Origin of the sequence: Vagococcus allomyrinae (assembly GCF_017829975.1) — a bacterium.
GTDB lineage: Bacteria > Bacillota > Bacilli > Lactobacillales > Vagococcaceae > Vagococcus_D > Vagococcus_D allomyrinae.
The window spans coordinates 1-57,671 of record NZ_JAEEGA010000004.1 but is presented as its reverse complement, the minus strand read 5'-3'; the positions used below and the strand labels follow the sequence as shown (position 1 = coordinate 57,671).

Annotated in this window: 50 protein-coding genes and 1 pseudogene (1 of these 51 running past the window's edge); 35 read left to right on the top strand and 16 right to left on the bottom strand. The window is 38.6% G+C overall.

All coding sequences use genetic code 11. The features are described from left to right. The 4 genes from I6N95_RS07305 to I6N95_RS07290 form a co-directional block, all read left to right on the top strand. Positions 1–333, top strand: partial view of an APC family permease gene (locus tag I6N95_RS07305; protein ID WP_209526229.1) — the 3' end only. It extends 1,005 nt beyond the left edge of the window; only the last 333 of its 1,338 coding nucleotides appear in the window; its start codon lies beyond the left edge, outside the window; it ends in the stop codon at positions 331–333. A 24-nt stretch (positions 334–357) separates the two neighbouring features. After that, positions 358–1,899 carry a histidine ammonia-lyase gene (hutH, locus tag I6N95_RS07300; protein WP_209526227.1) on the top strand — a complete coding sequence of 514 codons (1,542 nt, stop codon included), beginning with the start codon at positions 358–360 and terminating at the stop codon, positions 1,897–1,899. 146 nt (positions 1,900–2,045) lie between these two features. Beyond that, positions 2,046–3,344, top strand: a complete 1,299-nt coding sequence (gene hisS, locus I6N95_RS07295; protein WP_209526224.1) for a histidine--tRNA ligase — start codon at positions 2,046–2,048, stop codon at positions 3,342–3,344. A gap of 15 nt (positions 3,345–3,359) precedes the next feature. Continuing rightward, complete coding sequence (locus tag I6N95_RS07290) at positions 3,360–4,244, top strand: YitT family protein (RefSeq protein WP_209526222.1); 885 nt, start codon at positions 3,360–3,362, stop codon at positions 4,242–4,244. A 262-nt stretch (positions 4,245–4,506) separates the two neighbouring features. Here I6N95_RS07290 and I6N95_RS07285 read toward each other — a convergent pair whose 3' ends face one another. Then, positions 4,507–4,791: a hypothetical protein gene (locus I6N95_RS07285; RefSeq protein WP_209526220.1), complete on the bottom strand. Its 285-nt coding sequence runs from the start codon at positions 4,789–4,791 to the stop codon at positions 4,507–4,509. A gap of 102 nt (positions 4,792–4,893) precedes the next feature. On the opposite strand from I6N95_RS07285, the gene I6N95_RS07280 reads away from it, so the two are divergent. Further along, complete coding sequence (locus I6N95_RS07280) at positions 4,894–5,049, top strand: hypothetical protein (RefSeq protein WP_209526219.1); 156 nt, start codon at positions 4,894–4,896, stop codon at positions 5,047–5,049. A 153-nt stretch (positions 5,050–5,202) separates the two neighbouring features. Beyond that, positions 5,203–6,735, top strand: coding sequence for an AcpB/EbpR/MafR family transcriptional regulator (locus I6N95_RS07275; RefSeq protein WP_209526218.1), 1,533 nt, complete (start codon positions 5,203–5,205; stop codon positions 6,733–6,735). A 38-nt stretch (positions 6,736–6,773) separates the two neighbouring features. On the opposite strand, the gene I6N95_RS07270 is transcribed toward I6N95_RS07275, so the two are convergent. Together I6N95_RS07270 and I6N95_RS07265 are read right to left on the bottom strand one after the other, a co-directional pair. Then, complete coding sequence (locus tag I6N95_RS07270) at positions 6,774–7,187, bottom strand: TetR-like C-terminal domain-containing protein (RefSeq protein WP_209526217.1); 414 nt, start codon at positions 7,185–7,187, stop codon at positions 6,774–6,776. 170 nt (positions 7,188–7,357) lie between these two features. After that, positions 7,358–8,074 (bottom strand): MBL fold metallo-hydrolase, encoded by a 717-nt coding sequence (locus I6N95_RS07265; protein ID WP_209526216.1) that lies wholly within the window; start codon positions 8,072–8,074, stop codon positions 7,358–7,360. A 212-nt stretch (positions 8,075–8,286) separates the two neighbouring features. Between I6N95_RS07265 and I6N95_RS07260 the strand changes: the two genes are divergently transcribed. The 4 genes from I6N95_RS07260 (at position 8,287) to I6N95_RS07245 (ending at position 12,818) form a co-directional block, all read left to right on the top strand. Then, a complete protein-coding gene (locus I6N95_RS07260) occupies positions 8,287–8,469 on the top strand; it encodes a hypothetical protein (protein WP_209526215.1) in 183 nt (60 codons plus the stop codon). Positions 8,470–8,612: 143 nt separating this feature from the next. Further along, a complete protein-coding gene (locus I6N95_RS07255; protein WP_209526214.1) occupies positions 8,613–10,379 on the top strand; it encodes a glycerophosphoryl diester phosphodiesterase membrane domain-containing protein in 1,767 nt (588 codons plus the stop codon). Between the two features lie 286 nt (positions 10,380–10,665). Then, a complete protein-coding gene (locus tag I6N95_RS07250; protein ID WP_209526213.1) occupies positions 10,666–11,952 on the top strand; it encodes a PTS sugar transporter subunit IIC in 1,287 nt (428 codons plus the stop codon). A 152-nt stretch (positions 11,953–12,104) separates the two neighbouring features. Next, positions 12,105–12,818: a GntR family transcriptional regulator gene (locus I6N95_RS07245; RefSeq protein ID WP_209526210.1), complete on the top strand. Its 714-nt coding sequence runs from the start codon at positions 12,105–12,107 to the stop codon at positions 12,816–12,818. 159 nt (positions 12,819–12,977) lie between these two features. Here the strand turns inward: I6N95_RS07245 and I6N95_RS07240 are convergent, their stop codons facing one another. Further along, positions 12,978–14,195: a dicarboxylate/amino acid:cation symporter gene (locus tag I6N95_RS07240; protein ID WP_209526208.1), complete on the bottom strand. Its 1,218-nt coding sequence runs from the start codon at positions 14,193–14,195 to the stop codon at positions 12,978–12,980. Between the two features lie 376 nt (positions 14,196–14,571). Between I6N95_RS07240 and allC the strand changes: the two genes are divergently transcribed. The 8 genes from allC to arcC all read left to right on the top strand — a co-directional run bounded on the left by allC (position 14,572) and on the right by arcC (position 24,245). After that, positions 14,572–15,804 (top strand): allantoate deiminase, encoded by a 1,233-nt coding sequence (gene allC, locus I6N95_RS07235; RefSeq protein WP_209526206.1) that lies wholly within the window; start codon positions 14,572–14,574, stop codon positions 15,802–15,804. Between the two features lie 18 nt (positions 15,805–15,822). After that, positions 15,823–17,067: an MFS transporter gene (locus I6N95_RS07230; protein WP_209526204.1), complete on the top strand. Its 1,245-nt coding sequence runs from the start codon at positions 15,823–15,825 to the stop codon at positions 17,065–17,067. A gap of 26 nt (positions 17,068–17,093) precedes the next feature. Further along, a complete protein-coding gene (gene allE / locus I6N95_RS07225; RefSeq protein ID WP_209526202.1) occupies positions 17,094–17,879 on the top strand; it encodes a (S)-ureidoglycine aminohydrolase in 786 nt (261 codons plus the stop codon). A 258-nt stretch (positions 17,880–18,137) separates the two neighbouring features. Further along, positions 18,138–19,208 carry an ureidoglycolate dehydrogenase gene (allD, locus tag I6N95_RS07220; protein WP_209526199.1) on the top strand — a complete coding sequence of 357 codons (1,071 nt, stop codon included), beginning with the start codon at positions 18,138–18,140 and terminating at the stop codon, positions 19,206–19,208. A gap of 41 nt (positions 19,209–19,249) precedes the next feature. Then, positions 19,250–21,007: an acyl-CoA synthetase FdrA gene (gene fdrA, locus I6N95_RS07215; RefSeq protein ID WP_209526197.1), complete on the top strand. Its 1,758-nt coding sequence runs from the start codon at positions 19,250–19,252 to the stop codon at positions 21,005–21,007. Between the two features lies 1 nt (position 21,008). Continuing rightward, positions 21,009–22,271: a YlbE family protein gene (locus I6N95_RS07210; protein ID WP_209526186.1), complete on the top strand. Its 1,263-nt coding sequence runs from the start codon at positions 21,009–21,011 to the stop codon at positions 22,269–22,271. 228 nt (positions 22,272–22,499) lie between these two features. Continuing rightward, positions 22,500–23,303 carry an oxamate carbamoyltransferase subunit AllH family protein gene (locus I6N95_RS07205; protein WP_209526184.1) on the top strand — a complete coding sequence of 268 codons (804 nt, stop codon included), beginning with the start codon at positions 22,500–22,502 and terminating at the stop codon, positions 23,301–23,303. An 18-nt stretch (positions 23,304–23,321) separates the two neighbouring features. Then, a complete protein-coding gene (arcC, locus tag I6N95_RS07200; RefSeq protein ID WP_209526181.1) occupies positions 23,322–24,245 on the top strand; it encodes a carbamate kinase in 924 nt (307 codons plus the stop codon). Positions 24,246–24,284: 39 nt separating this feature from the next. On the opposite strand, the gene I6N95_RS07195 is transcribed toward arcC, so the two are convergent. Continuing rightward, on the bottom strand, positions 24,285–25,130 hold the full coding sequence (locus I6N95_RS07195; protein WP_209526179.1) for an alpha/beta hydrolase: 846 nt from the start codon (positions 25,128–25,130) through the stop codon (positions 24,285–24,287). Positions 25,131–25,358: 228 nt separating this feature from the next. On the opposite strand from I6N95_RS07195, the pseudogene I6N95_RS07190 reads away from it, so the two are divergent. Beyond that, positions 25,359–26,301: pseudogene (locus tag I6N95_RS07190) on the top strand (carbamate kinase). 77 nt (positions 26,302–26,378) lie between these two features. On the opposite strand, the gene I6N95_RS07185 reads toward I6N95_RS07190, so the two are convergent. Next, positions 26,379–28,016 (bottom strand): PucR family transcriptional regulator, encoded by a 1,638-nt coding sequence (locus tag I6N95_RS07185; protein WP_209526177.1) that lies wholly within the window; start codon positions 28,014–28,016, stop codon positions 26,379–26,381. A gap of 250 nt (positions 28,017–28,266) precedes the next feature. On the opposite strand from I6N95_RS07185, the gene I6N95_RS07180 reads away from it, so the two are divergent. Continuing rightward, positions 28,267–29,475 (top strand): pyridoxal-phosphate-dependent aminotransferase family protein, encoded by a 1,209-nt coding sequence (locus I6N95_RS07180; RefSeq protein ID WP_209526175.1) that lies wholly within the window; start codon positions 28,267–28,269, stop codon positions 29,473–29,475. Positions 29,476–29,599: 124 nt separating this feature from the next. On the opposite strand, the gene I6N95_RS07175 is transcribed toward I6N95_RS07180, so the two are convergent. Continuing rightward, positions 29,600–31,237 (bottom strand): PucR family transcriptional regulator, encoded by a 1,638-nt coding sequence (locus tag I6N95_RS07175; protein ID WP_209526173.1) that lies wholly within the window; start codon positions 31,235–31,237, stop codon positions 29,600–29,602. A 598-nt stretch (positions 31,238–31,835) separates the two neighbouring features. Between I6N95_RS07175 and I6N95_RS07170 the strand changes: the two genes are divergently transcribed. The 6 genes from I6N95_RS07170 to allB all read left to right on the top strand — a co-directional run bounded on the left by I6N95_RS07170 (position 31,836) and on the right by allB (position 40,798). Further along, positions 31,836–33,080, top strand: coding sequence for a citrate transporter (locus I6N95_RS07170; RefSeq protein ID WP_245249301.1), 1,245 nt, complete (start codon positions 31,836–31,838; stop codon positions 33,078–33,080). A gap of 35 nt (positions 33,081–33,115) precedes the next feature. Then, positions 33,116–34,339, top strand: a complete 1,224-nt coding sequence (locus I6N95_RS07165) for an amidohydrolase family protein (RefSeq protein WP_209526169.1) — start codon at positions 33,116–33,118, stop codon at positions 34,337–34,339. Between the two features lie 153 nt (positions 34,340–34,492). After that, positions 34,493–36,238, top strand: coding sequence for an acyl-CoA synthetase FdrA (gene fdrA, locus I6N95_RS07160; RefSeq protein ID WP_209526167.1), 1,746 nt, complete (start codon positions 34,493–34,495; stop codon positions 36,236–36,238). Position 36,239: 1 nt separating this feature from the next. After that, the gene (locus I6N95_RS07155; RefSeq protein ID WP_209526165.1) at positions 36,240–37,502 is read left to right on the top strand and encodes a YlbE family protein; all 1,263 of its coding nucleotides are present in this window, start codon (positions 36,240–36,242) and stop codon (positions 37,500–37,502) included. A gap of 392 nt (positions 37,503–37,894) precedes the next feature. Continuing rightward, positions 37,895–39,379: an allantoin permease gene (allW, locus tag I6N95_RS07150; protein ID WP_209526162.1), complete on the top strand. Its 1,485-nt coding sequence runs from the start codon at positions 37,895–37,897 to the stop codon at positions 39,377–39,379. Positions 39,380–39,427: 48 nt separating this feature from the next. After that, a complete protein-coding gene (gene allB, locus I6N95_RS07145) occupies positions 39,428–40,798 on the top strand; it encodes an allantoinase AllB (RefSeq protein ID WP_209526160.1) in 1,371 nt (456 codons plus the stop codon). A 216-nt stretch (positions 40,799–41,014) separates the two neighbouring features. Here allB and I6N95_RS07140 read toward each other — a convergent pair whose 3' ends face one another. The 4 genes from I6N95_RS07140 to I6N95_RS07125 all read right to left on the bottom strand — a co-directional run bounded on the left by I6N95_RS07140 (position 41,015) and on the right by I6N95_RS07125 (position 45,711). Beyond that, positions 41,015–42,640, bottom strand: coding sequence for a PucR family transcriptional regulator (locus I6N95_RS07140; RefSeq protein WP_209526158.1), 1,626 nt, complete (start codon positions 42,638–42,640; stop codon positions 41,015–41,017). Positions 42,641–42,767: 127 nt separating this feature from the next. Continuing rightward, on the bottom strand, positions 42,768–44,039 hold the full coding sequence (locus tag I6N95_RS07135) for an MFS transporter (protein WP_209526156.1): 1,272 nt from the start codon (positions 44,037–44,039) through the stop codon (positions 42,768–42,770). A gap of 320 nt (positions 44,040–44,359) precedes the next feature. Continuing rightward, positions 44,360–44,743 carry a hypothetical protein gene (locus I6N95_RS07130; protein ID WP_209526154.1) on the bottom strand — a complete coding sequence of 128 codons (384 nt, stop codon included), beginning with the start codon at positions 44,741–44,743 and terminating at the stop codon, positions 44,360–44,362. Between the two features lie 203 nt (positions 44,744–44,946). Further along, positions 44,947–45,711, bottom strand: a complete 765-nt coding sequence (locus I6N95_RS07125; protein WP_209526151.1) for a class I SAM-dependent methyltransferase — start codon at positions 45,709–45,711, stop codon at positions 44,947–44,949. Positions 45,712–45,861: 150 nt separating this feature from the next. Between I6N95_RS07125 and I6N95_RS07120 the strand changes: the two genes are divergently transcribed. Continuing rightward, the gene (locus I6N95_RS07120) at positions 45,862–46,719 is read left to right on the top strand and encodes a LysR family transcriptional regulator (protein ID WP_209526148.1); all 858 of its coding nucleotides are present in this window, start codon (positions 45,862–45,864) and stop codon (positions 46,717–46,719) included. On the opposite strand, the gene I6N95_RS07115 is transcribed toward I6N95_RS07120, so the two are convergent. Further along, complete coding sequence (locus I6N95_RS07115; RefSeq protein ID WP_209526146.1) at positions 46,711–47,106, bottom strand: YxeA family protein; 396 nt, start codon at positions 47,104–47,106, stop codon at positions 46,711–46,713. The genes I6N95_RS07120 and I6N95_RS07115 overlap by 9 nt on opposite strands. A gap of 232 nt (positions 47,107–47,338) precedes the next feature. Here I6N95_RS07115 and hemC point away from each other — a divergent pair, with 232 nt between their 5' ends. From hemC to I6N95_RS07100, 3 genes are all read left to right on the top strand, one after another. Then, positions 47,339–48,079, top strand: coding sequence for a hydroxymethylbilane synthase (hemC, locus tag I6N95_RS07110; protein WP_209526143.1), 741 nt, complete (start codon positions 47,339–47,341; stop codon positions 48,077–48,079). Positions 48,080–48,356: 277 nt separating this feature from the next. Further along, positions 48,357–49,274 carry a helix-turn-helix transcriptional regulator gene (locus I6N95_RS27670; RefSeq protein WP_209526141.1) on the top strand — a complete coding sequence of 306 codons (918 nt, stop codon included), beginning with the start codon at positions 48,357–48,359 and terminating at the stop codon, positions 49,272–49,274. Between the two features lie 60 nt (positions 49,275–49,334). After that, positions 49,335–49,958, top strand: a complete 624-nt coding sequence (locus I6N95_RS07100; protein WP_209526139.1) for a DJ-1/PfpI family protein — start codon at positions 49,335–49,337, stop codon at positions 49,956–49,958. Positions 49,959–50,455: 497 nt separating this feature from the next. Here the strand turns inward: I6N95_RS07100 and I6N95_RS07095 are convergent, their stop codons facing one another. Continuing rightward, the gene (locus I6N95_RS07095) at positions 50,456–50,731 is read right to left on the bottom strand and encodes a hypothetical protein (protein WP_209526137.1); all 276 of its coding nucleotides are present in this window, start codon (positions 50,729–50,731) and stop codon (positions 50,456–50,458) included. Positions 50,732–50,915: 184 nt separating this feature from the next. Here I6N95_RS07095 and I6N95_RS07090 point away from each other — a divergent pair, with 184 nt between their 5' ends. The 3 genes from I6N95_RS07090 (at position 50,916) to I6N95_RS07080 (ending at position 54,414) form a co-directional block, all read left to right on the top strand. After that, the gene (locus tag I6N95_RS07090) at positions 50,916–51,473 is read left to right on the top strand and encodes a helix-turn-helix domain-containing protein (RefSeq protein ID WP_209526136.1); all 558 of its coding nucleotides are present in this window, start codon (positions 50,916–50,918) and stop codon (positions 51,471–51,473) included. A gap of 139 nt (positions 51,474–51,612) precedes the next feature. Then, a complete protein-coding gene (locus I6N95_RS07085) occupies positions 51,613–52,599 on the top strand; it encodes an ornithine cyclodeaminase family protein (RefSeq protein ID WP_209526135.1) in 987 nt (328 codons plus the stop codon). 234 nt (positions 52,600–52,833) lie between these two features. Continuing rightward, the gene (locus tag I6N95_RS07080) at positions 52,834–54,414 is read left to right on the top strand and encodes an L-serine ammonia-lyase, iron-sulfur-dependent, subunit alpha (RefSeq protein WP_209526134.1); all 1,581 of its coding nucleotides are present in this window, start codon (positions 52,834–52,836) and stop codon (positions 54,412–54,414) included. A gap of 59 nt (positions 54,415–54,473) precedes the next feature. Here the strand turns inward: I6N95_RS07080 and I6N95_RS07075 are convergent, their stop codons facing one another. The 3 genes from I6N95_RS07075 to I6N95_RS07065 form a co-directional block, all read right to left on the bottom strand. Then, positions 54,474–54,974 carry a DUF998 domain-containing protein gene (locus I6N95_RS07075; protein ID WP_209526133.1) on the bottom strand — a complete coding sequence of 167 codons (501 nt, stop codon included), beginning with the start codon at positions 54,972–54,974 and terminating at the stop codon, positions 54,474–54,476. After that, positions 54,967–55,647, bottom strand: a complete 681-nt coding sequence (locus I6N95_RS07070; RefSeq protein WP_209526132.1) for an AbrB/MazE/SpoVT family DNA-binding domain-containing protein — start codon at positions 55,645–55,647, stop codon at positions 54,967–54,969. The genes I6N95_RS07075 and I6N95_RS07070 overlap by 8 nt, the downstream gene beginning before the upstream one ends. A 190-nt stretch (positions 55,648–55,837) precedes the next feature. Further along, positions 55,838–56,698, bottom strand: a complete 861-nt coding sequence (locus tag I6N95_RS07065) for an NmrA family NAD(P)-binding protein (RefSeq protein ID WP_209526131.1) — start codon at positions 56,696–56,698, stop codon at positions 55,838–55,840. A gap of 215 nt (positions 56,699–56,913) precedes the next feature. On the opposite strand from I6N95_RS07065, the gene I6N95_RS07060 reads away from it, so the two are divergent. After that, positions 56,914–57,240 (top strand): LytR/AlgR family response regulator transcription factor, encoded by a 327-nt coding sequence (locus tag I6N95_RS07060; protein WP_209526130.1) that lies wholly within the window; start codon positions 56,914–56,916, stop codon positions 57,238–57,240. A gap of 120 nt (positions 57,241–57,360) precedes the next feature. Beyond that, a partial coding sequence (gene tnpA, locus I6N95_RS07055; RefSeq protein ID WP_209526128.1) for an IS200/IS605 family transposase occupies positions 57,361–57,671 on the top strand: 311 nt, incomplete at its 3' end.

Below are 57,671 nucleotides of genomic sequence, written 5' to 3'. Positions count from 1 at the left end.
GTTATTGCGATCATTATCTCTTGTATCTTGACAAGTTTATTATTATTAAGTGGTAGTTTTGAACAATTAGCAGAACTAAGTGTCGTTTTCCGTTTCATTCAATACATACCGACGGCGCTAGCAGTTATTTGGATGCGTAAGAAAAATCCTGATATGAGAACAACCTTTAGATTGCCATTAGGACCTTTTATTCCAATCTTGGGTATTGTGGTTAGTGTCTGGATGTTATGGAGTGGTGCAAATACCGTTAGCTTATTAGCAGGTGGCGCAGGCATTGTTATTGCAGGTATCATGTATTTTATGTTAAATGGTGGTAAAAAAATAGCAAATTAACTAGATTTAGGGAGGGTTTTTTTAATGACTAAACATATTACGTTAGACGGGAATAGTTTAACATTAGCACAAGTAATCGATGTGGCAAGACATCAAGCAACTGTTTCAATCTCTGCGGATGCAGTTGAGGCAGTCAATGTTTCACGAAAAATAATTGATGATATTGTCGAAAGCAAAAAAGTGACATATGGGGTTAATACAGGTTTTGGCTCATTGGTTAAAGTCAGTGTTCCTCAAGAAGAGACGAGACAAATTCAAGAAAACTTAATTCGAACTCATTCTACAGGTTTTGGCAACCCCTTGAAAGCGGATGAAGTCAAGGCCATCATGTTAATTCGAATCAACTCGCTTTTGAAAGGATATTCTGGGATTCGGTTATTGACGATTGAGACGCTAATGAACATGCTCAACAAAGGCGTTGTGCCATTTATTCCTGAAAAGGGGTCACTTGGTGCCTCTGGTGATTTAGCACAGCTCTCCCATATGGTTCTACCAATGCTAGGACTAGGAAAGGCGTATTACAAAGGAGAATTATTGGCAGGCAAAGAAGCGATGAACAGGGCAGGTGTGACTGTCATTCATTTGGAGGCAAAAGAGGGGTTGGCCTTAATAAATGGAACAACTGTTTTAACGGGGATCGGGGCATTGGCAACATATGATGCCATCGAGTTATTGAAAATATCCGATATTGCAGCCGCTTTATCATTGGAAGTTCATAATGGTATCATCAATGCGTTTGATGAAGAAATACATATTATTCGGCCTCATAGTGGCCAATTAGCGACGGCTAGAAATATTAGACGCTTGTTAACTGGGAGCACTTTGACGACACCGGCAACGGCGGATCGAGTTCAAGACCCTTATACATTAAGATGTATTCCACAAGTTCACGGGGCGAATAAAGATACGATTGCATATGTCAAAGAAAAGATTGATATTGAATTAAATTCTGTGACCGATAATCCAATTGTCACACGTAGTGGTCAAGTGATTTCTGGCGGCAATTTCCACGGTGAACCGTTAGCGCAACCTTTTGATTTCTTAGGAATTGGGGCAGCAGAAATAGGGAATATTTCTGAAAGACGAGTGGAACGTTTAGTCAATACGACCTTAAGTGGCTTACCGTCATTTTTAGTGAAACATCCTGGGGTTAATTCAGGTTTTATGATTACTCAATATGCAGCAGCATCCCTTGTCTCAGAAAATAAAATTTTAGCTCACCCTGCAAGTGTGGATTCCATCGCTTCTTCCGAAAATCAAGAAGACTTTGTCAGTATGGGAACGACAGCTGCTCGTACTGCCAGAGATATCGTAGCCAACTCGCAACGGGTTGTGGCAACTGAGCTTATGGCGGCTTGTCAAGGGATTGACTTTGTCTTAGATCGTGGGGAACTAGGGGTAGGAACTAAAATTGCTTATGACTTTTTCCGTCAACATGTGAATTTCCTTGAATATGATAAAGATATTGAAATGTATGATGAACTAGAAAAAGCAACCGAAGTCCTTATTAAAGGGGACTTGTTAAGAGCTGTTGAGGAAAAGATTGAGTTGGACATTCAATTTTGATTTAACTGAAAATAGTCTTGTTGGGGGAATTATTCAACAAAACACAGTATGAGCGGAATGTCTCTGGATAACTAATTCAGAGACATTTTTTGCCAACCGCTCCAAATTTCTCTTGTTAAGATGTAATTTTATTAGGAGGGGTTATTATGAAATATCAAAAACCAAAGGGAACCATTGATATATTGCCATCTGATAGTGCAACATGGCAATATATTGAAGAGGCCGCTCGAAAAACATTTGGCCGATACGATTTTCATGAAATTAGAACACCTGTTTTCGAGCATTTTGACGTTATTTCTCGAGGTGTTGGAGAATCAACTGATATTGTCTCTAAAGAGATGTATGATTTTTACGATAAAGGGAAACGTCATATCACTCTTAGGCCAGAAGCGACAGCGCCAGTTGTGAGAAGTTATGTGGAAAACAAACTATTCGGCCCTGAGTACCAACATCCTTTTAAGACATACTATATCGGGCCAATGTTTCGATATGAACGTCCACAGTCTGGGCGGTTGCGGCAGTTTCATCAAATTGGGGTGGAAGTGATAGGCTGTCGCCGAGCGTTAAGTGATGTAGAAACCATTGCGATGGCCTTGGATTTTTTTACCGGCTTAGGTATTACACAAACAAAGGTTGTGATTAATTCTTTAGGAAGTCGACAAAACAGGCAAAAATATCGGCAAGCATTAATTGATTATTTAAGACCACTGGAGAACCAATTAAGTGATAATTCTCGGCGGCGATTAAAGCAAAATCCTTTGAGGGTTTTGGACAGTAAAGATAAAGAAGATCAAAAAATAGTCCAGCAAGCCCCCTCAATTATCGACTATTTAGATGAAGAAAGTCAGTGTTTTTTTAGTGAAGTCCAACAACACTTAACTAAATTGGGGATTACGTTTGAAGTTGATCCTTTAATGGTTAGGGGACTAGATTATTACAATCACACTGTGTTTGAAATCATGAGCGATGCGGCTGGTTTTGATGGCGTTTTAACTACTATTTGCGCTGGCGGACGCTATGATGGATTGATTCGTGAATTTGAAGGACCGGCAGAGTTTGATAATGGCTTTGGCTTCGCCATAGGAATTGAACGCATGTTGATTGCCATGGAAGCTGAAAATGGGTATCAAGTTCAGGCAGAAAGTCCAGATGTTTACATTGCTGATCTAACACCAGAGGCAGGTGTTGTTAGTTTGAAACTAGCGACTATCATTCGGCAAAACACGTTAATTGCTAAATGTGACTATTTGGCTCGTAATTTAAAATCACATATGAGATTAGCAAACAAGTTAGGCGCAATTCTTGTTATGATGATTGGTTCGGAGGAATTGGCAGGAAACAATGTAAAAATTAGAAATATGAAAACGGGTGTCGAAGAATTAGTTAGTTTAGCTGAAATCGAGTCTGATTTTTTAAGTACGTACTACAAAATGATTAATTTATAGAACGAGTTGATTAAAATGATTGAACACTTACTAAGTCATCGAAAAGAAATTCAAGATTACGGGACTAAGTTCTTCATCTTAGTGATCTATGCCTTCCTCTACTCGATAGCTCTGAATATTTTTTGGCGAAATGGCAATATTTACGCAGGTGGAATTACAGGCATCTCGCAAATTGTTACCACCATTCTAGAAGCTGCCACATCGCAAAAAATACCGATCTCTTTGGTTTATTACGGTTTAAATTTACCATTATTTATCTTAGGCTGGTTTGTGGTAGATCGAAAATTTGTGATATTCACGATCATCGGTGTTACTTTCGCATCATTTGCGATAGAAATTACGCCGATGATTGAGTTGACGAAAGATCCGATCATTTGCGCTATTTTTGGTGGGGCAATCAGTGGTTATTCATTGGGATTTGCACTGAAGCACGGGTTATCCACTGGCGGAATGGACATTGTGTTACTCAGCCTAAGAAAACTAACAGGTAAAAGTATTGGTAACTTGTCGTTGATTATTAATGGCGTGATTGTTCTGACTGCTGGGTTTATTTTTGGTTGGCCACATGCATTTTACAGTGTTTTATCTATATTTGTAGGAGCTAAAGCGACAGATTTAGTATATGTCAAACACAAAAAAGGCCAAGTCATGATTATTACTCAGCATCCTGAAAAAGTTATTGATAAACTACAGGAGCAATTAACTAGGGGGATGACCGTTGTCTATAACGCAAAGGGCGCTTATCAGCAAAAAGATCAGGCGATGTTAATTACTGTTATAACCTATCGGGAAATGGAGATTTTGAAGGAAATAATGAAACAAGTCGACCCTAAAGCGTTTGTCAGTGTCTCTCAAGATGTGGAAATTCTCAGTGATTTTGAAGAAATAGATATTATTTAATCGATAAGTGGGTCACAAAAGCGTGGATAAACAAAAATCAGCTGCAATCAAGTGAAAACAGAGTTTATCTAGTATTAATTGATCTGCTTATCAAAAAAGGCAAAAAGGCTGGGGATTTCCCTAGTCTTTTTGCCTTTTAGAGCATGCACATAAACAAAAAATTTTGATCAGGACAAACCAACTACCTTTATTAACGACTTACTGATCGCCTTTTTTCAGTCAAAATGATCACTTTACAAGAAAGGGTTCTACTTAACAGATATTAGGTGAGACGCTTTCTTTTTTCAGTTCGATCTGTTTGATGATCTATTTTTAGACTACTTCTGAAATTAGTGATTAATGTAAAAAAACAGAAGAAGCTGAGAGGGAGAACTAAGACACCAATCGTTCCAACAATTGCTGCATAGATGAATAAGTCATTATTATGACCTAGTAAAACCATCATAAACCAAGTGATAGCTCCGATTGAAGCAATTATATTAAGCGTAAATAAGATGTACAAACAAGGCAACATTTTTTTTATTAGCGATACTTGGGCACGAGTCATATGAACCTCCACTAGGCTTTTTCCTAATAATAACATTAATTACGACAAGTTGCTGAAAAAAATTTATTTTGGATAATTCCGAGACAGATTGCTCAGATAGAAATGGAAATTTTTGATTTAGAGGGCAAAAAAATTTATAAGACTGCTAGCCCTGGCACTGGTGTGGTTACGGCGGAATTAATAGCTGATACTAAGTATCAAGTAATCATCAAAGTTGAAGAAGCGGAGTATGGGCACTTTGCCTTTGATTGCCATTAAGAAGCTTATTAATAGGTTTTTAGGAAGCTTTTAGTTTGCGGAAGTGTGAGACCACTAGTCACTTTACTTGACTCTCTCCTCAGTTAAGCCTGATAATCTAAATAGGGGAAAGGCACAGTTGAACCCATTATGATGATTAAAAGGAGTGATATCATGACCACTTTTTTAGATAAGAATGAAAAACGAGATTTAGACATACTCTATCATTTGTATTCTGAGGATAAGTTATGGTCTGCTGAAGAGCTAGCCACGGTGGCTAATTGTTCAGTGAAAAGCGTTACCAGTTCAGTTTCAACCCTTAATGAATTAATCTCGGAATATGATTTAGATTGCTGGATTCAAATCGAAAGACACTTAGGAATAAGGTTGTGTACGGATTCTTATGCTAGTATCTATCATCTTGAAAGCCTATATATTCAGAATACGATAACTTATCAATTAATGGATAAGTTATTTCACGAGAGAGATTTATCAATTACGAAGCTTCAAGATGCTTTTTTTCTATCAAGGAGCTCTATCTATCGAAAGCTAGCGATCATCGAAACATTTATCCTCAGTAATGGCTTCAATTTTTCTAAAACAGAGCTCACGATTACTGGGCCTGAAGCAAGCATTAGAGAATTTTTTTACCTATTTTATATTTCGATTGCTGATGACCATTTTTGGCCCTTTAAAACGGTTTCTCAAGCCCATTTGGAAAATAAACTGGTCAAGATTGAAGAAGCCTCACACTTTAAACTGTCATACGCAGAAAAGTTAAGAGTTTTATATCGATTAGCAATTAATTCTGTTCGTTATCAACAAAAACATTATGTCTTAGAACTACCGGATATTGTCAAAATTGCCCCAAACCTTGAAGTTGAATTGGCAGCAGCTGCTGAATATTTTATGGAAGGCATTCCAGTCAAATACCAACAATTAGAATACCAGTATTTATCACTGGTGTATTTGACTTACGCTAATACAATTGAAGTCAATAATACGCTAGGCATTGAAGAAGCAGTTGATTGGAATCGAAAAGAAAAGACCAAAGCATATGAACTTGTGGCAGAATTGTTAGACAAAATGAGCAATATTTATCCTCAATTAGATTTGTCTGAATATTTTGCTTCTTCTCTTTTTATTTACAAGCTGATTTCAGTAGCGAATTACGCTTTATTGTATCCAATGCTTGATGTTGACTTAGATTTAAACGATCGCTGGAATAAACGCTTTCGCTCTTTGACTTTTTCTTCTTTAGAGCGTCCCAAATTCACAGAAGTCTTGTGGGAATTAATTGTTGAGATACATGAAGAAAACAACAGGGAGTTAATCAACCCCCATCATGTTTTCTATTTCATCTATTCTGTCTTTAATCAATCCCTTGATTTGCATATATTTGAAAATACGTTAAAAATAAAATTGATCATGGAAGCTGGCTATTTAAGCGAAAGTGAATTGAAAGAAAAATTAGCACGTTTATTGGGAAATGATGCCAAGATCGTGACAAGTGACATCAGAAATGATGAAAAGGAGCCTTATGATTTGATCATATCTGATTTGCCTTTTTTAACCATAGATTATCCAGATGCCAAACAGCAATATATTTGGGCATTTCCACCGATGAAGAGAGATTGGCAAAATATAAAAATGATGACAGAGATGCTTTCATTCGACTCTCAAAAGGAAAAGGATGCCTCAGTCTAAAGTGAACAGGGTGGGCCTAAAATCTCACCCTGTTTTTATTATGGCTTTATACTATTAGGATAGGTCGCCTTGATGCCGGCAATGATAATATCTAGGGACGTTAAAAAACTTTCCTCAATATCAACCGGTTGACCAAACCCTTGATTGAACTCTAATAAAGCAAATCCGTGCATCATGCTCCTTAACAGTCGCATGGTATGGACGGTTTCTGTATCTGATAGTTGATAGTACTTTAACACTTTCTCAAAAATACTGAGTATCTCCTTAGAAAGTTTGTCACTAGCAGAACTTTGCCATTGGCGAACCAATTGAGTCGCTTCATATAATCCTTTGTTATTTTTTGCGAAATTCAGGTAGGCTATCCCCATTGAACGTAAGGCATCTTCTCCTGACAAGCCAACCGCCGCTTCGACTATCGTTGCTTTAAGGCCTGTCAACCCTGCAATGAACAACTGTTCTTTTAAATGATCTAATCCCTTAATGTGATTGTATAGAGAAGGGGGTTTAATCTGTAGCGCTTCTGCAAGTTTTTTTAAACTTAGACCTTGAATCCCATCTTGATTGGCAATAGCGATGCTTTGATCAATGATCGTTTCAAGTGTAATAGACGTCTGTTTAATGATTATCTCTCCGTTCTTAAATGTTCTTCAGCATGTTTAATTGCCTTTGTGATGGCGTCTTGAGGATTGAAAATAATAGCTCCGTGGCCAACAGCTAAGGCTGAAATTTTCAATCTATTGAGCTTTTTGGCTGTTTCAATCGCCAGTCGATTATTCCAAGTAGCCATTGCTGGAAATGGAAATAGCGGCCTTAAGTCTCCGGTAACGGTGAGACTCGGACGAGTATGGAAGGCATCACCAGCGATTAAAATTTGAGATCGCTGATCATAAAACGCCATTGAGCCAGGTGTGTGACCAGGAGCATCAATCCCTCTTAATGAACCGACACAGTCATTTTCATCTAGTAATTTATCTGGTTTAGTTTTGATAGAATCAAGAAAACTTCCTTTAATGGTAGATTGTGGTTCACCCTTATTTAACGACAAATCCCCAGCCATCAACAACGCATCTCGTCTAGAAATATATGTTAGAGCATTTGGTAAATGCTCCTTCAATTTATCGAGTCCGCCAATATGATCCCCATGGGGATGAGTCAAAATTATGTTGGTAATGGGTTTATTAATTACTTCTGCGGCCTTTAAAATATCAGTGATGCCAAATCCCATCCCTGTATCAATCAACGTTAAGTTTTGATCCTCTTCAACTAGGTAACAATTTATTGGAAATAGTTTTGGTAAAAAGGTTAATTGATAGACGTTTTCAACTTTGTTAATATTCATAAACCCACTCCTAACTTAATTAGCATTATAACTAATTCGATTAGTTTAGTCAACTTGAAGGATTTCGCTTCGTGATTATTCGTTAGTTTGTCAGTCATTTTTCTGCCTGTTAACATTTAAAAAGGGCAAGGGGAGTGAGCTTATTATTCATAATAGTGTTATAAAATAAGGTATAATAAAGTTATAGAATAACAATAAGAGAGGTGAGCGTCATGAAAGTTGGAAATAGTTTAGTGTTGATAGAGATCTTGTTGATTGGTGTTATTTATCTAAGCTTGTATGTCATCGTTTTTGTTGGCCGAATAAAAAATAAATTCATCAAAATTAAGAAAAAGACGCTCCCAATAGAGGCACATAAAAATTTTTCTGTGAAAAGAAATGTCAATCAGTTATAATCAAAACAGAATTGAGACCGCTAGTCTTAACATCACTAGCGGTTTTTTATATCAGGCATGAAAGTACGTATATTCCCATTAACTTTATCTCTAGTGAATAGTTAATGGAAACTATATAGTCAACTAATATTGGAGTGAGTCATATGAAACAAGTCATTCAAGAAAGTTTGGGAAGTGTTTGGACAAATCGAAAAGTCTATATTAAGAGTTTATTATTACTAACAGTTATTCAAGGAATCCTATTTTTACCTGTTTTAGGCATACTATTCAATCAGATTTTACATGTTGCGGGATTACAGAGTATAACAGAAACAACCCTATTATCAGTGTTGATGAATCCTTTAGCAGTGATATTGCTAATTCTATTAGCTCTCTTAGCCATTATAACGATTGTGTTTGAAATGGGCTTTTTTTTCCTATTGGCCCATTTTTTGTCTCAAAAACAGCAAATCACCTTTAAACAAATTCTGATCGGCTTATCAGGAAAATTAGGTTCCTTTATCAGTTTTCAATTAATTTTATTCCTTATTTATTTTGTCTTACTTTTACCTTTGGCGTCTATTGGTTTGCAATCAATGGTAACAGAGTCACTGAGGTTGCCTTATTTTATAGCTGACGAACTCTTCAAATCAACAACAGGAACGATCATCTACCTCGTTGCGCTTTTAGGTGTTTTTTATATCAGTATGCGCTTAATTTTTACCTTGCCTATTTTTATTTTAGAGAGAGAAACATCAATGTTAGAAGGGATGAAAAAAAGTTGGCTAATTTCGAAAGGACAATCACTAAAAAATATCCTTGTTTTAGCCAGTATCTTAGTGCTCTATCATTTATTGTTAGGTGGAGCTGGTTTAATTTTAGTGATACCTATATTTTTAATTGAAAAGGTGAGTCTGACATTAGCGCCCTGGGTAGCCGGGATTATGTTGACAATTATTCAAGCGATGTTTGTTATGAGCTTCGGATTGCTCCAGGCGATGATGGCTGAAACCATTATTCGCTTAGGTGATTTAAATGAGGGCACTCGCTTAGGGATTAGTGAGGCTCACATTGACCTTTTGCCAAAAAGACTGACTTTATTGACTAAAATAGGTCTTACTGTGGTGATGATTGTTGCAGCTCTGGGTAATATTATGACGATGAGAGAGGGGATATATGCACCTGCCACTGTCATAATTGCTCATCGTGGGGAAACATCTCAAGCTATAGAAAACACATTGACTGCCTTAATTGCCGCTGCTGACATTAAAGCTGATTATGTGGAGCTTGATGTAATGGAAACAAAAGATAAAGGGTTAGTTGTCTTTCATGATGACACACTTCGCCGTTTAGCAAATAGGAATGACGCCATAAAAGACTTGACTTTAGCAGAGATTAACGAAGTGGTTTTAAGCAATGGCGGCCTGACCGATCGTATACCAACTTTAGCAGAGTTTATTGATGTTGCTAAAGAACACCAAATTAACTTATTAATTGAAATCAAGTTACACGGGAATGAATCAACAGAAATGGTTCAAAATGTTGTAAAGCTGATGAATGAAAAAGGGGTAGCGAATAAGTATCTTGTTCAAAGCTTGGATGGCAACGTTGTGTCAGAAGTCAAACAACTAGAGCCGGCAATTAAAACTGGCTACTTAGTCGCGCTTAATATTGGCAATTTACCTTCAATTCCTGCTGATTTTTTGGTTTTAGAAGATTTTTCTGTCAATCAACGGTTATTAGACCAAGCAAAGGCTCAAAATAAAACAGTTTTTGTTTGGACGGTTAATCGTGAAAACCTGATGCGCCAATATTTACGAATGAACATTGATGGAATGATTACCAATCAACCTAAAAGAGCAATTGAATTACGCCAGTCTTTCGAAGAAGATAGAGGTTTCGGGCAACGAGTACGAGAATTAATGGATTAATTTATGTATTTGAGATCAATCCCTTAGTAATGACTAAGGGATTGACAGGTATCAACGAAAAATTCGTTGATATCTATTTTAGTTTAATAAACGATTGATAAAACAAAAGTTAACTCACCTTTTAAAAATGACTAGTCATTTTTAAAATATGGTGATACAATAATGGGGAAATCGATTTCAATTGTTCTTCTTATGCGCAAAAGAGGGCAACATCTGTTGTAGTTGGTTATAAAAAAATTCGTTTATTTGTCGTCAAGACAGAAAATACAAAAAGGGAGAACTAGAGATGAATAAATTTATCGCATTTATGGAAAAACACTTTATCCCAGTGGCTGCGAAAATTGGAGCTCAGCGGCACCTTGTCGCCATTCGTGACGGATTCATTGTGACAATGCCTTTGATGATCTTAGGATCCTTCGGTGTACTGATTAATAACTTTCCAATTCCGCCTTATATTAATTTTATGAATAATCTATTTGGTGAAGGTAAGTGGCAAGCTTTTGGTAATAACTTGGCAAACGGTACTTTTTCAATTTTAGCACTGTTGATCGCCTTTACAGTTGCTTATAACTTAACCAAAGGGTATGGCAAAGATGCATTGGCTGGTGGCGTTATTTCTGTGTCTAGCTTCTTTTCATTAGGCGCTTTAGCACCAGATGATCAAGGTGCCTTAAGCAATGCTGGTTTAGGATCACAAGGCCTTTTCTTAGCATTGATCGTGGCGATTGTTTCAACAGAGGTATTCCGTCGCTTAGCTGACAACAAGAAACTTGTCATCAACATGCCTGATGGTGTACCACCTGCTGTCTCTCGCTCATTTGCGGCCTTGTTCCCTGCAATGATCACTGTATCTATTTTTGCTTTTATTACAGCTTTATTCCAAGCTGCAGGCATTACCAGCTTGGTAACGGCTTTCTATCAATTAGTCCAAGAACCATTTATGGGTCTGGCTAACTCATATCCAGCCGCCTTATTACTAGGATTCATTTCAGCATTTTTATGGTTCTTTGGTTTACATGGGGCGAATATTATTGATCCCTTTATGCAAACAATTAACATTCCGGCGATTGAAGCCAATGTTAAAGCATTGGAAGCTGGACAAAAAATGCCTTATATTGTTAATAAACCTTTCTTTGATTCCTTTGTTAATTTAGGAGGGACTGGGGCTACGCTGGGACTGATTATTGCCATTTTCTTAGTGGCTCGCCAGCACAAAGCCTATATGACTGTTGCAAAACTATCAGTCGCACCGGGAATATTCATGATTAATGAACCAATTATGTTTGGTTTACCAGTAGTCTTGAATCCGTTGTTATTTATTCCCTATGTGTTAACGCCTTTAGTGTTAGTAACGGTGGCCTATTTTGCGACAGCAGTGGGCTTAGTGCCAGCCGCAACGATTATTGCGCCATGGACAACACCGCCAATTATCGGGGGCGCTCTAGCGACACAAAGTTTAGCTGGTGGTATTTTAGCAGCTGTTAACTTGTTGATTTCTGTTTTGATTTATCTACCATTTGTTAAGATGGCACAAATTCAAGAATCTCGTCGAGTTGACTCAGAACACGCTTAATTTAATCACAGTTAAAAGAACGGAAAATTCGCTAAATGGCATTTTCTGTTCTTTTTTCTTCATTCTGACAGTAAATGAATTGAGAGTAACTGACTAGTTGGTTATAATAGAAAAGAGGATGGGTCTTTTTTAGGTGAGAGGTAGGGGACGAGATGACTAAGTATGAACAAATAGCAGATATTATCCGTAAACGTATTAAAGAAGGGATTTACCCGACTGACAGCTGGTTACCAAATCAAGTAGATTTGGTTGATGAATTTCAAGTAAGTCGTGTCACGATAAAAAAAGCCATGAATATTTTGACGATGGAAGGCTTAGTTTATAGCCAAAGAGGAGCGGGGACTCGCGTTCTCAATAATGATTTATTAGGTGTAGATAACTATTCAGCTAAAGATTATGAGGGGCTTAGTGTCCAAATGAAGGGACGGGATTTAAAGAGTCACATTATTTATTTTAATGTCGAATTCCCTGATGAGCTAGTTCAAAAACGATTAATGATTAGCGCTCATCAACCCGTTTACAAAATAATTCGCTTGCGAATCGTTGACGGAAATCCTTATGTGATTGAACATAGTTTTATGCCGACTAATATCGTGCTTAACTTAACAGTAGATGTCTTAAAAAAATCGATCTATGATTACATTCATCAAGAACTCGGATTGGGATTTGCTGGAGCTTTAAGAAATATTAAAGCTGATCGGCCAGATGATTATGACAAAGAATTTTTAAAATGTGGTGATTGTGACCCGATTTTAGAATTAGATCAGGTTATTTATTTAAAAGATGGCAAAATCATTGATTATTCTCGAAGTCGCAGTCGTTTTGATCAACGAAGTTATTCAGTTTTAGATGTGATTGATAATTGAGTAAAAAAACACTTCAAGAAGAGGTGTTTTTTTATCATCAGACAGCTCTAAATTATCATTACTTGGATAGAAATAGATATAAAAAGGAATAGCCAAGAAAAAGAGAATGACTCTTAAGCTTGGCTATTCCTTTTTATATCTACCTCGATGTTAAGGGAATTAAGATAGGATGTTGCGATCAATTTCATTTTCATCTTTTGCGATCATCAATGCAATAGTGGTGTCTCCTGCCACATTTGACAGCGTTCTAAACATACCAGAAAACCAATCAATTCCTGCTAAAAGGGCAATCCCTTCAACTGGAATCCCCATACTGGGAACAACAATAGCTAAGGCGACTAATCCTCCTCCAGGAACCACGACTGTACCTAAGGTTGCTAAAGTTGATAAAAGGACAATGCTAATAATTGTCGATAAGTTGATTGGTAGACCGTAAACTTGACTTAAAGTGATACAGGCTACGGCTAAAAAAGTCGCCAAGCCATTGCTGTTGAGTGCTAACCCCAAAGGCAATACTAATTTCGAGATTCTTTTAGAAATCCCTAGTTTTAATTCAGCATCTTCCATTTCCACTGGCAAAGCGATTGCAGAACTGGTTGTGGTAAAGGCCACAATCAAAATGCGTTTCATTCGTTTGAAAATAAGCAAAGGGGAAACCTTGACGTATAAACCGACAAAGATAAACCAGATAACGAGAAAAAAAACAGTGGCTAGTCCAAATGTTAAAAGAAATTTCCCCAAAGGTAAAATAACTTTAACACCGATAGTGCCTGTAACCCAGGTGATCAAGGCAAAAACACCAAAAGGAGCTAACACCATAATAAATGTTACCATTTGAATGATTATTTTGTTAAACTCTTTTAGAAGGTCTAATAATTTCGAGTTTCCTTGTTCTTTTTGAATAAAACTCAAGGCAATACCAAAAAGTATGGCAAAGATTATCACTTGAATCATGTTGCCTTCGGCCATCGATTTGATTACATTGGTTGGAAAAAAATCGACAACCAGGTCATTAATAGTTGTATCTGGGACGGAAATAGCGTTACTTGTTTGAGTATCAAGTGTTAGCCCTTTCCCTGGATTGAGAAGTAATGAAAAAATAATACCGACTGCGGCCGCAATTACGGTTGAGAACATAAACCAAGCCAGGCTTTTTACCCCAAGTTTGCCTAAATCTTTAGGTGATAAGCTGCCGACTGCCTCAACTACCGCCCCCATAACCAATAAAACGACGGACATCTGAATTAATCTTAGAAAGACATCACCTACCATTTTAATAGGGGCGACAGCTTCACCAACCGAGAGACCGACTACAACACCAACAACTAACATGATCATGATTTGATTAGTTGTTCCGAGCTGTTTCCATAATTTCATCTTACCGTGCTCCTTTCTCTCTAATATGGGCTTAATGAAAAATAAAAGCAACATATAGATCTGTCGTTATCATACCATGAAGCGTTTTCTCTATGATATAAATGAAAATGCCAAAGTGATTCTCAATGATTGTTCAAAACAAACAAATAAAAAATAAGTTTGTTAAATTTTTTTCAAAAAAGTACACATTTTTTTTTGAGGCTACAGGGCCGTAAGAGTTTGTCGAAATTACTATGTGAAAGCGGGTTTGGGCATAATAGCTAAAGAAGGTTTCCTTTTTTAGTGTTATTAGCTAATGCTAACCTTTTGTAAAAGGCTTACACTTTAGATGTTAAAGATAAGGAACAAGCGACCTATTAAAAGAGGAGTGGAATGAATGAACGATTTAAGCGCAGTAGTTGAAGAACATGTAGCATGGCTATCAGGAATTGGCGCTGATCCAACTGGTGGCACAACACGCCTGCTATATGATGAAAACTGGCAAATAGCTCAAAATGGCTTAAAAGCAAAGTTTGAAGCCATTGGGCTAACAACTTCCTTTGATGCTGTAGGTAATTTATTTGGCAGAATCGAAGGCAGTCATTACCCAATGGAAACGATTATGACGGGATCTCATGTAGATACAGTTGTTAATGGTGGGGCTCTAGACGGTCAATTTGGCATTTTAGCTTCTTATTTAGCAGTTAAATATTTAACGGAAAAATACGGACAACCATTGCGTAGCATGGAAGTTATTTCCATGGCCGAAGAAGAGGGCAGTCGTTTCCCTTACGCTTTCTGGGGCAGTAAAAACATCTGGGGAATTGCAGATAAAGCGGATGTACTTGAAGCTGCTGACGCGGCAGGCATTAAATTTGTTGATGCAATGCGTGATGCTGGCTTTGATTTTAAAGACGAAAACGAGGGACTGCGTAAAGACATTAAAGCTTTTGTGGAAATTCATATTGAACAAGGCTCTGTTTTGGAAAAAACTGGCAAACAAGTGGGGGTTGTCAACAGTATTGTTGGGCAAAAACGCTATAACATTACCTTAGAAGGCGAATCAAATCATGCTGGAACTACGCCGATGGGATACCGCAAAGATACGGTTTATGCCATGAGCAAGATGATTAATGAAGCTATTGACAAAGCACATCATCATGGAGATCCGTTGGTATTGACTTTTGGTCATGTGGAAGTCCAACCTAACACTGTCAATGTTGTGCCTGGCCATACAGTGTTTACAATGGATTGCCGTCACACTGATGCAACAGAGCTTGCAGCTTTCACTAAAGAAATTGAAGCAGACATGAAAGCAACGGCTAACAAAATGGGAATTAAAATCGAGATTGACAATTGGATGAATGAAGCGCCGACCCCCATGTCTCAAGAGATCGTGAATGTTTTAGAGACAGCTTGTACCGAAGCTGGCTTAAATTTCCAAGTGATGCACAGTGGTGCTGGTCATGATTCGCAAATTTTTGCCGTCAATGTTCCAACGGCCATGCTCTTTGTTCCAAGCATTGGTGGCATTAGTCACAACCCAGCCGAAGCAACTAAAACAGAAGATTTAGTCGAAGGTTTGAAGGCTTTAATTGCATCAATTCATAAATTAGCGTACGAAGATTAGAGAGCGAGGGAGAAATAAATGGAAAATGTTAGCACAAGCCCCCAGGAAAAAGGCTTACAGTATTGGCAAAAAGTAATCATTATGTTGTGTTTAGGTTGGGTGACGATTTGGATTTACCGTTCAGCACTAACACCCCTTTTCCCAGAAATTCAAGCGACAATTGGGAAGTACTCAAATGCTCAAATGGGTCTAATTTCAAGTTGTTATTTCTTTGGTTATACGGGTATGCAAATTCCTGCTGGGATTTTAGTCGATAAATTAGGAAAGAAAACCGTTCTTATTCCGGGATTTCTGTTATTCGCTGTGGCGGCCTTCTTTATTTCAACAGCAACGTCCATTACAAGTATCTATATCGGTAGTGTGTTAGCAGGAATTGGTTGTGGCTCTTATTACGGGGCCGCATACTCACTTTCATCAGAAAGTATTCCTGCTGAGCGTCGCGGTCTTTCAACTGCCATCATTAACAGCGGATCAGCAGTAGGTATGGGATTTGGTTTAATCGGTTCAAGTTTGATTGTTAAACAGTTTGGAATGCCTTGGCAAACGATGATGTATATCTGTGTAGTGGCAATCCTTGCGATGGTAGCAGTGTTTGCGATCGTTATTAAACCAGGCCGCGTTGCTCCTGTTTCTGCTACCAAAGAGACTGTAGAAGATACGCAACCACAAGGCAAGACCAATATGAAACAGTTGTTCAGCTTGAAAATGATAACAGCTTACTTGTTATATTTTGGTACCTGTTATGGTTATTACATGGTCGTAACATGGTTACCCTCCTTCTTGCAAGAAGAACGAGGATTCCAAGGATTGGCAATTGGTTTTTCGTCAGCATTAGTGGCCTTTTCAGCTATTCCTGGCGCATTGTTCTTCAGTCGCTTGTCAGATAAAAATCGCGACAAAAAAATCAGTTTTATCTTTGTTTTAGAAATAGCAGCAGCTTTAATGTTATTGTTAACCGTTTTAGCACCGAGTTCAGGTATTTTATTGGTTGCCTTAATCTTATATGGGTTATTAGGCAAATTGGCTGTAGAACCAATTATTATTTCTTATATTGCCGACAGTGCGTCAAAAGAAAGTTATGGGACCACCTTTGGCGTGTTTAATTTCTTCGGTATGAGTTCATCGGTCATTGCACCAGCCTTAACTGGGTTAATTTCTGATAATACTGGCTCGAAAATTATGGGCTTTTATATTTCAGCAGTGATTTTAGTTGTAGCAACAGTGTTGTTTGTCATAACAAATAGAAAAAAAGCAAATGCTTAAAATGTAAACGAAAGAGGCGTATTGACATGGGTTATAAGACAAATGAGATGGGGTATCCAACAGATTTATTAGCATCACGGGCGGTAATTGAACGAGGAAACTTTGCGATTATCCCACCAAATGGGCTAGTTAAGAATGTTCTTCCGGGCTTTGATAATTGCGAAATGACAATATTAGCCACACCAAAATTAGGCGCAACATTCGTGGATTACGTGTGTAACGTGTTACCAGGCGGAAAAAATGACCAAGGATTTGGTGGAAATGGCATTGAAACATTTATTTATGTGATGACTGGTGAATTGACAGTATCCGTTGGTCAGGAGACCTTTAGTTTGGCAGCAGGAGGGTATGTTTATTGCCCACCGACTGAAAAGCTAAGGTTTGTTAATCACTCATCTGTCGCAACTGAAACGTTCCTTTACAAGAAAAAATATCAACCTGCAGAAGGGTATGAGCCTTATGTTGTTTCTGGTAACTCCAATGAGGTTGAAGGTGAAGCTTACGAAGGTATGACAGACGTCAATTTCAAAAATCTATTGCCAACAGATTTAAATTTTGATATGAATTTCCATATTCTGGCTTTCGATACCGGAGGTTCTCATGGGTACATCGAGACTCATTATCAGGAACACGGTGCATTGTTATTAAGCGGCGAAGGTATGTACAATCTCGATAATAACTGGGTCCCAGTGAAAAAAGGTGATTACATCTTTATGGGGGCCTATAATTTACAAGCTTGTTATTCAGTTGGACGTAACGCACCTTTGAGTTACTTATATTCGAAAGACTGTAACCGCGACGTGGAATTGTAAACATCTAACCGACAATAATAAGGTGCTTATTGCCAGCCAGGAAAGCGTCATGAGACGTCATCTTGTGTTGCTAGATCTAAACTACGGCATAGAGAAGCTTTTATACTTGTCTATGTCACAATAAAAGAGCTTTTCGAGAGAAACAGTCCTCGAAAAGCTTTTCAGTGCTAGTGCCAGTCATGTACCGGCTAGCTTAGCGCGAATTTCGAACAAGTTTCAGCCACTTTAGGCCGTGAAACGTTTCTTAGGAGGATTGTCATGTCGGAAGAATTAATTTATTTAGAAGCGACAGAATTAGAATCATTAGTCAGTCACAAATTGCAAGCAGCAGGCATGTCTCAAGAACATGCTGAGGAAGTTGGTCGGCATTTACGTTACGCCGATGCTCGTGGCATCCATTCTCATGGAGCCGTTCGTGTTGAGTATTACGCTGAGCGGATTGCTAAAGGTGGGTTAACACTTAAACCAGCATTTAAGTTCGAGCAAACTGGGCCCAGCACCGGTATTTTTCACGGAGACAATGGTTCTGGGCATGTGGCAGCAAAAGAAGGGCTTTTTCATGCCATAAAACTGGCACAAGATACAGGGGTCGGTATTGTTGGAATTTCTAAAATGGGGCATAGCGGCATGTTGTCTTATTATGCAGATATTGCAGCTCAATCGGATCTAATTTGTTTGACAGTTTGCCAATCAGATCCTATGGCAGTCCCTTTTGGTGGAACCGAGCCTTATTTTGGAACTAATCCCATTGCCTTTAGTGCTCCAACCCAAGGAGAGCGGCCTATTATTTTTGATATGGCAACAACTGTCCAAGCATGGGGGAAAATCCTTGATGCTCGCAGTAAACATTTGGAAATCCCCAATAATTGGGCAGTTGATGTTCAAGGGCAACCCACGACAGATCCTTACAAAGTGCAGGGCTTACTTCCAATTGCTGGACCTAAAGGATATGGCTTAATGATGATGGTGGATATTTTATCTGGAAGCTTACTCGGCTTGCCTTTTGGGAAACATGTTAGTTCCATGTACTCTGATTTGTCAAAGGGACGGAATTTAGGTCATTTGCATATTGTCATAAATCCGGCTTATTTTACTGATTTAAGACAATTTAAGGAAAATCTTTCAACAATGATTGCTGAACTACACGAAAATCAACCTACTAAAGGGTTTGATCAGGTTCTTTATCCTGGGGAGTTAGCTGAAAAAATTCAAGCCGAAAGCGACATAAAGGGAATCCCAATCGTCAGAGAAATTTACGATTATTTAATAAGTGAGACGATTCATTTTGATAAATACGATCATTCTGATACTTTTGCAGAAAAAGAATAACCAACATAAAGAGAAGCCGACAAAGTAAAAGGAGTGGGAAAATGTTACAGACAATTATTATGAAAAATAGTTATCAAGACTCTGTTGTCTTGATGTTGTTAACAAGTAAATTAAGTCAATTGGCTAGTGTAAAACGGGTATCCATCATGATGGGAACCCCTGCCAACAAAGATATTTTAGTGTCTGGTGGTTTTGACACACCGGAAATGGGGGCTGCAACAGCTAATGATATGTTGGTGATGCTAGAAGTTATGTCTCAAGAGGATACTCAAGAAATTCTGGACTTGATTGATTCAGAATTGAACAGTCAGAAGGAAAGCACTGGGGACATCAAGGAAACCATCAACACTTGGGATAAAGCACTAAAAGCTTTGCCTGATGCCAATGTCGCTTTGATTTCTATTCCAGGCGTTTATGCCGCTTTGGAAATCGAGAAGGCTTTGGATCACAATTTGCATGCATTTGTTTTTAGTGATAATGTGGCAATTGAAGATGAAGCACGTTTAAAACAAAAAGCTCACGATAAAGGATTGCTAGTTATGGGACCTGATTGTGGAACAGGCGTTATTCACAGTCTGCCATTGGCTTTTACAAATAATATTCGCCCGGGGACAATCGGTGTTGTCGGAGCTTCAGGCACAGGTATCCAAGAAGTTACCACATTGATTCATCGTTATGGGCAAGGCGTGACAAATGCCATCGGAACTGGTGGACGCGACTTGTCAACGGAAGTTGGGGCGGTCTCAATGATTGACAGTATTATCGCCTTAAACGAATCGGCAGATACCGATGTGATTGTGGTGATCTCAAAACCGCCAGCAAAAGAAGTTGCCACAATGGTATTAGATGTCCTTCGTAAACTGTCTAAACCCGTTGTAACGTTATTCTTAGGATCGAACCCAAGGTCTCATGAAGAAAATCTTTATCACGCTTATACATTGGAAGAAGCTGCTCAGTTAGCAACTAAAATCAGCCTTAATCAGACAGTTGAATATACGCCAGCAGCGGCTAAAGAAGTTGGAAGAGGAACAGCAGATGGAATAAAAGGGTTATATTCAGGAGGCACGCTAGCTTATGAAGCCGCATTTTTATTACAAGATGCCTTAAAACTACCAGAAACATCTCATGCTGAAGGATTTATTATGCAAAATGGCCCTCACGAAATTATGGATTTAGGAGATGATGTCTACACTAATGGTCGTCCTCATCCAATGATTGATCCAGATGTGCGAGTAACAGAGCTTAATAAAGTTCTCGAACAACCGGAAATTGGTGTTGTGATGTTGGATGTAGTCCTCGGATACGGTGCTCATGATGACATGGCGACGGCACTAGCAAAACCAATCCAAGCAGTCAAAACAAAATTACAAGAGCAAAACAGACATGTTATCTTTGTCGGTGTGATCGTCGGCACAGATGCTGATAAACAAGGGTACGAGTCACAAATTGAAATCTTAGAAGAAGCAGGCGTAGTGGTCTGTCAGAACAATGTGCAAATGATCCGCACAGCACTTGCTGCAACTGGTCACTCGTTAACTTTTGCAGAGAAAAACATTACGGAAAAAATAAGCAGTCCTCTGACACATTTACCTCGTGCTTCTGAAAAAGTAACAACCTTATTAGGAATTAAACCAAAAGTCATCAACATCGGCTTACAAAGCTTTACAGAGTCGATTACTGACAATGGTGGGGAAGTGGCTCACTTTGATTGGCGCCCTTCGGCAGGTGGCGATGTTGCCTTGCAGAAGACGCTGTATTTCTTAAACAATTTCCAATTTGCTTCAAAGGGGGAGAATTAATATGACTTACCAAACAATTGATGAGGCTAACCAAGCCGTTATTGATAAAATCACACAAAGTGCACCCTTTTTAATGGATGTTCAACCAGCCAAGGCGCTGATTCCTGCTTTGGACAGTTACCTCTTATTACACGCTGGGCCACCCATGACGTGGGAGGAAATGACCGATCCGATGCAAGGCTCTTGTGTCGGAGCCGTCTTATTTGAAGAATGGGCAACAGATGAAGCCGAAGCCCGTCACTTATTGGCTTCCGGACAAGTCGCCTTTGCCCCTTGTCATCACTATGATGCCGTGGGCCCCATGGGGGGCATTACCTCAGCCAATATGCCATTGTTAGTCGTTGAAAATAAAACCGATGGCAATCGGGCTTATTGTACGATGAACGAAGGAATTGGAGCAGTCTTGCGTTTTGGTGCTTACTCAGATGAAGTGATCACCCGCTTACGCTGGATGCGAGACACTTTAGGACCAGTCTTAAGCCAAGCCATTCAAACCATGGAAGAGGGCCTTAATGTCAACGTTCTAGTGGCAAAAGCAATCGCTATGGGGGATGAGTTTCATCAACGAAATATCGCCGCTTCCTTAGCCTTTTACAAAGAAGTTGGTCCGATTATTACCAGTTTGCCGATTGCTGAAAAAGAAAAACAAGAAGTATCCCAATTCTTAGCGGATACCGATCAATTTTTCTTAAACATCATGATGGCTGCCGCTAAAGCTGTCATGGACGGGGCTCGCTTGATTGAAGAGGGCACTGTGGTCACAGCCATGTGTCGGAATGGGAAAGACTTTGGCATTCGGATCAGCGGTATGGGAGATCAGTGGTTTACAGGTCCAGTTAACACGCCACAAGGGTTGTACTTCTCAGGCTATAGCGGAGAAGATGCCAACACCGATATCGGCGACAGCGCCATCACAGAAACCTTTGGTGTAGGCGGAATGGCCATGATCGCGGCACCAGCGGTGACTCGTTTTGTTGGTTCAGGAGGCTTTTACGATGCGTTGAACACCAGCAATGAGATGGCTGAAATTTGTATTAGTCACAACAATAACTTTCCAGTGCCAACTTGGGATTTCAAAGGAATTTGTTTAGGAATCGACGCTCGCTTAGTAGTGGAATCAGGCATTACGCCTGTTATCAACACAGGGATTGCCCACAAAAAGGCGGGAATTGGGCAAATTGGAGCAGGGACTGTCCGTCCTCCTTTGGCTTGTTTTGAAAAGGCCATTACTGCTTATGCCGAAAAATTAGGAATGACCTTATAATTATTCCAAATCCTAGAAAGAGAAGCCATCTTGCCTCGTTTCGATGGTTCTCTTTCTATTATATTAAGCTGATTTATCTAATCAGGATAAGAAAACGTTTGCTATTTGTCTTCGAAGACAAATGTCATTCAAGATTAAAGAGCTTATAATAAGAAAAGATGAACGGGGTCTTACGTAGCATCTAGGATAACAAGCTAGATATTGATTTGACAAGAGAGGTGAACACAATTGAACATTAAATGGAAAGGCGACTTGGTTGACGAACTACTTGTCAATTCAAGTGAAATTACTTGTCACAGTCAGTTTACTCATGGTGTTAATCTTAGGGTAGCTAATCAATTATTGTTCATCGGTGATGATCAAAAAGGCTGTGTCCCCTTTGGTATTCATCTCTCGAAAAATGAGTTTCAGATAATTAATCACCAGCCGGACTGGCCAAATAAGGTAAAAAAAACAGCAACAGGACTTTTATTAGGAGATTTGAAGCTTGATCTGGTCCAGTCTTCATCTTATCCTAATCGGTTGCCTGACATACAACTAAGAAAATCACAAGAAATGACAGTGGCAAATCAGATTTTAAATGAATACTTAAAAAAAACGGGGTATGATTTCAGCCCATTATTCACGGATTTAATTTTTGGAACTGCCAATCTGCAGAGCCATACGAGTGACCAATATCTGGCTTATTACATAGGACGTGGCTTAGGATTAACACCTGCTGGCGATGACTTTACCATTGGTCTGTTAGCAATTGATACGATTCAGCCTTTCCTGCCTAAGGATTTCCGTTCAAAATTGGAACAGACATTAAGTGACAAACGAACCACTGACGTATCAGAAAGTTATTTAGCAAGCGCTTCTCGGGGCCATTTTAGTTCCTTAGTAATTGAGGTAATCAAAAGTTTCGCTAGTTCAAAACAGGCTATTGAAACAGCTGTTTTGGCATTAGCCAACTCAGGTAGTACCTCAGGTTCAGATACGCTTGTTGGTATATATTACGGATTGCAACATATTCAACCTAAGACTGTATAGAGATAAGGAGAAATAAAAATGAAACAACGAGTCGTTTTAGCATTAGGTGGCAATGCCATTTTACAACCAGGACAAGAAGGCACTTATGATAATCAAAAAGCAAATATCGACACAAGCAGCGATAGCATCGCTGCAATTCTTAAAGATGGTCACGAATTAGTAATTGTTCACGGTAACGGCCCTCAAGTCGGTCAGATTTTACGTCAAAATGAACTTGCTCAAGCTGAGGTGCCACAGCAGCCTTTACCAGTTTGTAGTGCAGAATCTCAAGGGTTTATTGGGTATATGATGCAACAGTCTCTAAAAAATCGTCTGCCAGAAAAAAACATTGCAACAGTCCTAACCATGACGGAAGTTGACGGGCAAGATCCAGCTTTTAAGACACCAACGAAACCAATTGGGACATTCTATAGCGAGGAAGAAAGTTTAGCTTTAGCAACATCTAAAGGTTGGACAATGGGTGAAGATGCTGGTCGTGGATATCGCCGTTTAGTACCGTCACCAAAACCCAAGGCGATTGTGGAAGTGGATACAATCAAAACACTATTAGCCAATGATATTGTCGTAATTTCCACAGGCGGCGGGGGAATCCCTGTCGTTAAGGAAGAGGAGCAGTTCCGTGGGGTGGCGGCAGTTATCGATAAAGATTCATCGGCATTGCGCTTGTCTATTGACGTAGAAGCGGATGTCTTGATGATATTAACAGATGTACCAAACGTTTACATTAATTATGGCAAATCGAATCAAGAGAAACTGACTGCGTTATCTTTGGAAAAAGCCCAACAATATTATGCTGAAGGCCATTTTTCAGATGGTAGCATGGGACCTAAAATGCAGGCGTGTATCGAGTTTGCTAGTTTAGGGAAAACTGCGATTATCTGTGCGTTAACAGATGCAGTTGATGCACTGGCTGGCAAGGCTGGAACACGTGTTGTTGGATAAAAGACAAAAAAGACTGGAAATTCCAGTCTTTTTTTAACCTTATTTTAATCGATTTAACCAGTTAATTAGCTGTCGATAGGCTTCTTGAGCGGCAGGATTCCGACTATCAGCATCAAAATCGTGAGGCAACTCTTTTACTTGATACAGGTAATTTTCAGGGATTTGTTGCGCCATTTTTAGCGAAATATCAAAAGGAACATCCTGATCGTCACGGCTAGCCGCTAAAAAAGTTGGTGGCAACTCTTGAAGAGACTTACTGGTTAAACTAAAATCTGGCTGCGGGTTCTTTCCTAATAATTGCTTAACCCATTGACCAGTTTGGCGATAAGATAAGTAGATTGGAAAACGTTCATTAATACTAGCCTGGCTTTTAGGCGCTCCTTGAGTCAGTTGATAAACCGTCATAAATGGAACAGCCGGGTATTTTTTATAGTAGGAACTGGCTTGGTTAAAAGCAGGGTAATCCAGTCTATCGTAGCCATAAAAACTGACAATCCCTTTTAGCTGAGAATTATTATGCTGATGAGCCAGTAACAGACTGAGGTAAGCACCGGCCGAGCGGCCAAACAAACAAAAATTTGCAGAACCTAAACCTAACAGTTGGTTGTGTTCTAATTTAAACCAGTCAATAGCTGCGCTCAAACAAGCAGTTATCTCGGCAATTGTCACTTCTGGAATCAACGGGTAATCAACTGTTAACAAGTGATAGCCATGGTTATTTAGCAACTCGATATAAGCAGTTGGAAGATCATCACGATTTCCGTAAATTAATCCGCCTCCGTGAAAATAAATTAAAGTCAGTCCTTCTTTTCGATTTTCGGCAGGATAAAAACTGGCCATAAGCGGCAAATCTTGATGGTGAGAATATTGATAGATTTCTTTCATATGTCAAACTCCTTGTCGATTTGATAGTGTTATCAAGTTACATCCACTGATAACTTGATAATACTCCTAAAAGACTTGCTTTTCATTGGTCATAATAGATAAAAAAGCAGGGGCAATTGTACGAAAGAGGAGAGTCGCTATTTTCTTTACAGATTGTTTAAACTAATAGTGACGGCATTATCTTTTCTGGAAGCAAATGGCGCTAAGATAAGTAAAAGGAGGATCAGGATGGCTAAACGTGTAGTAGTCGCAGTAGAAGACAATGCCATTTTACGACCGAATCTAAAACCAACGTATAAAAAGCAATTATTTAATGCTAAGCTCAACGCTGAGTTTATTGCCAAGATTGATGATTTGGATTATGAAATAGTTTTGATTCATGGAAATGGCCCTCAAATTGAAAACATTCTCTTTCAAAATGAGGAAGCAGATCATGTTATCCCAAAATCTCCTCTCGATGTCTGTGCGGCGGAAGCCCAAGGGCTAATCGGGGTATATGATGGAACAAGCTTTGATAAATGTTCTTGCACAGAAAGGGTCTACCAGCAGTGTAGTAACTCTTTTAACTCAAGTAGAAGTAGCTGAAAATGACCCTGCGTTTAATCAGCCAGCTAAATTTATTGGTTTATATTACAGCTCTGAAGAAGCAGCTCAAATAGTTGCTGAAAAGAATTGGTTGATGGCTGAAGATTCTGGCATAGGCTATCGTCACTTAGTACCCTGCCCTGAACCGCAACGAATTCACGGCATTGAATCGATTGTTAAGTTGGTTCAAAATAACACGATTGTCATTGCAGGAGGGAGCGGCGGAATTCCTGTTTATAAAGATCAAATGGGGCTTTTAGCTGGAATTGAAGCGGTGGTTGACAAGGATTTAGTTGGAGCACAGTTAGCCCAAAAAATAGATGCAGATGTTTACATGATGTTGACAACTGTTGAAAATATTTACGTAAATTATGGCAAATCAACCCAGAAACGATTAGGAAATATCACTGTAACAGAGGCCAAACACTACTATCAGGAAAATCAATTCGCTTGTGGTAGTTTGAAACCAAAAATAGCCGCAGCAATTCGTTTTGCCGAATTAGGAAAAAAAGCGATTATTTGTACCTTGGAAGAGGCCGAATCAGCCTTGTTAGGTGAATCGGGAACTCATGTAAGCAAAGGATAAGAAAAGCTACCTCTTGCGTGAAGCTGGATCCAAACTACGATGTAGAAAAAAACTAGAGCAAGTTGCTCTAGCTTCATTCAGTCAATGGGTGTTGACAATTCCAAAGCTAATCGTAAGTTAAGACTAGTTGCCGGGTTATTAATTGACTCTCCTAATATTTCCTGACAATTATCAATTCGATATTTTACTGTATTGCGATGGATAAATAGTTCGTTAGCTGTTCTGGTGATTTCACATTGATAGTTCAAATATGTTTTTAAGGTTTTGCGCAATTCTTTCAGAGCGCTTGTTTCTGGGTAAGCCAGCTCTTTTAAAGTCGATTGGCAAAAATAGCGAACTTCCTCAGGTTGCATATTATCAAATAAGTTTAACATCCCTTTAGGCTTGTAATAATTAATCCTATTTTGTGATAAATCAGAAACTGAGCTTTCAAACGTGATTTTCGCTTCAATATAGCTGGTTGAGAGTGCGTCTAAGCGGCTACAGGAATGGCCAAAAGAAAAAGCTAAGGAAATCGGTAAAGCTTGTTCCAATTGTTCAGCTAGAGAGGTCAGTACGGCGACGATTTTAGTCGCTTCTTCTTTTGCTTGTAGAACAATCGCTAATTGATTGCTGTTTTTAATCGGGAAGACCAGCGTATCCTTAAGGTAGCGAGGCAATTTTTCTGCTAGCCAATAGTTGGCAAGTTGACTTTTTTCTTGGTTATACTTTAATTCGAACTTGCTCTTTTCGTCATTGCGACAATTAACATAAATAATTTGATAAAAATGAGAATATTTAATCCCGAAATTTAAATCAAAAGGAAACCACTCTTTTTGCTCAAAAACTGGATTCTGCTGACTTTCAATTAGTTTCAAAAAATAATCACTTTTACTCATTTGCTGAGATTCTGTTACTTTTAAATTTTTTAACTGCACAAAACTCAGAACTAAAATGGCTTGTTCAATGGCAAATTCAGAAACGGGATAAGGTATTTGCTCTGGTTTCAAAATGACTAAATAGTAGGGGAAATTACTATTACTTTTAATTGGGTAAATCGCCACTTGAATTTTTTTCTCATCAAAATCAGCGATGATAGCGGAACGAAATTGACTATCATTTTTAAAAGAGTTCACCTCCATCAATTGTTTAACAAAATACTCAGGAGGTTTTCTTGATTGGCTGAAATCGCTGGATTGTGCAACAACCTCCTTAAAAGGATTTAGTAACATAACAGGTGTTTGTACCATTTTACCAAACTCGCCGATAATTTTTGCCAGGTTTGCGTCATTGATTAGCAGATTAGAAAAGCGTTTTTGAATATCCAAGGCGTAGGTGATTTGTTCAGTTTGAGTATGCCGAATATAATTTGTTAGTTTATGCAATAAAGACCCGAGTGGCTTGGTTTCAGGGATCAAAACTAAAGGAAATTTGTTTGCCACAGCATAATCGATCACTTCTGGGTGGATTTCATCTAAGAATCGTCCGATTTTGATGGCCAAACCAGCTGATTGGGCTAATAGTAGGGAATCAATTAAAGGGATTAACTCTGCTTGTCTATCTTGGAAGTGCATTGCCGTGGTTAAAAGAAAGACATTTTTTGGCATATAAAGAGCCACGTCAGGTGTTTCTGTGATTTCGATGCTGTCTACTACGTGGGCTAAATCAGCTCCAGGTGTTAGAATAAGTAAATCACTAAAACGTGGGACAGTCAGTAGTTCAATTAAAGTTGTCAAGATAATCACTCCATATTTCCATGATAAATTGATTATACGGGAAGCGTTTTCCGATTTCTTTGTGCAAAACGACTAAAAGTATTTTAGATATTGTGATTTACGCTAATGAAACAAGGTCGAACCAAGTAGGATAATAGTAGTAAGAATAAGAGGTGAAAGACAAACCATCTTTCATAAGGGTTGTTGTGAGTTTCGAACAAAAAAATTGACACGACAACTAACTCAAAAAATTGTTGAAGGAGCTGTATGTATGATTGAACCATTTATGACACCGATTAGAACTATAATGACACCGGGTCCTGTTGAGGCTCATCCCTCTGTCTTAAGAGCCATGGGAACACCCATTGTTGGACAATTTGACCCAACCTTTTTAAAGGTGATGGATGAAGTAAAAGAAATGATTAAAGTACCATTTCAAACTAAAAATAAACAAGCCTTTGCCATTGATGGAACTTCTCGTTCAGGCTTAGAGGCTGCACTGATCGCTTTGATCGAGCCTGGTGATAAAGTTCTGATACCAGTCTATGGACGTTTCGCTTTTCTCTTAGGTGAAATCTGTGAGCGAGCCCAAGCAGAAGTGATTTATGAGGAAAAAGAATGGGATGGGGTTTTCAGTCAAGAAACTGTGATTGACATGATTGATCACCATCAACCTAAAATTGTGGCTATGGTTCATGGGGAAACGGCCAACGGGCAAATGCAACCCCTTGATAAAATAGGACCCTATTGTCAAAATCATAACATTTTCTTTGTCGTTGATACAGTGGCTACTTATGGTGGTGTGCCAATTAAAGTCGACGAGTGGGGAATTGACATCGCCATTGCCGGGACTCAAAAATGTCTCAGCGTCCCCTCAGGTTTGTCCTTGATTACCTACAATGATAAAGTTGAAAAAGTGCTAGATTCTCGTTATCAAAAAGAATTGGGCTTAAGCAAAGAGTTTCGTAATGACCGGCATATCGCTAGTAATTATTTGGATTTAAGCCAATTGCAACGGTACTGGAGTTCTGAAAGAATCAATCACCACACTGAGGCTACCAGTTTGATCTATGCTCTTCATGAAGGTTTGCGCCTATTACTTAATGAGGGGATTGACAACAGCTATGCACGTCACCAGCTAAATGACCAAGCGATTGTCGCTGGAATTACTGCAATGGGATTGGAGATGTACGGCGATCCTGAGACAAAAATGCCGACAGTAACGCCGATCATGGTGCCAGAAGGCATCGAAGCAGAATCCGTTCGTTCTATGTTGTTGGAACACTTTGGTGTTGAGATTGCCTCATCTTTTGGTGCCTTACAAGGCAAGGTTTGGCGAATTGGCAATATGGGATTCAGCAGCCGTCATGAAAATGTGTTACATGTACTGGGCGCCTTAGAAGCAACTCTTTTGTATCACGGTGCAACTCTTAATCGTGGTCAGGCTGTCCAAGCGGCATTAACTATCTATCATAAGTAATAACTAAGAGGCTGGTCTAAAAAAACCAGCCTCTTTTTAATGTGCAGCAAGACCAACTATTCGCTGAACTTCTCTTTTGGCGATAACAAGAATATCGCCAAAAGAGAAATAGACTATTATTGATTTAACCAAAAATTTCTTTGTTGCTAATTAATCGGTGCAGCCGCAAGCCGATTTGTAATTGGAGAATTTCTTCTGGATTATCAAAATCGAGATTGACTAACTCATGAATCTTTTCAATGCGATAGCTTACTGTTTTATAGTGAATAAACAACTGTTCAGCAGTCTTTTTTAAACTCTGATTGAAATCTAAAAAATAGCTTAAGGTGTCTACCCAATCAGGATAAGCGTCAATGATGAGCTGTAACTTTTTAGGAATATATTTTTGATAATCTTGAAAAGGAATCAAGTCGCCAAACATTCGATATATCCCTAAGTCCTCATAAGTTAAGACAAAGACATCCGCAAAAAAGAGGGTGGCTTGTTGCACTACTTGTAAGGCTTTTTTTGCTTCAGTGTTAATGTCATCTAGGAACGTCGCATCGCTTATGCCTACACGACATAGAATCGGTTCGTCTTGCCAATTTTGATGAATACGCAACAGGTTATCACTAAATTGTTTTTGTTCAAATTCCGAACGATTGGCACTGATGATTAAGATAATCCGATTGCTACGAATGCGATAAGTCAAATGAGGGTAGTACTGCAACAGCTTTCTCATCAATTTTTCGCCGATTTCCTTTTGTTTTTTGCGAACTTCAAAACTAGGCTTTTCAGAAAATGACTGATTACTAAATTGCCACACGACAACACGATAGGACAGTTGTTCATCCAACCTGAGTAATTGAGCGTATTCAGATAATTGTTCTTTGGAATGATACTTTCCGTATAAGACATCGTCAAAAATGTCATTAAAATAGTTTTGCTTGACTTCATTGATACTGTTTAATTTCAACAATTCTAATTGCAAGGCGATGATGCTGTTTTCAATGGCCATAAAGTCCATTTCGCCAACCGTTTCATTTATCTCATGAATGATTAAATAACTAGTTCCAACAGCACTTATTTTCACTGGAATGAGTAATTGGGAGTAGTCGTCATTAGGATAAGCATCAAAACGAACCGTTTGACGATAACATTCAAAATTTAAATTTTCTTGTTTAAGCGGCAATTCATTGATGACCCGATAATCATTGAACTGATGATCTGTTTGAAATATCACTTGCTTCCGATTCTTGTAAAAGGAGACTGGATTATTAATAAAAGCTTCTAAGGCCATTAAGGTTTCCTTTAGGCTGGCATCTTTTTGATTCAAAGCTAAGGTCATTAGATGTTGATGAACCTTTCGATAATGATCAAGAAGTTTGGCTTTATGATTGAAGAGTGTCTGCATTACTTCAATCATAATCGTTTCATAGCCAGCAGAACCTGGTATTTGAATAATTGGGAAATGAAAGCGGGCAGCTCCAGATAAAATCCCCGGCGGAATTTCGTCAACAAAGCGACGAGTTTTAATAATTAAGCCACTAACGTTTAGTGTCACTAATTTTTCAATAAAAGATTCCTGTTCGTCGATCGAAAAGTGTTGAATGCTAAATAAACTACTTAACAGTAGTTGTCCAGCAGAAGCCCATTTTTCAACATCAGGTGCTTCCATGATCATGATATTACTCACTTCATTAGTCAGACCTTCTTGTCCCTCTAATAAAGTTGCCTCTTTAAGAGAGGGTAAGGATAAAATATGTGTTAATGTCATTGGCATTGCATTGACCTCCTATAATGCGAAATTTTACTTAAGTAAGCCCCCATCCAAAACAGATAGACGAGCGTCCCTTGTTTTTTTATAGGTGGTTTTACACTTTTTTTGGGTGATTTAAGCAAAATACTCGACGTACAGTAAGATGATATCTATAATTGTGCAAAATGTCTATAAAAAAGTTCTCGTTTATCCACAGTAGATAAGAAAACGCTTCCTGTTTATCTTATGGCATAAATGGCATCCCCACCATTTAAGTATAGAATTAATGGTGAAGAAGGGACGAGAAACCTTCCGTAAACAATCGGAGATAGACAGTTGGATCTTCCGATCAATAATGAGATGTCAGCTAGTAAAGAAATGGGGAACTCATTTACTGATGACTGAAAATGAAAGGGGCTAAAATAAGCAGGTAGGGGAACAGGTAGATTTTGGATTTATTCGGATTATTAAAACATGATGGATTTATAAGAAAAAGGAGTGTTTCAACATGAGTAAAATGAAACAGTTAGGTATCGCTGGTTTGAGTATTGTGGTGAGTTTGTTAATCGCTCACCCCGTATTAGCAGCAGGGATTGAAGCGACTAAAACACCGACTGGATTTATGGCTGTATTAACCATAATCCCGCTGATTATTGTGTTGACTTTATTATTTTTAAAAGTTGATATGATTATTGCTGGCTTAGCTGGTGGGGTTGTGGCCATGATTATTGGTGGGGTGAGTTTAGCAGATGCTAATACGCAATTATTGGAAGCTGTTCCTAGTATGTTGTCCATTACTGTGCCAATTATCAATTCTGCCGTCGCTATGGCAGTGTTTAAATCAGGTGGTTATACCGCTGCTTTAACTCTTGCTAAACGAGGAACTAAAGGTAAAGTGGAGTATGTGTCTGCTTTTATCGTCATTTTATTGGCAGCAGCAACTTATATGTCAGGAATTGGTGGCGGTAGTGCCATGGTCATTGCGCCTCTTGCTTTCGCAGCAGTTGGGGCAGTACCTGAATTAATTGCAGCGATGTCATTAGCAGCTGCTGTGTCATTTACAACATCGCCTGCTTCATTAGAGTCAAGTATTGTTTCTAAATTAGGCGAATTTCCAGTTGCTGAATACGTTGCTGCGATGCGCCCGTTTTGGTTATTTTTCTTAGTTTTGGCGATTGGCTTAGCTTTTTGGGGAACAAAACGTCGCAATCTTGGATTTAAAGAAGAAGAAAACAGTGAATATGACTCATTTACTAACGGTCAATTATTCAAGATGACCATCCCAGCAATTTTCTTGCTGTTTGCGGTTATCTTTGGCCCCTTGGTCAATCAACTAACTGGGATCACGATTTTCACGCCAATGGTATACATGATTGTAACGTTAGCATTAATTTTCTTCTGCACGAAATTCAACATGAATCAGTCTGTGGAAGCAATGATTGATGGCTCAACATATATTTTAACTCGTTTGTTCCAAGTGGGAATATTTTTAGCCTTCATTAACGTAATCGCTCAAACAGGAACTTTTGCAGTGATTGCTGGGGTTGCCAAAGCAGCACCGTCAGCGATAGTTGTACCTGTTGCTGTCTTAACCGGGATTTTAATCGGCATACCTGCCGGTGCTTATGTGGGATCTGTTTTGACTTTAGTCTTGCCAGTTGCCGTCTCATTAGGCTTTTCACCCCTTGCTCTAGGCTTCGTGACAATTGGCGTCGGGCTGGGCAGTCAGATGAGTTTTGTCAATATTACCATGCAAGCATTATCTTCTGGTTTCCAAACACCAATTTTGGATATTGTTAAGGGAAATATTAAGTGGATTAGCATGGCATCAGTTATTTTGCTAATTATTTCATTGATTTTTGGTTAACAAAGAATCTACAAAACTACTAGGAGGGTTTACCTATGGATATTTTATTTAAACAAGTACGATTGAACGATGATGAAGAATTAAAAGATGTGGCGATTAAAGATGGTCTAATTGTAGCGATCGATCAGGAGATTACTGACTCAGCTGATCGTGTGATCAACGGCGAAGGAAGAGTGTTAATTCCAGGTTTTGTGGAAAGTCATATTCATTTGGACAAGGCGCTAATTGCGGATCGTAAACCAAATCAGTCTGGAACATTACAAGAGGCTATTAAAGTCACTGCTGAACTAAAACCAACTTTTACCAGTGAAGATGTCTACACTCGAGCTAAAACGGTCTTGGATTTGATCGTTGCCCGTGGCGTTACCACGATACGAACTCATTCAGAATTTGATCCTGCTCAAGGATTTACCGGCTTTGAAATGATTTTGAAGTTAAAAGAAGAGTATCGCGATTTAGTTGATATTCAAGTTGTGGCTTTTCCGCAAGAAGGCATCTTCAAAGCGCCGGGAACTGAAAAAATGATGTATGATGCCATGGAAATGGGAGCTGATGTAGTAGGTGGTATTCCATATAACGATGCGCCAGCAAATGAACATATTGATTTAATTTTCGAGATTGCCAAAAAATATGACAAAGATATTGACTTACATCAGGATTTTGCAGATGAAGCTGACAACATGTCAATTGAATATTTATGCCAAAAGACCATTGCTGAAGGATACCAAGGACGGGTATCTGTAGGTCACTTAACAGCACTCCATGCATTACCACCAGAAAAATTAGCCCCTATTATTCAACTGATGGCAGAGGCGAATATTAGTGTTATGGCCCTACCAGCAACAGATTTACATTTAGGGGCTCGTAATGATACCTATAATGTGCGACGTGCTGTAACACCAATTCGCAAGTTAAGAGATGGCGGGGTCAACGTTTGCATTGCCACCAATAACATGCGTAACGCTTTTACACCTTATGGCAATGGTGATATTTTACAAACAGCGATGCTAGCCATTCCTGTTGCTCATTTAGGTGGGGCAGCTGATTTACCAACAGTATTGCCGATGATTACAACCAATCCAGCTCGTGCGATTGGCTTGACTAACTACGGAATCGGCATTGGAAAACAAGCCGATGTGGTACTACTCGATACTAAAGTAAAAAATAACAGCATTATTGATATTCCAGAACGACTAGTAGTGGTTAAAAATGGACGCGTGACGATAGAAAATACAAAAGAAACTGTTATTCATCGTTAAGACTGGTCTAACACTCCTGAAAAGAACGCCAAACACATAAGACACCTCCGACGTTAGATAAGTTGTTTTGGGACGAGGATCGGCTTGCTTGTTCAGCGTTCTTTTCCTGTGGAAGTTAACTGGACGTATAAAAAAATAGATGAGGTGGAAACGATGTTACAGACAATCATCAAAAAAAATAGTTATCAAGATTCAGTTGTTTTAATGTTGTTAACAAGTAAATTAAATCAATTACCCATGGTTGAACGAGTGTCTATTATGATGGGCACGCCTGCTAACAAAGATATTTTAGTAGCAGGCGGTTTTGATACGCCAGAAATGGCTGAGGCAACTTCCAACGATATGTTAGTCATGTTAGAAGTGACTTCACAAGAAGCTACGCAAGAAGTGTTGACATTAATTGAAACAGAGTTAAACAGTCAAAAAGAAAGCGAAGGGGCAACTAAAGAGGTCATAAACACTTGGGATAAAGCACTCAAGGCACTACCTGATGCCAATGTCGCTTTGATTTCCATTCCAGGTGTTTATGCCGCTCTTGAAATTGAAAAAGCGCTCGATAACGGACTTAACGCTTTCGTTTTTAGTGATAATGTCCCCATTGAAGAAGAGGCGCGTTTAAAACAAAAAGCCCATGATAAAGGACTTATCGTGATGGGACCTGATTGCGGAACTGGCGTCATTCACGGATTGCCGTTAGCCTTTACCAATAATATTCGCAAAGGGAAGATAGCTGTTGTCGGGGCTTCAGGCACCGGTATCCAAGAAGTTACCACATTGATTCATCGTTATGGACAAGGCGTGACAAATGCCATCGGAACTGGTGGACGCGACTTGTCAACGGAAGTTGGGGCGGTCTCAATGATTGACAGTATTATCGCCTTAAACGAATCGGCAGATACCGATGTGATTGTGGTGATCTCAAAACCGCCAGCAAAAGAAGTTGCCACAATGGTATTAGATGTCCTTCGTAAACTGTCTAAACCCGTTGTAACGTTATTCTTAGGATCGAAACCAAGGTCTCATGAAGAAAATCTTTATCACGCTTATACATTGGAAGAAGCTGCTCAGTTAGCAACCAAAATCAGTCTTAATGAGGCAGTTGCATACACTCCAGCTCCTGCAAAAGATGTGCCATTATCAACGACTAAAGGAATTAAAGGATACTATTCAGGTGGCACATTGGCTTATGAAGCAGCATTTTTATTGACAGATGCTTTGGCGATTAGTGATAATCACCATCAAGCAGGATATATCCTACAAGCAGGCCCTCATGAAGTCATCGACTTAGGCGACGATTTATACACAAATGGTAAACCTCATCCGATGATTGATCCTGAAATTCGAATTGAGAAGATTGAATCGGTGCTTGACCAACCCGAGACGGCTGTCGTCATTCTTGATGTGGTTTTAGGTTATGGTGCCCACGAAGATATGGCTAGTGCTTTGACAGGAGCTATTGAAAAGGTCCAAATAGCTCGTCCTGATGTGCTGTTTATAGGGATTGTTGTGGGGACAGACGCTGATAAGCAAGGTTTTGAGCAACAAATTGAAATTTTGGAAAAAGCAGGGGTTGTCGTTTGTCAGAATAATGTTCAGGCAATTTCAACAGCAATTAGAGCTGTTGGTGGCCAATTGACCTTCACTTCCAAAGAAACACTTCCGAAAGAGGCTAGTCCTCTAAAGCAATTACCTACTGTCTCATTTGAATTAGAACAGTTGCTCTCGACAACACCAAAAGTCATCAACATCGGCTTACAAAGCTTTACAGAGTCAATTACTGACAATGGTGGGGAAGTGGCTCACTTCGATTGGCGCCCTTCGGCAGGTGGCGATGTTGCCTTGCAGAAGACGCTGTATTTCTTAAACAATTTCCAATTTGCTTCAAAGGGGGAGAATTAATATGACTTACCAAACAATTGATGAGGCTAATCAAGCCGTTATTGATAAAATCACACAAAGCGCACCCTTTTTAATGGATGTTCAACCAGCCAAGGCGCTGATTCCTGCTTTGGACAGTTACCTCTTATTACACGCTGGGCCACCTATGACGTGGGAGGAAATGACCGATCCGATGCAAGGCTCTTGTGTCGGAGCCGTCTTATTTGAAGAATGGGCAACAAATGAAGCCGAAGCCCGTCACTTATTGGCTTCTGGACAAGTGGCCTTTGCCCCTTGTCATCACTATGATGCCGTTGGCCCCATGGGGGGCATTACCTCAGCCAATATGCCATTGTTAGTCGTTGAAAATAAAACCGATGGCAATCGAGCTTATTGTACGATGAACGAAGGAATTGGGGCAGTCTTGCGTTTTGGTGCTTACTCAGATGAAGTGATCACCCGCTTACGCTGGATGCGAGACACTTTAGGACCAGTCTTAAGCCAAGCCATTCAAACCATGGAAGAGGGCCTTAATGTCAACGTTCTAGTGGCAAAAGCAATCGCTATGGGGGATGAGTTTCATCAACGAAATATCGCCGCTTCCTTAGCCTTTTACAAAGAAGTTGGTCCGATTATTACCAGTTTGCCGATTGCTGAAAAAGAAAAACAAGAAGTATCCCAATTCTTAGCGGATACCGATCAATTTTTCTTAAACATCATGATGGCTGCCGCTAAAGCTGTCATGGACGGGGCTCGCTTGATTGAAGAGGGCACTGTGGTCACAGCCATGTGTCGGAATGGGAAAGACTTTGGCATTCGGATCAGCGGTATGGGAGATCAGTGGTTTACAGGTCCAGTTAACACGCCACAAGGGTTGTACTTCTCAGGCTATAGCGGAGAAGATGCCAACACCGATATCGGCGACAGCGCCATTACGGAAACCTTTGGTGTAGGCGGGATGGCCATGATCGCGGCACCAGCAGTGACTCGTTTTGTTGGTTCAGGAGGCTTTTACGATGCGTTGAACACCAGCAATGAGATGGCAGAAATATGTATCAGTCACAACAATAACTTTCCAGTGCCAACTTGGGATTTCAAAGGAATTTGTTTAGGAATCGACGCTCGCTTAGTAGTGGAATCAGGCATTACGCCTGTTATCAACACAGGGATTGCCCACAAAAAGGCGGGAATTGGGCAAATTGGAGCAGGGACTGTTCGTCCTCCTTTGGCTTGTTTTGAAAAAGCCATTACTGCTTATGCCGAAAAATTAGGAATCAATCAGTAAGATTAGGCTCACACTTTCATAAAGCTAAAACAACAGGGGAGGATTTACCTCTTCCCTGTTGTTTTAGCGAAAGTTTGTGAAAAATGGGTTGTTCGTTTAGACATCACTTGCGACTTTTTTGAAAAAAATGAAATCGAAGCAATATCGCTATTAGTATTTATTCGATGTGCACAAAAAAAATAGCGTTTTTGTAACTTCCACCAATGAAAACGCTTTTAACAAAAGTTATGATAAGACTATCAGCAGCTGATACGGCAAAACAGTTAACGACTATGCACGATATTAAAAACAGAAAGGTTATAAATATACCTGAAAATGATCTTATTTTCAGGATGAAAAATTTGTTAAGCAACAATAAACTAAAGTCCAACTTTCATACTAGGAGGGTATTTATGGTCAGCAATGATTCTGTCAGTCATCATGAACAAGATACTGACATTCGTGTGACAGAAGAACAAGTTAAACGGTTGAGAACGAGAGGCTATAACGACGATGTACTGCCAAAAACGGCGACTAAACGAAATATGGGTACCTCAAATTATTTTACGTTATGGATGGGATCGGTACACAACATTCCCAATTATACAGCTGTTGGCGGATTTCTATTTTTAGGCTTGTCACCATTAAATGTGATGTTAGCGATTATTGTCAGCTCTTTGGTTGTGGCAGCTTTTATGGTATTAAACGGACGTGCAGGGTCTCGCTACGGAATCCCTTTTGCTATGCACTTGCGATCAACTTATGGGGATATCGGCGCTAAACTTCCTGGTTTTTTAAGAGGATGTGTGGCAGCAATTGCTTGGTTTGGCTTGCAAAATTTTACTGGATCATTGGCATTGCTGATATTAGTTGGCAAAATATGGCCAGGATTTTTAACATTGGGTGCTGAATTTAATTTCTTTGGGATTAATCTTCCTGGATTAATCGCCTTTACTGTCTTTTGGATAATTAACATGGGGATTGGTTTTGGCGGTGGTGGTGTTTTGAATAAATTTACCGCAATTTTAAATCCGTTAATTTACGTTGTTTTTGGGGGAATGGCGATTTGGGCAGTAAAAGTCGGTGGTGGGATTAGTAATATTTTGGCTTTTACACCAACAGGTAATATGGTTCAAAACCATTCAGCTCCTATAGTCTATTTAATGATTATTAATGCCGTATTAGCCGTTTGGGCAGCGCCTGGTGCAAGTGCCTCGGATTTCACACAAAACGCTAAGTCAACTCGCGCTCAAACCATTGGCCAGACTGCTAGTCTTTTGATAGGTTACTTAATCTTCGCTTTTTCTAGTGTGGCAATTTTGATTGGCGGCTCGATTCATTACGGTGTGCAAGAGTGGAATGTGTTAAATATAGTTGATAAATGGGACAGTCTGCCAGCGGCAACGTTAGCCGTCATTGTCTTATTAATGACGACAATCTCAACAAATGCCACTGGTAATATCATACCTGCCGCTTACCAATTGTCGGCGCTATTTCCTAAAAAAATCAATTATCGAAAAGGGGTAATCATTGCTTCAGTTATTAGTTTTCTGATTATGCCCTGGAAATTGATGGAAAATCAAGACAGTATTTTCGCTTTTTTGAATATGATTGGGGCTGTTTTAGGACCAGTAGCTGGGGTAATGATCGCTCAGTATTTTTTCATTCATAAACAAACGATTGATTTAGATCAGTTATATATGGATCCCTCTGAAGACAATTCAAACAATCAATACAAAGGGATTAATAAAGAAGCCTACATCGCAACGATTGTGGCGCTAATTATTTCAATGTTAGGTCAATTCATTCCCAGTTTAAAAATCATTTCCAGTTTGTCTTGGTTAATTGGTGCTGGTTTATCTTTGATTATTTACTTAGTTTTAAAAAAACGGAAATAAATAACCAACTTGTTTGGTTAGAATAAAACTTCCTGAGGAGGAAAAGCAATGGGCTATGATTTAATTATCAAAAACGGTTTAGTTATTTTAGAAAACAGTGAAATCAAAACAGATGTGGCAGTCAAGGATGGCAAAATTGCGGCCATCGGGAATGATTTAGGTGATTCCAAGAAAGTAATTGACGCCAAAGGGTTGATTGTCAGTCCAGGGATGGTGGACGCCCATGTGCATATCACTGATCCTGGCGGTGGTTATCGTGATGAATGGGAAGGTTATTTAACGGGAACACGAGCTTGTGCTAAAGGTGGGGTAACGAGCTTTATGGAAATGCCTCTTAACCAAGTGCCAGCCACTGTCGATAAAGAAAGTCTCGAGATTAAGTTTCAAGCTGGAAAGGGCAAACTATCTGTTGATGTGGCCTCCTTTGGTGGCTTAGTTCCTTTCAATCTAGAAAGACATGGGATTGAAGAATTAGATGCTGGAGGCGTCGCCGCATACAAATGCTTTATGGCCACTTGTGGTGACCGCTCTATTGATGGAGATTTTATGAATGTTGATGATTACTCCTTATACGAAGGGATGAAACTGGTTGCTAAGACGGGGAAAGTCTTAGCCATACATGCTGAAAATGCCGCAATTACTGATCGCTTAGGTGAAATTGCTTACAAAAATGGCAAAACAACTCTTAAAGATTATGTGGCGACGCGTCCAGTCTTTACCGAAGTAGAACCAATTAAACGGGCCATTCTATTTGCCAAAGAAACAGGCTGCCGAATTCATATTTGTCATGTGGCTTGTCCAGAGGGGGTCGAAGAAGTAACTCAAGCTCGTCAGGCAGGGGTAGACGTTACTTGTGAAACATGTACTCATTACTTGTATTTTGAAACAGATGAGTTGGATGCCATTGGTCCTGTTGTCAAGTGCTCGCCACCTATTAGAGATAAAAAAGCCCAAAATGGCTTATGGAAAAAAGTTATGCAAGAAGAGATTTCCTTTGTGACCTCTGATCATTCACCTTGTACTCCAGATTTAAAAGACACAGCTAACGCATTTGAAGCATGGGGAGGTATTTCAGGTGTCCAAAACAATGTAGATATTCTGTTTGATGAAGGCGTTCAAAAGCGTGGTATGCCGTTAACCACTTTTGCCAATATCATTGCGACAAATCCTGCTAAACGCTATGATTTAGCACATAAAGGGAGCATTACTATTGGGAAAGATGCTGATTTTGTATTAATTAAGCCAAATTCTTCATATGTATTGAAGGCAACAGACTTAGAGTATAAAAATCAAATAAGCCCTTATATCGGTCGTGAAATTGGGGCACAAATCGCTCAGACAATCCTACGTGGCCACACTATTTATTCCATTGATGCAGGAGTAGTAGAGGAACGATTTGGTCAGTTTATTTTGAAGTAAAACACCAAAAGTTCAAGCGGTCAAGCAACTGACAACATTTACAAAAACAGTCTGGGACTAATCTCTCAGACTGTTTTTGACGTTTAGCTTTTCTAAGTTTGTATCAGTTAAAGTATTAGGTGAGGAGACAAATTATCCTATGAGGATGGATAAATCTTTGAGCCCCCTTAGAAGCGGTAGATAAAGAGGGAATCACTTCCTACCATGGCGTTTTCCTTATTCCTCACTCTCCATTGAAAGCAACAAAGCGACCCTCAGTTGGATACTTAAATCGGGATCATCAATGGCTTTGCCAAATAATTGAGCGCATTTGGTAATCCGATATTTAACAGTATTGCGATGAATAAACAATTCTTCAGCTGTTTCAGTAATCCGACATTGATTATTTAAGTAAGTGCTCAAGGTTCGTCGCAGTTCAATATCATTTTCATTATCAGGATATGCTAAATCTTTTAATACAGTTGTGCAGAAATAGCGAATATCATCTGCTTCAACTTGTTCGACCAAACTACGAATACCTTTATTTTCATAAAGATAAAGTGGTGAGTTGTCTTTGGCTTGAGCGCGTTGGAGACTCTCAATGGCTTCGTAAAACGAAAAACGAAAGAGGTGAATGTCTGATACTGGGTTGCCAATGCCAAAACTTACAGAAATTCCTAAATTGTTTTTAATTGTTTCGTGAATCCCCATTAGCATTCCTTGAATGTCTTTTTCAGGTTTTTGAAAGAGTAACCCCACTCTTCGTTTATCTGACAATGGGAATGAGACAGTGTTATTAGCGTACTTTTTGGCTTCAGTAAAAAACCATTCAAACATCAATTCTTCGATTTCTTCACTATGGAAGTCATATTTGGCTGGAATCAACATCTCTGTTACCACAGCGCGATAGCTATTACTTTTTATAATGTTAAACGGTTTACCATAATCGATCCAATTATCAATTTCTGGGTCTACGTCAAAATTTTTATCGGTTAATTTCGTAAAAAACTCTTTTTTTGCAGCACCTTCGTTGATCATCAATAAGCGATCTTTATAGATTGTATAGGACAGAACACTAATCGCTTGTTCAATGGCCAATTGAGAGAAGGGGTAGGGGAACTGATCAGATTTTAAGATAACTAGCATATGTGGGAAAAAATGATGACTCCCAACAGGATAAATCGTGACCAACAGTTGTTGACCGGTACGACTTGTTTTCACGATAGACTCTGTTTTACCCAGACTTTGAACTTTACGTATATCGTCTTTTAGCTCTTGGAAAATTTCTTGCTTTAATAGATCATCTATTTTAAAACCGCGACTAGTAGCTTGGATCTCGCCAAACGGATTCAATATAAAAATCGGTCTTTTTATGAGAGAGCTCAAATGATTAATTAAGGAGTTTACGGTTGCTCCTTTCATCATCATATTAGAAAATTTTCGTTGAATATCCAATGCAAAATACATTAATTCCGTATGGTTATCCCAAATGTAGGATAATAATTGATGAGAAACTTCTCCAAGAGTACGAGTAACGGGAATTTGAATAATAGGAAACCCTAATTCGTCTGCCACTTCAATTACTTTTGGATCCAACTCACTAATAAAACGGCCCAACTTAATGGCGATACCAGCACTTGGCAGATTGTTTAGGGCGCGTATTAAGTCGCAAAGCCCCGATGGATTATCTTTAAACGCCATGGCCGTGGTTAATAACAACGTATTTTGAGGCAAATATCCCGACATGTCAGGCGTTTCAGAGATTTCGATCGTGTCAACTTTACGAGTCAAATCAGCTTTGTTATTAATTAAGTTTAAATCAGAAAAACGTGGGACCGTTAAAATTTCTTCTATTGTAGACATATTAAATCTCCTTCATAACTCCATTAAGCCTATTTTACTAAAAATAGGCTTAATGTGAAAGAAAAAGGATGAAAAACCCTTATAAAAATTGCTGTGATAGTTTGACAATTTTTATAAGAGCTTTTATTTATTGAATGTTATTTTTAGATAATCTAGCTTGTAATTCCTTATCATAATGTCTTGCAGCTGGAATCGTAAAAGTCAGAATACCACAAAGCAACGTGCCACCACCGGCTATCACAAATAACATTTCAACACCAATTTTATCAGCAAGAGGTCCTGCAAAAAGCAACCCAACGGGCCCGGTGATACTCATAAGGGAATTTAACACCCCTAAAACACGACCTAAAATTTTGGGATCGTAACTTTGTTGAATCATTGACATTAATAACGTGTTGAAATAAGGTGTAGCAACACCAGCAATTGTATTTAATACGACAAAGAAAATAAAGCCATTACTTGTTCCTGGTAAAAAACCACTAGCACCTATGGTCAGACCTAGGACTAAATAAGCCACTAAGATTGGTTTCATGCGATCCTTCCATTTGCCGAAAACGCCAATAAAAGCGCCACCTACCAGCATCCCCACAGAATAAACCACTTCTATCAACCCAGCTTGCCCAACTGACCCATTAAAATAGTCCATGGTCATCAAAGGATATAAACTTGCCGCAGGCATGAAAATCAAGGTAAAAGCTGCCCCAATAATCGTGATATACCAGAGTCCTTTGTTTTCAGTTAGCTTTTTTAACCCAAATTTTGTGTCCGCTAACAGATGAACCCTTTCTCCCTCAGAAACTAGACTAGGAATCATGACGAGTAACAACATACCTACACCTAAAATAGCCCCAAAAACATCGAGAAGAATCAAACGGTTCATCGGGATGATCGCGAAAAGAAAGGCACCTAAAGCAGGGGCGATAATAAAGTTAGCCGATTGAACCATCCCCAACTGACCATTTACTTTGGTTAACTCACTTTCGGGAACCATCGTCGGGATAATCGATTGGATCGTTGGCATCTGAAAGGTTTGAGCGATTGAGCGAACAAAAAGTGACACAAAAACTAGCCAAAGGGGAAAGCTTGGTGAGATAGTCCCAGCAATCGACAGTATGATGGCGAAAATCGCCACAATAATGTCTGTAATAATCAGTAATCTTTTCTTATTGAAACGATCAATTAAAGGGCCAACAAAGGGGCTTAAAACTACCATGGGGATCATTCCTAATAACGTAGCAAAGCTGAGGATCGTCGCAGATCCCGTTTTTTTAGTTAGATACCAAATAATTGAATATTGAACAACCATACTGGTAATGCCTGAAAGGAACTGACCAATTAAAAAGAGATAAAAATTTTTCTTCCAATCTTTTAAATCGAAGCTTAAGTTAGGTTCTGTCATCTTTTATTCTCCTGAACTAATCTATTTTATTTGTGTCTATTGTATCTTAAGCTGATTCAGGAAACAACCTATTGATCATAAATTCAGAGTAGGGTGATTTTAGCCTCATTTTAGTCAAAATAAAAAGGCTAATCTTCCGACTACCTTTGAAAGAGCATATCGTTAAGCCTCAGGATACATTCAAATTTCTTACAAATTGAAAGGAGGTTATCAGAAGAAGCGCCAACCGCTGAAACAAATTGTTGTGAAGAGTCATGCCTATTAATCACCTCGGTGTTCAATAACAATTTTTACTAAAGAAAAAGACTAGCCATGTTGGACTAGTCATGAGTTCGTAAATAAATTAATTTTTTTAAGTAAGTCGTTTTAACCAATAAGCGGGCGAAGAAAAACTGTTGTAAAAACAAACTAATTGCCAAAATAATCATGATAGACAATGATTGTTCTGTATAAATGCGGCTATTAATAACTAGGCTAACAATTAATCCACCACAAAAAATCATCGCCGAAGAAGTTAAAAAGGACAATGTATACCGGGCAAACATTCTTGCTTTTGCGACAAAGGTTTGATAGTCGTCCTTGATATTTTTAATAAAAGTCAGTCTCGTTAAATCTTGATACCCATCGTTCACCTTCAAGCGATAGGCGAGAGATGAAAATACGATGATTCCTAATAGGTATATGGTGACCGCTACATTAATCATGATCCATCACTCCTTTTTACCAGTATGTTTTCATCTAATGTCACGCTGAATCTTTATAATTAAATGTTAGCACTTAAATCCAGAGATATCAACTAATAGGTGTTGAAATAAAGATGAACAATCTGTGAAGATGGGTATCTAATTGACTAGGTGATACTAGTAAACTGCTTGAAAAGAAAGACATAGCCTTATATGTAGCCAGATTAATCTTTTATGCCGATCACTCTGATTCGTTTATAGTCTAGTATCCATTGGTTATCCTGATACAACTTTGGTGCCAGATCTATTTGAACCTGTTTAACAATCTCACGTTTTTCAGTGTCAGAAACGCCTTCAAAAAATGACGAGGCAAACATATTTAACCAATTTTCCAACCCTTGATCGTCCACTAACGGTGTCGGACGATCAAAATAGCACCCATAGATGACGTTAAAACCAGACTTTTCCATCAATACCAGATAATCACCAATACTTGGGAAAAACCAAGGAAAGAACTCCTGATTGTAGACAATATCGGTTTTCTCAAATCCTCTTATGAGGCTATCGGTCAATGTTTGACAGTTACCTTGGCCACCTAACTCCGCCACCAAGCGACCGCCCTTTTTTAGGCTTTGAAAAATTGAGCTTAAGGCTTTCTCAGGCTCCTTTACCCAATGAAGTGTCGCATTTGAAAAAACAGCATCAAATTCATTACTAAAAGTCAACTCAGTAGCGTCTCCTGCTTGGAAAGTTAGGTCTGGGAATTTTTTTCTGGCTTGGTTGACCATATTTAGCGACTTATCAACGCCGACTATACTGGCTCCATAGGTAGTTATTTCTTGAGCTAAATCGCCAGTGCCACAGCCAATGTCAAGAATTTTTTCACCTGGTTTTGGCTTTAATAGATCAATCAAACTCTCACCATGACGAGAGACAAATTGATGTTGTTGATCATAAAGCTGCGAGTTCCACGAATCTTTTAATGTCATTATTTCCTCCTTCAAAATGCTGAATAATAATTTATGCAATGCATGATCGTCCTAAATCAATTATAATAAATTAGAATGATAAATAAAAGAAACGATTATGATTGAATTTAATAACGATTCGTTATCGGAGGGCTTATGGAGATTAAATGGATGAAGACATTTCTGATAGCGGCTAAATACGAAAATTTTAGACAGGCTTCTGAAGAATTGTATTTGACACAACCAGCCGTTACAAAACACATCAGTAAGCTAGAAGAAAACTTGAACACTAAACTTTTTGATAGAATTGGAAAAGGGGTTGTCCTAACCGAAGCAGGCCAACATTTTAGATCGACCGCTCAAACCATCGTCGCAAAATACGATGAGGGCTTGGGCGAATTCGAAAGATGGCAACAAGGCTTTAAAAAGAAGTTAGTCATTGCTGTAGCCCCACAAATTGCGTCATCAGTTTTGCCAGCTTTTTTGCAAGAGTTTACGTTTAAAAATCCTTCAATCGAACTATTGATTAATGTACTGAAGTCCTTTGAAATAAGTGAAGAGATCCGCTCTGGAAAGGCGAACCTTGGCTTAACACGTCTTAAACCAAGTCATCTTGATCTATCTTGCCGAATTATTCACGAAGAAGAGGTTGTTCTGATTGCTCCTCCTCGCTTTGATCAAACATACAGCGAATGCCAGCTGTTTGAAGACTATCGCTTAATCACTCACAATCACCCAGAATATTGGGATCCTTTATTAGGAGATGTTAAGCATCATTACCCCAAAATACAAACAATGAAAGTCAACCAAATCGAAATTACCAAAAGGTTTATTGAACAAGGGTTAGGCGTCTCTTATCTTCCCCTAACGATGGTCAAGGAAGAACTAGGTAGACAAACACTTGTCAACATTCCTAATGATAAAATCACACCTCCTCAATCCCTAACATATATTTTAACCAAAACAATCACAAAGGAAGCTCAGCAATTTATTGATTTTTTTCAAGCTAAAATGGCCACACTAGTTTAATTGATCAAAGGCTTTTTCAGGAATTGATTCTGGCTGAACTTCCTCAAACGTTCGAACGTTTTGACCTTTGATTAGTAATTTCAAATATTTATCTGGCGTCATTTTTCTACCAAAAGAAGTGTATAATATTTTACGGGAGACACCATGTTGATCATAACCAACAGTCAAATAAGTAAAATTTTCTTGACCATTGGCGTCATCTATAAAGCTTTCTTCATAGTCTGCAGAGGTCTTGACATAAAGAATCGAATTACTGATCCGAGGATTCAATAAGTCAATGACCATAGCGGTCGAAGAGGTATGATTACGAGTCAGTGATGGTGCAGCAAAAAATATGCCAATAATCAACAAAAGTGGTAGGCCAATTAAAAATATCTTTCTTTTCATGAGAGGTGCTCCTTATACAGTTAATAAACCTATCATAAATCAAAAAATGAATATTGTCTTCGAAATCTCGTGACAACGATCTAACAATTTTGTCACATAAAAAATTACTTCAGCTTGAGTTTGACAATAGCTAAATATCCATACAAGCTGGCTGAAGCAGTTTAATTGAGTTAGTAACTTGTCACAAGCCACGGTTGTCTTACATTTTAACTTAGCAAGAAGGAGCTTACTTATGAAAAAAAAGGTGCGAGTCGGGACGCGAAACAGCCCTTTGGCCATAGCACAGACGAACATAGTAGTGGGAGCCTTAACTAAGATAGCCCCAGGCTATCAATTCGAACTGATATTAATGGGAACGCTGGGAGACCGAGATAAACAGACACCACTTAGTGAACTTGGCCCACAAGGTGTTTTTGCAGACGAACTTAGTTCAGCTATCCTAGCAAAGGAGCTTGATTTTGCTGTTCATAGTTTAAAAGATCTGCCAATAAAGCAGACGGAAGGACTCACCGTGGTCTATCCAAAACGAGAAAACCCCTTTGATAGTTTAATTATCAGAGAAGGAAAAACACTTGAACAGTTACCAGTGGCTGCTCTTATTGGAACAAGCAGCTTCCGCCGTGAGGTAGAATTATTACAACTGCGGCCTGATCTAAGACCTGCTCCAATTAGGGAAAATATTGATCAACGATTGGAACAGCTTAATCAAGGAGGCTTTGCTGGCATTATTTTAGCCAATGCTGGTTTAAACAGGTTGGGGTGGCAAAATCCGCGACATTTTTCAGTCATTAATTTTGATCAACACACCTTTATTCCTTCAGCTGGTCAAGGGACCTTAGCACTTGAGTGCCGGCAAAGTGATCATACCACCCAGACCCTTTTGAGAAATATTGCCGATGGAGATACCATGACATGTATGGCAGTGGAGAGGTCATTCTTGGTAGCATATCTGATGAAAAAGAGGTGGTGTTGACAGTGATGCTTGCTGATAAACAGGAAATGCCAATCTACCTTCGCCAGACAGTTACCGGACACGCTTAATGCTTAGGGGAAATAGCTGCAAATAGCCTAAAGAAAAAATGGTTAAAGCTGAAATCTTCTGATTAATTGAATGCTTAAAGAGGGTGAGAACCACGTATTCTGGGCGTTAAGGGAAAACACTAACAGGCAGATTTTAAGTAAGGCTATTGTCACGAGAATAATTCTTGAGTACAATGACTATTATACATTAGTGAAAGTGAGCTTAAATCGTGAAGATAGAACGAATCCTTAGTATTTTATTTTACTTGTTAAACAGAGAAAGCGTTAGTGGCAGTCAGTTGGCAAAAGAATTTGGTGTGTCACGACGGACAATTATCCGTGATATAGACACTCTTTCTTTAGCTGGCATTCCGATTTACGCTGAAACAGGTGTCAATGGCGGGTATGCTATTCAGCAAACGTATCAGTTGAGTGGTAATCTATTAACTGAAACGAACGCTCAGTATCTTTTACTGGCATTAACCAGTCTAAAAACTATCTATGGTGACCAAAAAATTGATGATACTTATGAAAAAGTCTTTCATATTTTTTCCAACAACACTGATCAGAAATTATTGGAATTAGATTTTTCAGTTGTTGGTGAAAACAAACAAGTCATAGAAAAAGTCAGTCAGATAAAAAAAGCTGTAGTTGATCAAGTATCGATTAGTTTTGATTATACAAGTCCTACTAGTGGAAGAAGTCACGTAATCATTGATCCACTACATGTGTCCTACAAATGGTATGCTTGGTATGTCTATGGCTATTCTCATGAAAAACAAGCCATGCGACAGTATAAATTAATTCGAATAAGACATTTAAAGAATAGCCAGCCTTGGCTTCAAGAATACAATATCCCTCAGTTGATTGATCAAATGGAAAAGGAACGTCACAACGAGTATCTGACTCTAATTATTCGTTACCCTAGTTCCATTCAAGTCCTAGTGGAAGAATACTTAGGCGGAGAACTTTTAGCTGAGGAAGCGGGTTACTTAACAACCAAAATATACATGCAAGAAAATAATTTTATGCTATTTTCAATATTGTTAGGATTCGGTGATCAGCTTCAAGTACTTGAACCGCAGTTTTTTTCAGAAAAATTAACCTCACATCTTGAAAAAGCGTTAATAAACAATTCAAAACGGTGACAGCTAGCTGTCACCGTTTTAGTGTTATGATGATCTTAAGTTAAGAAAGAGGGGTTAAGTATGAAAAAAACTATTTATGTTTATGTCTTAGAAACTATGGCTGATTGGGAATTGGCCTATGTGATGCCAGCTATTAACCAGGCAGCTAATTACAATCTAGGTGAGCAGCGTTATCAGTTGAAAACTGTAGCCAATACGATGGAACCGATTCGAACAGCTGGTGGATTAACAGTGATTCCAGATTGTACGGTAGCTGAAATGGAAGGAGAGGTAGCTGCCTTAATTTTGCCTGGTGGAGACACATGGCCTGAGGCGCAACATCTACCAATTTTGACTAAAGCGGTTCAATATGTGAATCAGGAAATTTTAGTAGCAGCTATTTGTGGCGCAACCTTGGGTTTAGCTAATATGGGAATGTTGGATAACAGGCAACATACGAGCTCTTCTTTAAAATTTTTGACAGGGTTCTCTGAGAAATACCAAGGACGTCAGTTTTATCAAAAAGAACTTGCGGTCACTGATCAATTTGTCATTACAGCCAGTCCAGCGGGAGCCCTAGCTTTTGCCAGAGACATTTTGACACATTTAAAAGTATTTCCAGAGCCTATGTTGACACCATGGTTTAATTATTATCAAACAGGGGATGAGATTTATTATTTTCAATTAATGGCACTAAACAACTAATTCCTAAAAGAATAATCAAAGTGGTTCTGCATTTTTGATCGGTTAGGTCAATCACGATGTACTGTCCTTAATCTAGTAGGATTACTCTACACTCATAAAATTTAGCACCTAAACGCTTGAATGCGGCGAATTAAAGAGGAGGAGCAGGCAATGAATCAACAATAATCTGACATCTTACTATTATTCAGACACAGGTCCCCATTACTTGTTCTTTTTAAGAAAGATCATCACCGAAGCATTGTACTTTTTAGTTACTTAATTCATAGCTTTAGACCCGACGTTTCACTTAAAAATATAGGCTCTAAAGCTAAAAAATGATTATTATAATCATCTTCTGAAATCCTGAAAAAGAGGCACCTCCTAAGAAGTGAAGAAGGCTGATCACTGAGGTCAAAAAAGGAGGGTATTTATTAGTGGTTTAAGTAACAGAGATTATTTTAATGATTGAGAAAAAAGGCAGCAAATTTAATCATCGCTACCTTTTTAGAATCATGACGTTATGGCAATAATGGAGACTCGGATTTAGACTCTTTATCTAAGATAAAGGTCGAATCTACTGAGTAACTTTCTTCAATAGCAAAAGCCTTGTCTTTGTTAAAATCCTCATTTCGAGAAAATGACTCTTCAAATTCCTTTAACTCTTTTTCAGTTGGCGGTAATTGGGAGATCGCTTCATCAGCAACAATTTCATGAGATGGTATTTTTACATAGAAACACACCATTAAAATGATGCCAATGACAAGAATACTCCATTTCTTCTGTTTATCCGACATGGTTTTAATCCTCCTTAAAAAAAGTTTATCATAGTAAAACCCAAAATTCTAGAAAACATTATCTCTTTTTAGTTAAAGCTTTTATAGATGACACATGTGCTTCTTTTTTACATAAGGGATATATCTATTGAAATACAAGCAATTGTTCACTATACTTTAACTATCAGAAAAGTGAGGGATATATATGAACAGTACAATCGGAAAAAAGGTAAAAGAACTGAGACAAAAGCAGAACTTAACCTTAAAAGAATTAGGGCAAAAAACGGGACTCTCAAGTGGCTATCTATCACAATTTGAACGAGGACAAACCACGATCGCTATCGACAGTTTAGAACAAATTGCCACGTTTTTTAATGTCGAATTATCCTTTTTTTTAGAAAAAGTAAAAGATACAGCATCACCGGTCGTTAGAAGTTATGAGCAAATTAATTTACAGGTCACTAATTCTCAATTTATTTCTCAATCATTGGCTCAATCAGATGGAGAAAAATCATTTCTACCAAGATTGATCGAGATCCTTCCCAATAAGGGAATAATTGAAGAAATAGAATTGTTTTCTCATAGGGGGAAAGAATTCATCTATGTATTAGAAGGGGTACTCGATCTGTACCTAGAAAATGAAGCTTTTTGTCTATATCCTGGTGATTCAGTTTGTTACTCATCTGAAAAGAGTCATAATTGGGCCAATAATACAGCTAAACGCGTTAAATTTTTAGTTATGAACGATTATTCCGATTCATAATAATGAATTTTATTTGCTAACAAAAATAGAAAACGCTATTTTTAATTGATTTTCGTTTTTTTCTGATGTATAATTCGCTTAAATGAATCGAGTTATGCTCTCATTTTTACTTGATCAATAAAACACAAGGAGGATGAATATGTTACTTTTATCAAGAAAGGATATCCAAAAAGTTTTTTCAATGTCTGAAGCGATTGCCGCTGATAAAACGGCGTTTAAACTTTTCAGCCAAGGAAAAACAAACGTTCCCTTACGGACCCAAATAGTTTCGGAAAAGGAGAATGGCACGTTTCTATTTATGCCAGCATATGCGGTTGATTTAGATGCGGCCTCGCTTAAAATTATCAATATCTTCCCCAATAATATCAATCAGGGGTTACCATCTGCACCTGCTCAAGTCTTTTTAGTGGATGGGAAAACTGGAGTTGTGAATGCTGTCTTAGATGGAAATACGGTGACTCAGTTAAGGACAGGAGCAGCCTCTGGCGTGGCCTTTGATGTCTTGGGAAGTAAAGAGGCGAAAGAAGGCGCTTTAATCGGCACTGGAGGACAAGCAGCTAGTCAACTTGAAGCCATGATTTGTGGGCGAGACTTAGAAGTAGTTCGTGTTTACGACACGAATTTCGAAAGAACCAAAGCGTTTGCGAAACATATGACTCAGGAATTAGCTAAATATGGAACTAGGATTGTAGCTTCAACTTCATCAGATGAAGCTATTACCAATGCAGATTTAATCATAACAGTGACCCCTTCAGAAAAGCCAGTTTTTGATGGTACAAAAGTAAAAAAAGGCGCCACTGTTAGTTGTGTTGGTTCTTATCAACCACATATGCAAGAAATGGATCCTGTGATACTGGAACGAGCGTCAAAACTCTATTTTGATTCAGAAGAAGCCGTACTATCTGAAGCAGGTGATATTTTGATCCCACTTGAGAAGGGAATTATCACGAAAGACATGTTTACTGGTGATATTGGAGAAGTTCTACTAGGAGAACTAGTTGGGCGCGAAAACGAGGATGAAATTATTGTCTTTAAAACCGTCGGTATTGGTGCCCAAGACTTAGTAACAGCCAAACTAATTTACGATAAGGCATGTCAACAAAAGGTCGGAACGGAATGGTCTTAAGCAAGGAGAGTTATTACGTCGTTTAATTTAATAAATATGTTTCCGAGAAATAGCCGCTAAGAAAAATAGAAGGGTTTAAACACCAACAGTTTTTGGTTTAAGAACTAGGATCTATAAAGGGAGCTCTTGTAAATAATAAGGCAGCAACAGGTTGCGGAATAGGATAAAAACCAAATTAATCAGCGATGAGATTGTTATTGAAGCTGATTTTAAAATCTATGAAGGAGAATGTCTATGCATGAATATCCAAGTATTTTTAATGATGTTTTAGGACCTATTATGGTTGGCCCAAGTAGTTCGCATACTGTTGCATCTGTGCGAATTGGGAAATCATTGTCTCAAATGGTAAATGGTAAGATCACTTATTTTCAAGCTGACTTTGATCCAGATGGTTCACTGGCTGCAAGTTATATAGGGCAGTGTTCAGATGTTGGCCTTATTGCTGGTTTATTAGGAATGGAGCCCACAAACAAAGAGTTACTTGATGCGATTCGTATTGCTGAAGATCAAGGGATGGCTATCGATTTTAGAATTGTGTCTTATGACGCAACGCATCCCAATACTTATAAAATGATTATTAAAAGTGATTTAGATGAGAATGTAACGGCTACTGCCTTATCTGTAGGTGGTGGAATGATTGAGTTTATCGAAATTAATGGGGCAAAAGTTTCCATTAAAGGTGGTTTTTATGAGACGTTGATTTTTGCTGAAAATAGGTCATTGGTAAAAAAAGAATTAATTAAACTAATCGAGAGTAGCGTATCCGATTTTTGTTCAGTCTCGATTCAAGAAATGAACGACCAACAGGTTATTAGTATTCAAACCCATACCATCATAAAAACAGACGAACTAGAGGTACTAAAAAAACATGTGGCGGCAGAAAATGTGATCGCTTTCGATCCGGTTTTACCTATTATGTCACAAAAAAAGCCTGATATTCCTTTTCAAACAGTTGAGGAAATGTTGGAAATCGCCAAAAATGAAGACTTAGACTTAGCGGATATGGCTTTGACATACGAAAGTATTCGAGGCCATATTGATAAAAAAGAGGTTTATGATAAAGCAGTTGAAATAGTGGACATTATGTCACAGGGAATCGAGTTAGGGCTTAAAGGAACCAACTATGCTGACCGGATATTGGGATATCAATCACACAAAATGTTTGTCCTCAATGATAAACTAATTGGTGGTGATATCACTTTACGAATTATTGGCTATATCTCTGCCATGATGGAGGTCAAAAGTTCAATGAACGTCTTTGTGGCAGCACCAACTGCTGGCTCTTGTGGCACTTTGCCTGGAACGGTATTAGCCGTTTCTAGTTTTTATGATAAATCAAAAGACGAAGTGGTTCGTGCGTTCTTAGCCGCTGGGATGATTGGTGTGTTTATAGCTGAATATGCCACTTTTGCCGCCGAAGTCGCTGGCTGTCAAGCTGAATGTGGAGCAGGGTCTGGGATGACTGCTGGAGCCTTAGTCCAATTGATGGGTGGTACGATCGAAGAGGCCGTTGATGCTGCCTCAATGGCCTTACAAAACATTTTCGGTATGGTATGCGATCCTATCGCAATGCGTGTCGAAGTTCCTTGTTTAGGCAAAAACGTGATGTGCGGCTTAAATGCTTTAGGGGGAGCAAATATGGCTTTAGCTGGCTATGATGCAGTGATTCCTTTAGATGAAACCATCGAGAGTTTTAATAAAGTTGGAAGAATGATTCCACCTGAATTAAGATGTACAGGTTTAGCAGGAATTGCTCAAACAAAAACAGGGTTAAAACTAGCAGATCGTTTAGGCTGTTCTTTGGGCTGCTGTTAGTCTATCATTCCTACAAAAAATAAAGCCTCTAGGTCCTATATGGACTTAGGGGCTTTAGCTTAAGACATATCGCATGTTAATGAAATATCAAATGTTAAGTTATGCTGAAATGACAGTTTTCGCAAATTTTGTAATAACAATAAAATCCAACTAAAAGCCATAATAAACGCAATCAACTCAAAAGCGGTTAAGGAGAGATAATGAATATTAGCAAAGAGAATGTTACAAATAAATAATAACCCCCCCATTCCGTAAGAGATGAAAAGAAACTCTTTAGTTACCTGTGGCAATAACCAACGAACACTGAAGATTAAGATGATGACCAGATAAACTAACCATGATGCGGCTTTTGTGTGAATGATATGAAGGTCGCCACCATCATTGGGAAAGAAGCCAACTGCTCCTAAAGTAATAGCCGTAATCGTCAACAGCACTCTGAGAATCAACAGACGTTTATTATTAGGAAACGATTGCCGTAATGAAACGAACAAGTAATCAATTAAAGCGATCATTAAAAGGGCCGACATCATCAGGGTGATATTAAATTGCCAACTATTCACAGCTTTTTTGAGTGCCCAGAAAGCTAAAATTATGTTGCCACCAAAGATAGTCTGCATTAGTTAGCATCGAAAACAAAAGCCCTCCTAAAATGACGGAAACAAGCAGAGTGATAATCATCGTTGACGAAATGGAGGTTGCAAAGTAAATCATAAAATAATTAATAACAGATGTGAATAAAAAGAAAATAAAGGTTGCCGTTAACACATCAAAACTAGCGTCTTTAAATAAAATGCCGACGAGCCAAAAAAAACCAGAGAGAACGAAAGCTAAAATAATCGCAAAAGACAGGAGAATCGTCGGGAAATTACGCCAATAAATGTTCTGAGTGGGATGATTGCTGGACTGCCGTTTGCCTTTTACAAAAAAGAAACTAAAGACACAAATTCCACTGAACACCCCTAAAGTAATCACCATGCTGGCTATCGAAAGGGTACCAGTAAGAGGCACTTGACTAATGTTTTCATAGAGGGTTATTAAAAAAAAGCCCAAACTAATCAATAGGGAAGGGAGGAGGAACCACCTTAACGTAATCACTTGATTTTCGTCTTGCTTCTTTTTTATGATGGTAATCCCTTGATCCTTGACCTCCATCACAAGTCGATCAGATTCACTGATATTAAGTTTTTGATATATTTCTGGAGGGATTTTTATGATTAAGGCTTCTTTTTTCATTATCAGAACATACTCCATTCAGTTGATAAAAATTTTAATTATTTAGGAAAGAACCGTATTAGTTCTCTTGTTAGTTTAGCAAAGTCAGAATATGAAGTAAAGGGGAGTTAGTTGAATTAGGTAAAGGGGACGGTGGAAAATCCATAAAAAAATAACCGAGCGACTGAATTAGTCACTCGGCATACACAGTCTATTTTCCTAGGAATTCTTTTAAAGCATCAATTAACGGTGTTAATGGTTTTCCTAAAACTTGTTCAAAGTCATCAGAAGTCACGTCCAATTGGCCGGTTCGGATATCATTTTGAATCATTAAGATAAATCCAACAGCTTCTTCTGGAACATTATTAGCTATCAACACTTGCTGATACTCATGATCGTCCATTAATATAACCTTAAATTCTTTTTGACTAGCAACCTTAAGTGCCAGCGCTAATTCCTCGTATGTAATTGGAGCACCAGATAATTCAAAAACTTCCTGATACTTTACTTTGTCAGTTAAAACATTGACCGCTGCTTCAGCGAATTCACGTTTTAAGGCCCAACCAACTTTCCCTTGACCAGCCGAATAACTAAACGGTAGACCAGCAACTGCTGCATTTAAAGTGTCCGCTTCATTTTCAATGTACCAGTTGTTTCGTAAGAAACTATGAGAAATTTCTGACTGTCTGATTAATTTTTCGGTGATGATATGATCTTGCGCTAAAGGACTATTAGAATCAGTACCTTTAGGGAAGCTGGTATAGGCTATAAAAGAGATACCAGCTTGTTTAGCAGCCTCCACAACATGCTGATGCTGTTGTTCTCGAGTGACTGCCCCCCCTGGTTGAGAAGAGATAAATAACAAACGATCAATCCCTTTAAAAGCTTCTACTAAGCTTGGATAGTTATCAAAATCTCCAATACGCACCTCAACTTCCTGTTGGCGGAGTTTCATCGCCTTTTCTTCTGTTCGCGCAAGTGCGACAATCTCATTTAATGGGACTATCTTTTGTAAGTAACTTATTGCATATGCTCCTAATTCTCCTGTTGCCCCTGTGACTAAATATTTCATTTAAACTCAACCTTTCGCGTGTTAATTTTAGTATACAACTATCATAAGCTTTAAAGTTACTTATGTAAAGTAAGCACATTTAAGTGACTTAGGCACCTTAAGGTAACTATTGTGATTTTGCAAGAGACTATTTCGTTTTTCTGCTTCAACTATTGCTGATCCACCGACCAGATTTGTGATAAAATTGTCTTATTAAAGTTATAAGGAGTTCTACAATGAATATTGCTATTTGTGATGATAATGTTAATTTTGTTAATTGGTTAGAGGAAATTACCCTTCATGCCCCTCATGAAGTTGACATTTTCTTGGATGGAGGTGAGCTACTCTCATACATAGACAAATCGAGATCTTCCTATGATACTATTTTTCTAGATATTGAAATGAATGGTTTGAATGGCATTGAGACAGCTAAAGAAATCAGAAAAAATAATCAAAATGTTTTAATCATCTTTGTTACGGAATATCAAGAATATGTCTATGATGTTTTTGAGGTTCTGCCTTTTCGTTTTCTAATGACACAACTTAATACAATCAAAAAATAAATGAATTATTTGTCCTTGTCCAAAGTAGCTATTTTATGCAATAGCCGATATCATATATATTAAAATCTTTTTGGGATTTAACGATGACATATGTTAAACTATTCCCAAGGAGGTTTTTTCATGTCAGAAGTACATCATGGTCGTGGGTATGTCTATTCTATGCAGTATCATTTAGTTTGGTGTGTGACATATAGACATCATATTTCGCACGAAAACATTGATACATATGTTAAAAAATTATTAAACCAGATTGCGTTGGATAATGATAGTCAAATCATTGAAATGGAGTCAGATAGAGACCATATTCCCTTACTTATTGAATGCAAACCTCAACATTATATTCCTAATATAATGAAAGCATTTAAAGGCGTGTCTGCACGGCTCTTGTTGAAAGCGTATCCCGAACTTAAAAAGCGTCTGTCGGGTGGTCA

What these genes read in the sequence shown, in the direction of transcription:
- hutH (WP_209526227.1), top strand. Translation starts at nt 358, where the DNA reads ATGACTAAACATATTACGTTAGACGGGAATAGTTTAACATTAGCACAA.
- hisS (WP_209526224.1), top strand. Translation starts at nt 2,046, where the DNA reads ATGAAATATCAAAAACCAAAGGGAACCATTGATATATTGCCATCTGAT.
- I6N95_RS07290 (WP_209526222.1), top strand. Translation starts at nt 3,360, where the DNA reads ATGATTGAACACTTACTAAGTCATCGAAAAGAAATTCAAGATTACGGG.
- I6N95_RS07285 (WP_209526220.1), bottom strand. Translation starts at nt 4,791, where the DNA reads ATGACTCGTGCCCAAGTATCGCTAATAAAAAAAATGTTGCCTTGTTTG.
- I6N95_RS07280 (WP_209526219.1), top strand. Translation starts at nt 4,894, where the DNA reads ATGGAAATTTTTGATTTAGAGGGCAAAAAAATTTATAAGACTGCTAGC.
- I6N95_RS07275 (WP_209526218.1), top strand. Translation starts at nt 5,203, where the DNA reads ATGACCACTTTTTTAGATAAGAATGAAAAACGAGATTTAGACATACTC.
- I6N95_RS07265 (WP_209526216.1), bottom strand. Translation starts at nt 8,074, where the DNA reads ATGAATATTAACAAAGTTGAAAACGTCTATCAATTAACCTTTTTACCA.
- I6N95_RS07260 (WP_209526215.1), top strand. Translation starts at nt 8,287, where the DNA reads ATGAAAGTTGGAAATAGTTTAGTGTTGATAGAGATCTTGTTGATTGGT.
- I6N95_RS07255 (WP_209526214.1), top strand. Translation starts at nt 8,613, where the DNA reads ATGAAACAAGTCATTCAAGAAAGTTTGGGAAGTGTTTGGACAAATCGA.
- I6N95_RS07250 (WP_209526213.1), top strand. Translation starts at nt 10,666, where the DNA reads ATGAATAAATTTATCGCATTTATGGAAAAACACTTTATCCCAGTGGCT.
- I6N95_RS07245 (WP_209526210.1), top strand. Translation starts at nt 12,105, where the DNA reads ATGACTAAGTATGAACAAATAGCAGATATTATCCGTAAACGTATTAAA.
- I6N95_RS07240 (WP_209526208.1), bottom strand. Translation starts at nt 14,195, where the DNA reads ATGAAATTATGGAAACAGCTCGGAACAACTAATCAAATCATGATCATG.
- allC (WP_209526206.1), top strand. Translation starts at nt 14,572, where the DNA reads ATGAACGATTTAAGCGCAGTAGTTGAAGAACATGTAGCATGGCTATCA.
- I6N95_RS07230 (WP_209526204.1), top strand. Translation starts at nt 15,823, where the DNA reads ATGGAAAATGTTAGCACAAGCCCCCAGGAAAAAGGCTTACAGTATTGG.
- allE (WP_209526202.1), top strand. Translation starts at nt 17,094, where the DNA reads ATGGGTTATAAGACAAATGAGATGGGGTATCCAACAGATTTATTAGCA.
- allD (WP_209526199.1), top strand. Translation starts at nt 18,138, where the DNA reads ATGTCGGAAGAATTAATTTATTTAGAAGCGACAGAATTAGAATCATTA.
- fdrA (WP_209526197.1), top strand. Translation starts at nt 19,250, where the DNA reads ATGTTACAGACAATTATTATGAAAAATAGTTATCAAGACTCTGTTGTC.
- I6N95_RS07210 (WP_209526186.1), top strand. Translation starts at nt 21,009, where the DNA reads ATGACTTACCAAACAATTGATGAGGCTAACCAAGCCGTTATTGATAAA.
- arcC (WP_209526181.1), top strand. Translation starts at nt 23,322, where the DNA reads ATGAAACAACGAGTCGTTTTAGCATTAGGTGGCAATGCCATTTTACAA.
- I6N95_RS07195 (WP_209526179.1), bottom strand. Translation starts at nt 25,130, where the DNA reads ATGAAAGAAATCTATCAATATTCTCACCATCAAGATTTGCCGCTTATG.
- I6N95_RS07180 (WP_209526175.1), top strand. Translation starts at nt 28,267, where the DNA reads ATGATTGAACCATTTATGACACCGATTAGAACTATAATGACACCGGGT.
- I6N95_RS07175 (WP_209526173.1), bottom strand. Translation starts at nt 31,237, where the DNA reads ATGCCAATGACATTAACACATATTTTATCCTTACCCTCTCTTAAAGAG.
- I6N95_RS07170 (WP_245249301.1), top strand. Translation starts at nt 31,836, where the DNA reads ATGGCTGTATTAACCATAATCCCGCTGATTATTGTGTTGACTTTATTA.
- I6N95_RS07165 (WP_209526169.1), top strand. Translation starts at nt 33,116, where the DNA reads ATGGATATTTTATTTAAACAAGTACGATTGAACGATGATGAAGAATTA.
- fdrA (WP_209526167.1), top strand. Translation starts at nt 34,493, where the DNA reads ATGTTACAGACAATCATCAAAAAAAATAGTTATCAAGATTCAGTTGTT.
- I6N95_RS07155 (WP_209526165.1), top strand. Translation starts at nt 36,240, where the DNA reads ATGACTTACCAAACAATTGATGAGGCTAATCAAGCCGTTATTGATAAA.
- allW (WP_209526162.1), top strand. Translation starts at nt 37,895, where the DNA reads ATGGTCAGCAATGATTCTGTCAGTCATCATGAACAAGATACTGACATT.
- allB (WP_209526160.1), top strand. Translation starts at nt 39,428, where the DNA reads ATGGGCTATGATTTAATTATCAAAAACGGTTTAGTTATTTTAGAAAAC.
- I6N95_RS07140 (WP_209526158.1), bottom strand. Translation starts at nt 42,640, where the DNA reads ATGTCTACAATAGAAGAAATTTTAACGGTCCCACGTTTTTCTGATTTA.
- I6N95_RS07135 (WP_209526156.1), bottom strand. Translation starts at nt 44,039, where the DNA reads ATGACAGAACCTAACTTAAGCTTCGATTTAAAAGATTGGAAGAAAAAT.
- I6N95_RS07130 (WP_209526154.1), bottom strand. Translation starts at nt 44,743, where the DNA reads ATGATTAATGTAGCGGTCACCATATACCTATTAGGAATCATCGTATTT.
- I6N95_RS07125 (WP_209526151.1), bottom strand. Translation starts at nt 45,711, where the DNA reads ATGACATTAAAAGATTCGTGGAACTCGCAGCTTTATGATCAACAACAT.
- I6N95_RS07120 (WP_209526148.1), top strand. Translation starts at nt 45,862, where the DNA reads ATGAAGACATTTCTGATAGCGGCTAAATACGAAAATTTTAGACAGGCT.
- I6N95_RS07115 (WP_209526146.1), bottom strand. Translation starts at nt 47,106, where the DNA reads ATGAAAAGAAAGATATTTTTAATTGGCCTACCACTTTTGTTGATTATT.
- hemC (WP_209526143.1), top strand. Translation starts at nt 47,339, where the DNA reads ATGAAAAAAAAGGTGCGAGTCGGGACGCGAAACAGCCCTTTGGCCATA.
- I6N95_RS07100 (WP_209526139.1), top strand. Translation starts at nt 49,335, where the DNA reads ATGAAAAAAACTATTTATGTTTATGTCTTAGAAACTATGGCTGATTGG.
- I6N95_RS07095 (WP_209526137.1), bottom strand. Translation starts at nt 50,731, where the DNA reads ATGTCGGATAAACAGAAGAAATGGAGTATTCTTGTCATTGGCATCATT.
- I6N95_RS07090 (WP_209526136.1), top strand. Translation starts at nt 50,916, where the DNA reads ATGAACAGTACAATCGGAAAAAAGGTAAAAGAACTGAGACAAAAGCAG.
- I6N95_RS07085 (WP_209526135.1), top strand. Translation starts at nt 51,613, where the DNA reads ATGTTACTTTTATCAAGAAAGGATATCCAAAAAGTTTTTTCAATGTCT.
- I6N95_RS07080 (WP_209526134.1), top strand. Translation starts at nt 52,834, where the DNA reads ATGCATGAATATCCAAGTATTTTTAATGATGTTTTAGGACCTATTATG.
- I6N95_RS07070 (WP_209526132.1), bottom strand. Translation starts at nt 55,647, where the DNA reads ATGAAAAAAGAAGCCTTAATCATAAAAATCCCTCCAGAAATATATCAA.
- I6N95_RS07065 (WP_209526131.1), bottom strand. Translation starts at nt 56,698, where the DNA reads ATGAAATATTTAGTCACAGGGGCAACAGGAGAATTAGGAGCATATGCA.
- I6N95_RS07060 (WP_209526130.1), top strand. Translation starts at nt 56,914, where the DNA reads ATGAATATTGCTATTTGTGATGATAATGTTAATTTTGTTAATTGGTTA.